At 39.6% G+C, this 43738-nt stretch carries 48 protein-coding genes, 1 tRNA gene and 1 pseudogene; 33 read left to right on the top strand and 17 right to left on the bottom strand.

What is annotated here, in order from left to right; translation table 11 throughout:
* Nucleotides 1–44: 44 nt before the first annotated feature.
* Nucleotides 45–120, bottom strand: a tRNA-Gly gene (locus R5R67_RS13995).
* Between the two features lie 230 nt (nucleotides 121–350).
* On the opposite strand from R5R67_RS13995, the gene R5R67_RS14000 reads away from it, so the two are divergent.
* The 5 genes from R5R67_RS14000 to R5R67_RS14020 all read left to right on the top strand — a co-directional run bounded on the left by R5R67_RS14000 (nucleotide 351) and on the right by R5R67_RS14020 (nucleotide 3185).
* Nucleotides 351–659 (top strand): BolA family protein, encoded by a 309-nt coding sequence (locus R5R67_RS14000; RefSeq protein ID WP_000051228.1) that lies wholly within the window; start codon nucleotides 351–353, stop codon nucleotides 657–659.
* A gap of 11 nt (nucleotides 660–670) precedes the next feature.
* Nucleotides 671–1063, top strand: coding sequence for a SirB2 family protein (locus R5R67_RS14005; RefSeq protein WP_002124772.1), 393 nt, complete (start codon nucleotides 671–673; stop codon nucleotides 1061–1063).
* 76 nt (nucleotides 1064–1139) lie between these two features.
* Nucleotides 1140–1982, top strand: a complete 843-nt coding sequence (locus R5R67_RS14010) for a ParA family protein (protein WP_000957990.1) — start codon at nucleotides 1140–1142, stop codon at nucleotides 1980–1982.
* A gap of 10 nt (nucleotides 1983–1992) precedes the next feature.
* On the top strand, nucleotides 1993–2379 hold the full coding sequence (locus R5R67_RS14015) for a hypothetical protein (RefSeq protein WP_000677531.1): 387 nt from the start codon (nucleotides 1993–1995) through the stop codon (nucleotides 2377–2379).
* Nucleotides 2380–2594: 215 nt separating this feature from the next.
* A complete protein-coding gene (locus R5R67_RS14020) occupies nucleotides 2595–3185 on the top strand; it encodes a LysE family translocator (protein WP_000573143.1) in 591 nt (196 codons plus the stop codon).
* 7 nt (nucleotides 3186–3192) lie between these two features.
* Here R5R67_RS14020 and R5R67_RS14025 read toward each other — a convergent pair whose 3' ends face one another.
* Nucleotides 3193–3834 carry a DedA family protein gene (locus R5R67_RS14025; RefSeq protein ID WP_000421344.1) on the bottom strand — a complete coding sequence of 214 codons (642 nt, stop codon included), beginning with the start codon at nucleotides 3832–3834 and terminating at the stop codon, nucleotides 3193–3195.
* Between the two features lie 193 nt (nucleotides 3835–4027).
* On the opposite strand from R5R67_RS14025, the gene R5R67_RS14030 reads away from it, so the two are divergent.
* A complete protein-coding gene (locus tag R5R67_RS14030; protein WP_005137604.1) occupies nucleotides 4028–4465 on the top strand; it encodes a DoxX family protein in 438 nt (145 codons plus the stop codon).
* Nucleotides 4466–4524: 59 nt separating this feature from the next.
* On the opposite strand, the gene R5R67_RS14035 is transcribed toward R5R67_RS14030, so the two are convergent.
* On the bottom strand, nucleotides 4525–5742 hold the full coding sequence (locus R5R67_RS14035) for a DUF445 domain-containing protein (protein ID WP_169538974.1): 1218 nt from the start codon (nucleotides 5740–5742) through the stop codon (nucleotides 4525–4527).
* Between the two features lie 386 nt (nucleotides 5743–6128).
* Here R5R67_RS14035 and guaA point away from each other — a divergent pair, with 386 nt between their 5' ends.
* The 7 genes from guaA (at nucleotide 6129) to R5R67_RS14070 (ending at nucleotide 11956) form a co-directional block, all read left to right on the top strand.
* Nucleotides 6129–7697, top strand: a complete 1569-nt coding sequence (gene guaA, locus R5R67_RS14040; protein WP_000210750.1) for a glutamine-hydrolyzing GMP synthase — start codon at nucleotides 6129–6131, stop codon at nucleotides 7695–7697.
* 65 nt (nucleotides 7698–7762) lie between these two features.
* Nucleotides 7763–8551 carry an ANT(3'')-II family aminoglycoside nucleotidyltransferase gene (locus R5R67_RS14045; RefSeq protein ID WP_005137601.1) on the top strand — a complete coding sequence of 263 codons (789 nt, stop codon included), beginning with the start codon at nucleotides 7763–7765 and terminating at the stop codon, nucleotides 8549–8551.
* 222 nt (nucleotides 8552–8773) lie between these two features.
* Complete coding sequence (locus tag R5R67_RS14050; RefSeq protein ID WP_017725338.1) at nucleotides 8774–9301, top strand: PadR family transcriptional regulator; 528 nt, start codon at nucleotides 8774–8776, stop codon at nucleotides 9299–9301.
* Nucleotides 9302–9361: 60 nt separating this feature from the next.
* Nucleotides 9362–9667, top strand: a complete 306-nt coding sequence (locus R5R67_RS14055) for a DUF3861 domain-containing protein (RefSeq protein WP_000809284.1) — start codon at nucleotides 9362–9364, stop codon at nucleotides 9665–9667.
* Nucleotides 9668–9823: 156 nt separating this feature from the next.
* Nucleotides 9824–10771 (top strand): pirin family protein, encoded by a 948-nt coding sequence (locus R5R67_RS14060; protein WP_017725339.1) that lies wholly within the window; start codon nucleotides 9824–9826, stop codon nucleotides 10769–10771.
* Complete coding sequence (locus R5R67_RS14065) at nucleotides 10768–11175, top strand: OsmC family protein (protein WP_000127662.1); 408 nt, start codon at nucleotides 10768–10770, stop codon at nucleotides 11173–11175. The genes R5R67_RS14060 and R5R67_RS14065 overlap by 4 nt, the downstream gene beginning before the upstream one ends.
* Before the next feature lie 112 nt (nucleotides 11176–11287).
* Nucleotides 11288–11956, top strand: coding sequence for a glutathione S-transferase family protein (locus R5R67_RS14070; protein ID WP_000626447.1), 669 nt, complete (start codon nucleotides 11288–11290; stop codon nucleotides 11954–11956).
* Between the two features lie 43 nt (nucleotides 11957–11999).
* Here R5R67_RS14070 and R5R67_RS14075 read toward each other — a convergent pair whose 3' ends face one another.
* Complete coding sequence (locus R5R67_RS14075; RefSeq protein WP_004740931.1) at nucleotides 12000–12626, bottom strand: SPOR domain-containing protein; 627 nt, start codon at nucleotides 12624–12626, stop codon at nucleotides 12000–12002.
* Nucleotides 12627–12779: 153 nt separating this feature from the next.
* Nucleotides 12780–14570: an arginine--tRNA ligase gene (gene argS, locus R5R67_RS14080; protein WP_017725340.1), complete on the bottom strand. Its 1791-nt coding sequence runs from the start codon at nucleotides 14568–14570 to the stop codon at nucleotides 12780–12782.
* A 495-nt stretch (nucleotides 14571–15065) separates the two neighbouring features.
* On the opposite strand from argS, the gene R5R67_RS14085 reads away from it, so the two are divergent.
* Nucleotides 15066–16763: an NAD-dependent malic enzyme gene (locus R5R67_RS14085; RefSeq protein WP_000623101.1), complete on the top strand. Its 1698-nt coding sequence runs from the start codon at nucleotides 15066–15068 to the stop codon at nucleotides 16761–16763.
* Nucleotides 16764–16808: 45 nt separating this feature from the next.
* Here the strand turns inward: R5R67_RS14085 and R5R67_RS14090 are convergent, their stop codons facing one another.
* Nucleotides 16809–17729, bottom strand: a complete 921-nt coding sequence (locus tag R5R67_RS14090) for a Dyp-type peroxidase (RefSeq protein ID WP_000126816.1) — start codon at nucleotides 17727–17729, stop codon at nucleotides 16809–16811.
* 158 nt (nucleotides 17730–17887) lie between these two features.
* Between R5R67_RS14090 and R5R67_RS14095 the strand changes: the two genes are divergently transcribed.
* Nucleotides 17888–18514, top strand: a complete 627-nt coding sequence (locus R5R67_RS14095; RefSeq protein WP_005135900.1) for a LysE family transporter — start codon at nucleotides 17888–17890, stop codon at nucleotides 18512–18514.
* A 1-nt stretch (nucleotide 18515) separates the two neighbouring features.
* Here the strand turns inward: R5R67_RS14095 and znuB are convergent, their stop codons facing one another.
* From znuB to R5R67_RS14110, 3 genes are read right to left on the bottom strand one after another with little or no spacing between them, the layout of a single operon-like run.
* On the bottom strand, nucleotides 18516–19325 hold the full coding sequence (gene znuB / locus R5R67_RS14100; RefSeq protein WP_000970833.1) for a zinc ABC transporter permease subunit ZnuB: 810 nt from the start codon (nucleotides 19323–19325) through the stop codon (nucleotides 18516–18518).
* 3 nt (nucleotides 19326–19328) lie between these two features.
* Nucleotides 19329–20117, bottom strand: a complete 789-nt coding sequence (gene znuC / locus R5R67_RS14105) for a zinc ABC transporter ATP-binding protein ZnuC (protein ID WP_001112008.1) — start codon at nucleotides 20115–20117, stop codon at nucleotides 19329–19331.
* A complete protein-coding gene (locus tag R5R67_RS14110; RefSeq protein ID WP_000093118.1) occupies nucleotides 20090–20587 on the bottom strand; it encodes a transcriptional repressor in 498 nt (165 codons plus the stop codon). The genes znuC and R5R67_RS14110 overlap by 28 nt, the downstream gene beginning before the upstream one ends.
* Nucleotides 20588–20714: 127 nt before the next feature.
* On the opposite strand from R5R67_RS14110, the gene R5R67_RS14115 reads away from it, so the two are divergent.
* The 11 genes from R5R67_RS14115 (at nucleotide 20715) to R5R67_RS14165 (ending at nucleotide 29521) form a co-directional block, all read left to right on the top strand.
* On the top strand, nucleotides 20715–21554 hold the full coding sequence (locus R5R67_RS14115; RefSeq protein ID WP_000490209.1) for a metal ABC transporter solute-binding protein, Zn/Mn family: 840 nt from the start codon (nucleotides 20715–20717) through the stop codon (nucleotides 21552–21554).
* 169 nt (nucleotides 21555–21723) lie between these two features.
* On the top strand, nucleotides 21724–22122 hold the full coding sequence (locus tag R5R67_RS14120; RefSeq protein WP_000084237.1) for an ATP synthase subunit I: 399 nt from the start codon (nucleotides 21724–21726) through the stop codon (nucleotides 22120–22122).
* A 104-nt stretch (nucleotides 22123–22226) separates the two neighbouring features.
* Nucleotides 22227–23102, top strand: coding sequence for a F0F1 ATP synthase subunit A (gene atpB, locus R5R67_RS14125; protein WP_000718586.1), 876 nt, complete (start codon nucleotides 22227–22229; stop codon nucleotides 23100–23102).
* A gap of 84 nt (nucleotides 23103–23186) precedes the next feature.
* Nucleotides 23187–23432: a F0F1 ATP synthase subunit C gene (gene atpE / locus R5R67_RS14130; RefSeq protein WP_000424060.1), complete on the top strand. Its 246-nt coding sequence runs from the start codon at nucleotides 23187–23189 to the stop codon at nucleotides 23430–23432.
* Between the two features lie 38 nt (nucleotides 23433–23470).
* Entirely contained in the window at nucleotides 23471–23941 is a 471-nt protein-coding gene (locus R5R67_RS14135) for a F0F1 ATP synthase subunit B (RefSeq protein WP_001024690.1), read from the top strand.
* Nucleotides 23942–23953: 12 nt separating this feature from the next.
* Nucleotides 23954–24490 carry a F0F1 ATP synthase subunit delta gene (locus R5R67_RS14140; protein WP_000818995.1) on the top strand — a complete coding sequence of 179 codons (537 nt, stop codon included), beginning with the start codon at nucleotides 23954–23956 and terminating at the stop codon, nucleotides 24488–24490.
* Nucleotides 24491–24536: 46 nt separating this feature from the next.
* Complete coding sequence (gene atpA, locus R5R67_RS14145; RefSeq protein WP_001186635.1) at nucleotides 24537–26081, top strand: F0F1 ATP synthase subunit alpha; 1545 nt, start codon at nucleotides 24537–24539, stop codon at nucleotides 26079–26081.
* 77 nt (nucleotides 26082–26158) lie between these two features.
* A complete protein-coding gene (atpG, locus tag R5R67_RS14150; protein ID WP_001284971.1) occupies nucleotides 26159–27028 on the top strand; it encodes a F0F1 ATP synthase subunit gamma in 870 nt (289 codons plus the stop codon).
* A gap of 30 nt (nucleotides 27029–27058) precedes the next feature.
* A complete protein-coding gene (gene atpD / locus R5R67_RS14155; RefSeq protein WP_000094481.1) occupies nucleotides 27059–28453 on the top strand; it encodes a F0F1 ATP synthase subunit beta in 1395 nt (464 codons plus the stop codon).
* A 17-nt stretch (nucleotides 28454–28470) separates the two neighbouring features.
* Nucleotides 28471–28890 carry a F0F1 ATP synthase subunit epsilon gene (locus R5R67_RS14160; RefSeq protein WP_000224542.1) on the top strand — a complete coding sequence of 140 codons (420 nt, stop codon included), beginning with the start codon at nucleotides 28471–28473 and terminating at the stop codon, nucleotides 28888–28890.
* 148 nt (nucleotides 28891–29038) lie between these two features.
* Nucleotides 29039–29521, top strand: a complete 483-nt coding sequence (locus tag R5R67_RS14165; RefSeq protein ID WP_030424137.1) for a DUF2846 domain-containing protein — start codon at nucleotides 29039–29041, stop codon at nucleotides 29519–29521.
* 48 nt (nucleotides 29522–29569) lie between these two features.
* Here R5R67_RS14165 and R5R67_RS14170 read toward each other — a convergent pair whose 3' ends face one another.
* The 4 genes from R5R67_RS14170 to R5R67_RS14185 all read right to left on the bottom strand — a co-directional run bounded on the left by R5R67_RS14170 (nucleotide 29570) and on the right by R5R67_RS14185 (nucleotide 32983).
* On the bottom strand, nucleotides 29570–30169 hold the full coding sequence (locus R5R67_RS14170) for a hypothetical protein (protein WP_000757144.1): 600 nt from the start codon (nucleotides 30167–30169) through the stop codon (nucleotides 29570–29572).
* Between the two features lie 145 nt (nucleotides 30170–30314).
* Entirely contained in the window at nucleotides 30315–30860 is a 546-nt protein-coding gene (locus tag R5R67_RS14175; RefSeq protein WP_000194676.1) for a glutathione peroxidase, read from the bottom strand.
* A gap of 122 nt (nucleotides 30861–30982) precedes the next feature.
* The gene (locus R5R67_RS14180) at nucleotides 30983–31747 is read right to left on the bottom strand and encodes an AraC family transcriptional regulator (RefSeq protein WP_000786954.1); all 765 of its coding nucleotides are present in this window, start codon (nucleotides 31745–31747) and stop codon (nucleotides 30983–30985) included.
* A gap of 21 nt (nucleotides 31748–31768) precedes the next feature.
* Nucleotides 31769–32983, bottom strand: a complete 1215-nt coding sequence (locus tag R5R67_RS14185) for an MFS transporter (RefSeq protein WP_000372838.1) — start codon at nucleotides 32981–32983, stop codon at nucleotides 31769–31771.
* 136 nt (nucleotides 32984–33119) lie between these two features.
* Here R5R67_RS14185 and R5R67_RS14190 point away from each other — a divergent pair, with 136 nt between their 5' ends.
* Both R5R67_RS14190 and R5R67_RS14195 read left to right on the top strand, forming a co-directional pair.
* Nucleotides 33120–33770: a TetR/AcrR family transcriptional regulator gene (locus R5R67_RS14190; protein ID WP_086222322.1), complete on the top strand. Its 651-nt coding sequence runs from the start codon at nucleotides 33120–33122 to the stop codon at nucleotides 33768–33770.
* 105 nt (nucleotides 33771–33875) lie between these two features.
* Entirely contained in the window at nucleotides 33876–34796 is a 921-nt protein-coding gene (locus R5R67_RS14195) for a DMT family transporter (protein ID WP_000084546.1), read from the top strand.
* Between the two features lie 391 nt (nucleotides 34797–35187).
* Here the strand turns inward: R5R67_RS14195 and R5R67_RS14200 are convergent, their stop codons facing one another.
* The 3 genes from R5R67_RS14200 to R5R67_RS14210 are packed head-to-tail and all read right to left on the bottom strand — an operon-like array spanning nucleotide 35188 to nucleotide 38113.
* Nucleotides 35188–35757 (bottom strand): L-threonylcarbamoyladenylate synthase, encoded by a 570-nt coding sequence (locus R5R67_RS14200; RefSeq protein ID WP_000633612.1) that lies wholly within the window; start codon nucleotides 35755–35757, stop codon nucleotides 35188–35190.
* Between the two features lie 50 nt (nucleotides 35758–35807).
* Nucleotides 35808–36938, bottom strand: a complete 1131-nt coding sequence (gene dprA, locus R5R67_RS14205; protein ID WP_096641032.1) for a DNA-processing protein DprA — start codon at nucleotides 36936–36938, stop codon at nucleotides 35808–35810.
* 20 nt (nucleotides 36939–36958) lie between these two features.
* Nucleotides 36959–38113, bottom strand: a complete 1155-nt coding sequence (locus tag R5R67_RS14210) for a LysM peptidoglycan-binding domain-containing protein (RefSeq protein WP_005129904.1) — start codon at nucleotides 38111–38113, stop codon at nucleotides 36959–36961.
* A gap of 122 nt (nucleotides 38114–38235) precedes the next feature.
* On the opposite strand from R5R67_RS14210, the gene def reads away from it, so the two are divergent.
* The 4 genes from def to R5R67_RS14230 all read left to right on the top strand — a co-directional run bounded on the left by def (nucleotide 38236) and on the right by R5R67_RS14230 (nucleotide 41677).
* The gene (def, locus tag R5R67_RS14215) at nucleotides 38236–38766 is read left to right on the top strand and encodes a peptide deformylase (RefSeq protein ID WP_001196539.1); all 531 of its coding nucleotides are present in this window, start codon (nucleotides 38236–38238) and stop codon (nucleotides 38764–38766) included.
* Nucleotides 38767–38802: 36 nt separating this feature from the next.
* Nucleotides 38803–39231, top strand: a complete 429-nt coding sequence (locus R5R67_RS14220) for a DUF2946 family protein (protein WP_000231981.1) — start codon at nucleotides 38803–38805, stop codon at nucleotides 39229–39231.
* A gap of 71 nt (nucleotides 39232–39302) precedes the next feature.
* On the top strand, nucleotides 39303–41417 hold the full coding sequence (locus R5R67_RS14225; RefSeq protein WP_001120665.1) for a TonB-dependent copper receptor: 2115 nt from the start codon (nucleotides 39303–39305) through the stop codon (nucleotides 41415–41417).
* A gap of 53 nt (nucleotides 41418–41470) precedes the next feature.
* Nucleotides 41471–41677 (top strand): hypothetical protein, encoded by a 207-nt coding sequence (locus tag R5R67_RS14230; RefSeq protein WP_000182542.1) that lies wholly within the window; start codon nucleotides 41471–41473, stop codon nucleotides 41675–41677.
* Between the two features lie 69 nt (nucleotides 41678–41746).
* Here R5R67_RS14230 and R5R67_RS14235 read toward each other — a convergent pair whose 3' ends face one another.
* Nucleotides 41747–42961: an oxygenase MpaB family protein gene (locus R5R67_RS14235; RefSeq protein WP_031988364.1), complete on the bottom strand. Its 1215-nt coding sequence runs from the start codon at nucleotides 42959–42961 to the stop codon at nucleotides 41747–41749.
* Between the two features lie 76 nt (nucleotides 42962–43037).
* Here R5R67_RS14235 and R5R67_RS14240 point away from each other — a divergent pair.
* Nucleotides 43038–43608: pseudogene (locus R5R67_RS14240) on the top strand (TetR/AcrR family transcriptional regulator).
* Nucleotides 43609–43738 lie beyond the last annotated feature (130 nt).

Below are 43738 nucleotides of genomic sequence, written 5' to 3' on the forward strand. Positions count from 1 at the left end.
TGTATGAGCAGTTTTTACTAAAACTTTCTCAAAAAAAACCAATCTGGAGCGGGAAACGAGACTCGAACTCGCGACCCCAACCTTGGCAAGGTTATGCTCTACCAACTGAGCTATTCCCGCGTGCCGCTTATAATACATTAAGCAAAACAAGGGTCAACAACTTTATGCAAATAATTATGCTGATTGCATAAAATAAAAACAGAAATGAGCATTTAGAGTTATTTTTATTGATAAGTTGCCGAATAAATAGACATTTTGTTTGAAGTTAAAGCGTACAAGAGCAACTTTTGTTTGTGTGTAGACAGGGTATACTAGGTCTAAATATACGAATAATCGTAAAAGGAAAAGCTATGAGCCTTGAACAACAGTTGATTGAACGGTTACAGACCCTTGCACCTAGCCATTTAGAAGTCATTAATGAGTCTGCCGGCCACGGTGGTTATTTTCCTGGTAAAGAATCCCACTTTAAAGTGATTGTGGTGAGTGAAGAATTTAACGGCTTGCGTTTGGTTCAGCGTCATCAAAAAGTTTATGCCTTGGCTTCTGATTTAATGAATCCAGGACAAATTCATGCTTTAGCAATCCACGCTTATTTACCAAGTGAGTGGCAAGGCCAAGCGCCAGCGAGTCCAGAATGTGCACATGCACCTAAAAGCTAAGGGCTTAGTTTATGGATGCACATTTACTCACTAAAATTATCCATATGACTGCGGTAGCAGCCGCACTTATGGTTTTTGTATTACGCGCTTCTACACTATTTATTGGTGTACAAGGTGAACAACCTAACCCAGCAGGGCGTAAAGCTTTAGTTGCTTTACAGCATTTGTCATTTACCGTGGTTTTCATTACCGGAGCAATTTTACTGGTGATGAAGAACTTTCAGGTGCAGCCATGGTTCTACGCTAAAATTATCTTATTTTTAGTGCTCTTATCATCTTTAATGAAAGCCTTTAAAAAGGATGACACTATTTTACTAGCTCAGCGCCGTGCGGGTTTGGTCATTAGTGCAATCGCATATGTCGCCATTATTATTTTGGTAATAGTGAAACCTGTTTTTGCTTAATTGTTCTACATTCTTTGCCTTTTTGCGTAAGCTCTAGGTTAAACTGCATACAGTAAAAAAATATGTAGAGGGAAACATGCTAACTCGTGTGGTGTTTAACCAAAAAGGCGGTGTAGGGAAATCAAGTATTACTGTAAATTTGGCTGCCATTAGTGCCAAACATGGCTTAAGGACCTTGGTTATCGATCTTGATCCTCAAGCCAACTCAAGCCAATACCTTTTAGGTGAAGAAGCAACATACGCTGCTGATAAAGCAGTTTTAGAACCAAATATTGAAAACTTCTTTGAAGATGTGTTGGGGAATAATCAACAAAAAGGTTTAATTGGGAACGCACTAGGCTCAATTCTAAAAGCTCCACGCAACAAAGATCTCGACAGTTTTGTACATTCTACATCCTTTGCAAAATTAGATGTGCTTCCGGCTAGCCCTACGCTCGGTGCTCTTGAACATGCACTTGAAAGCAAACATAAAATTTATAAATTGCGTGACTCTATTCAAAGCTTGGTTGGGCGCTATGACCGCATTTATATTGACACACCTCCAGCCTTTAACTTTTTCACATTGTCTGCATTAATTGCAGCAGATAAGGTCCTGATTCCTTTCGACTGTGACGTCTTTTCAAAGCGTGCTTTACAAACATTGATTGAAAATGTTCTCGAAACGCAAGATGATCATAATGATCGCTTGGAAATTGAAGGAATTGTGGTGAATCAGTTCCAGTCCCAAGCAAAACTACCTCGGGAAGTGGTTCAACAGTTAAAAGATGAAGGGTTACCCGTGCTCAATAGCATGTTACCGCCTTCGATTTTGATGAAAGAATCACATCAGAAAAATTTACCTTTGGCTCACTTAGCGCCAGAACACAAATTGACTCAGTCTTATGAGGCATTGTTCAGCGAAATTGAACCAAAACGATAAGAGAAAAATGATGAAAGGCTTATATATTGTGCCTTTGGCAGCGGCCACTTTACTATTGAGCGCTTGTGCTACAACGGTAAAACCGACTTATGTGTCTCCGACGCAGTATCAATCTTTGAGTTGCCAGCAGCTACAAAGTGAATATAACCGTATTCAACAATATATCGACAATGGTGTACAGACACCAAAAAGTACAGGTATGGGTGTTGGACTTGGGCTTGGCGGTGGCTGGGGACGAGGCGGTTGGGGATTCGGCCCATCCATCTCTGTCAATATGGGACAATCTTCTTCAACCAAAAACACCGAACTTTCACGTGTATTAGGTCAACAAGAAGCCATTGTTCAGGCTGCTCAGTTTAAGAATTGTCCAATTATTGTTCGGAAAAAGACGAATTAATCATCGGTTTTGTATCACAATATGCTAACTAATTGCATATTGTGATGAATAAAGTTTAGCAAAATGTTTCATAATAAAATTATTATAAATCAATAATTTTTTAAAGATAAGCCTTGGAATAACTTGTATTCTTTCTAATCAGAATACGCTCTAAACTTGCTATATTTTGCCCATTTCGTTTAATGTTGCCGCATCTTTACTAATGTGGAAATTATATGATTGAGAGCTGGTTTTTTGTATTAGCAATGTTGGCTGTTTTACTTATTCCGGGCCCGACAAACGCATTACTTGCAACCGCCGCTCACTCACAAGGTTTATCTAAAACATTCTGGCTTATCCCAATGGAATGGTTGGGCTACGCTTATGGCATTAGTTTTTGGGCAGTGTTCATTCATTTGGCAGATCCGGTTTGGCCTGCACTACTGCTTATTTTGCACATCACTAGCGTATTATATGTATTCTGGATGGCATTCCGCTTATGGAAAACCACTCATTTACAACAATTTAGCCAAAATCATCGTAATATTCGCCCACGTCAATTATTCTTCTCAACTTTAAAAAATCCTAAGTCTTTACTTTTTGCCGCAGGTATTTTCCCCGCTGAAACATGGAATTCGCCTGAAAATTTTCTCATGGTTCTGGCTGCTTTTACTTTGATTCTTATTCCAGCAGCAAGTTTCTGGATGTTTTTCGGACGTGCTTTATTGACGGGATCAATGAAAAAAATAAAGGCCGATCATCTATATAAAGGATCGGCCATGTTACTTATTTTATGTATGCTTCCGGTGGTATTCCGTTTTTTCTAATTGCTCTTTAAACGTTAGCTTTTCGATTTTTTAGCTTTTGACGTATGAAGCCGATCACACCCGGTAAAATACTAATAATAATGATGCCAAAAATAAGGTGGGTAAAGTTATCTTTTACAAGTGGATGTCCACCGAAGAGATAGCCTAAAGTGACAAAAGAAGCTACCCAACAGAATGCGCCAATTACGTTATAAGTTAAGAAAAACTTATAATTCATGCTGCCAGCGCCAGCAACGAAAGGTGCAAAGGTACGAGCAAATGGAATGAAACGTGCAAAAATAATAGTCTTGCCACCATGACGGGCGAAGAATTCTTGAGTCTTAATTAAATGTTGCTTATTAATAAAGCGTGAATTCATCTCAAATACACGTGGACCGATAAAACGTCCAATATGATAGTTCACTGTATCACCTAAAACCGCGGCAATGAAGAGTAGAATGCCCAGTAACCAAGGGTCCATTGTGCCTGTAGAAGCCGCTAAAGCACCTGCTGCGAACAGTAAGCTGTCACCCGGTAAGAACGGCATAACCACTAAACCGGTTTCGACAAAAATAATTAAAAATAAAATGCCATAAATCCACGTCCCGTAATTTGTGATAAATTCGGCGAGATGCTGATCAACGTGTAGAATAAAATCAAGAAGTTCCATGAGATGATTAAGTGGTAAACCGTGCTCAAATCCTAGCAGTGAGCCTATAGAAAGTCAGTATAAAACATCAAAAATATACAAATTGATCATCCTATTTGTGCAACGATATATATGGATTTTGAGTATTTAACTATCAATGTCCCAAACCTAGAATGAGTTCATCAACAAATAAGCATTAAATAAAGGTGGCAATATGTTTAATCCAAATGTGGTGGTCAAAAATATCTTGACGCAACCAGGCGCAGTCAGTTTTATTAGCCTTGTTGCTCGTCTTCTTATCGCTTATATCTTTCTTGCTGCTGGTTGGGGGAAAATTACCGGTTATGCGGCAACTGCAGGATATATGGAAGCAATGGGCGTTCCAGGTGGACTTCTACCATTAGTTATTCTGGTTGAGTTCGGTGGTGGTTTAGCGTTGTTATTTGGTTTCCAAGCACGTTTCGCAGCTTTTGGTCTTGGAATCTTTAGTATCTTAACTGCGTTCTTATTTCACCAAGGTGGGGCTGATGCAGCAGCACAATATAACAATGGCATCCACTTTATGAAAAATCTTGCAATGGCAGGTGGTTTATTTTTCTTGATGCTTCACGGTGCTGGACGTATTAGCCTCGACCATGCAATTGAAAAATAATATCTAAAGCAAAATAAAAACCGGATGATTCATTCATCCGGTTTTTTTATATTTAAAAATTAAAGCATAAACTGGATTTGTAGCTCACCAACAACAAAACCAAGTACTGCGCCTACTGCAATGAGTGCCCACTCATCTTCTTTAAAGGCTGGACGTAGCATACCTTCAAATTCCGAAGGCGTTAATTTCTGCATACGCTCAATCAGGGTATTGCGAATATTCATGGCATCTTCTGCATAAGACTCAACATATTTCATAGTCTCTGGAAGTTGCTGCATGATACGTTCCGCAACCTGAGTTTTCATATTCTGGTATTTTTCTCCACCAATTACATAAACAACGAGAGGGCGGATTACACCTGCTTGCATGTCAATTTCCTGTTTGACATGACGGTTAACCAGCTCAATAACACGTGCAGAGTGAGTACCTGAAAACAACTCTTCCATCATATGGCGTGAAGTCAAAAGTTGTTTGGAAATTAAAGCTGCATAGTCAGCTGCCACTTCATTTTGACGCTTAATAAATAGGCCTTGCCATGTATAGCCCAATATTTTTTTCGGATAGAGGGGTCTAAACATCATTTGTAGGGCAATCCAGTCACTAAAAAAACCTACAAATCCGCCAAACAGAGGTAGCATCCAAGGATATTTTCCTTGTGTGACAATCCAGCAGAGCATCTGGATCACACCAATACCAAAACCAAATACAAAACCAACGTTACTGAAAAACTTAAACTCTTGTTTGCCTACACGTTTAAAAATATTGTTCAGTAGGCGTTTATCTTTAAGTAAATTACTAATGACCAAATGTTTAATATCAAAATATCGATTTACGTCACGTTGCACTTCACTCATGATGTGCTCGACAATTTCCGGGGCTTTTGATTGCACTCTGCGGATCAGTCTTTGGCGGGCAAACTCAGGCATGCCTTCCCATAAGCCTGGTTGATATTCTTGAGCAACCTCACGGGTAATATCTTCTGCTGCTGCCATTAATGGTTTTTCAATTTCTTTAGCAATACGCTTTGGGTCAAGGCGAGCAAAAATTTCTTCGGGCTTAATGAGCTTAGCCGTCATAAGCTCTACAGCAGTCGTTGCCATTTTTTCGGCTTTACGAGGCACAATACCTTGCCAGCCAAAAAACGGTTTAATACCTTTAAATTCAAGTGGTGAAAACATCATTTGAATGGCAATCACTTTAGTGACATAGCCAATTAAACCACTCATGAAAGGAATAGAGACATACAACCAAAAATGTTGCTGGAAATCTGCAATCATAGTTTGAAGCATTGTTGTTCCTTAGATTTCTATTGATTTTGATATGGGGCAACAAGCCATAAAAAACGGATAACTGTTTAAGGTCAGACAAATATCGCTTAATGGTATTTACCTTTCCATGGTAATGCCTGTTTTATCGGGTCATCTTAACATCAAATTCATTATGATGTTGCATAGAATGTGATGAATTTATCAATGTGCAGAAGTTCTAAAGTAACTTTTAGGGTGTTGATAAATATAAATAAATAATATTTTATATCGATTATTCTAACTATTAAAATGATTCTAATATGAAAAAAATAAGATATATGATGATTTGCGGTGCGTCGAAGCGTGAAAAATGTTAAAATGGCGCGCTTAATTCTTTTGCCATTTAGTGGTTTGTCATGACTACCAATACTCAAATTACTGAAGATCGTATCCTGATCCTGGATTTCGGCTCTCAATATAGTCAGCTCATTGCACGTCGTGTACGTGAAGCTGGTGTTTACTCTGAAATGTATGCCTTTGATATGTCTGAAGAAGACATCCGTGCTTTTAAGCCAAACGGTATCATTTTATCAGGTGGACCTGAGAGTGTGCATGAAGAGGGCAGCCCTCGCGCACCGCAAGTGGTGTTTGAATTAGGCGTTCCAGTATTGGGTATTTGCTATGGTTTACAAACCATGTCTGAACAGTTAGGCGGTAAAGTTGAGCCGGGTACTGTACATGAGTTTGGTTATGCCGAAGTTGATATCGTTAAACGTGACCAACTTATTGGCAACTTACAAGACCGCGAAAACCAACTACACGTTTGGATGAGCCACGGCGACAAAGTGAGCCAGATTCCAGAAGGTTTTACGATTACTGCAAGCACACCAAGCTGTCCAGTTGCTGCTGTAAGTGATGAAACACGCCGTTTTTACGGTGTTCAGTTCCACCCAGAAGTAACACACACGGCAAAAGGTGAAGAGCTACTTTCTAATTTCGTTCACAAAATTTGTGGATGTGGTGGCCTTTGGACACCTGAACACATCATCGATTTGCGTGTAGAGCAGTTACGTGAGCAAATTGGTAATGAGAAAGTACTTTTAGGTCTTTCTGGTGGTGTTGACTCATCTGTTGTTGCTGCGCTTTTACACAAAGCGATTGGTGATCAATTAACATGTGTATTTGTTGATAATGGTTTGCTTCGTTTAAACGAAGGTGACCAAGTGATGCAAATGTTTGCTGAAAACATGGGTATTCGTGTTATTCGTGCAGATGCAGAAGCGCGCTTCTTAAATGCTCTAGCTGGCGTTACCGATCCTGAAGCAAAGCGTAAAATTATTGGTCGTGAGTTTATTGAAGTATTTGCTGAAGAAGCACGTAAACTTGATGGCGTGAAATTCTTGGCGCAAGGTACAATTTACCCAGACGTAATTGAATCTGCTGCAAGCAAACAAGGTAAAGCACACGTTATTAAATCTCACCACAATGTGGGTGGTTTACCAGATGATTTAGCATTTGAATTGGTTGAACCTTTACGTGACTTGTTTAAAGATGAAGTACGTAAATTAGGTACTACACTTGGTTTACCGCACAGCATGATCTACCGTCATCCGTTCCCGGGCCCAGGTTTAGGCGTTCGTATTTTGGGTGAAGTGAAAAAAGAATATGCAGATATTCTTCGTCTTGCTGATGATATCTTTATGCAAGAGCTTCGTGACAGCGGTTGGTATGATAAAACAGCTCAAGCATTTGCTGTCTTCCAACCTGTTAAATCAGTGGGTGTAGTCGGTGATGGCCGCCGTTATGCATGGGTGATTGCGCTTCGTGCAGTTGAAACAGTTGACTTTATGACAGCTCGTTTTGCACATTTACCATACGAATTGGTTGATAAAATCTCAACACGCATTATGAACGAAATTAAAGATGTATCACGTGTGGTATACGACGTGTCATCTAAACCACCAGCAACGATTGAGTGGGAATAATCAAATGAAAAGGCAGGATTAAATCCTGCCTTTTTTATATCTGTTTCTTCCGAAGGAGATGAGAGATGTCTGATTTCATTCAGTTAGAATATCTACAAGAAAAATTACAGCAACTTTTAGCGGAATCATTATTTGCAATCTATCTTTATGGTTCAGCTGTTGATGGTGGCTTAGGGCCAGAAAGTGACCTTGATGTTCTGGTCGTGGTTACTCAACCATTAACATCTGCTTTACGCGAGCAGCTTGCACAAGAATTACTAAAAATTTCACAGCCTGTTGGGGAATTACAAAGACCATTAGAAGTTACTATTTTATTAAAAGATGAGATTCAGTCTGGAAATTATCCTTTAAGTTATGAAATGCAGTTTGGTGAATGGCTACGTGAAGAACTTAAAGAAGGTGGAACATTAAGTTCGCAGAAAGACCCAGATATTAGTATATTGCTTAGAAAAGCGAGATCTCATCATACAGTTTTATTTGGTCCAGCTTTAGACCAATGGGCACCTGAAATTTCTGATCAAGAACTATGGCAAGCAATGTCTGATACTTATCCCGAAATTGTAGCTCATTGGGATGAGGATGCAGATGAAAGAAACCAGATTTTAGCTTTATGCCGGATCTATTTTAGTTTAGTCATGAAGGATATTGCTTCAAAAGGCAATGCAGCTCGATGGGTTATGCCTCAGCTTCCTCCTGAGCAGAAATTCGTATTGCAGCGGCTTATACAGGAATATAGAGGGGAAATCGGTAAACAAAATTGGCAAGAGGAACATTATGCTTTGCAGCCTATTGTTAATTTTCTGAGTTCAAAAATTGAAGAGCATTTTGAGCAGAAAAGAAATTTGATCACATAATAATTTTTTAGATTCTGGCTTTTCTTACCGACTTTACTAAACATACGGCTATATAAGAGTGCTTAAGCACTCTTTTTTTATTACTTAGTGTTTAAAGAAAATAATATTAATTTTAATAATTATCAAAGCAATAGGTTAGATTTTATTACTTTTTCTTGATAAAAGATATATTAAGATATATCTTAATAGTTATAAATTGTGCGTATTAGAGAACCTCCAAAGATGAGACAACAATCAGAACATCATCATGCTGAACATAATGACCATCATTACGGCCATCACCGTTCGGGGCGTCGTGGGAGACTTTTTGAAGCTGGACGTATGAAACTTTTAGTCCTTCATCTTATTCAGCAAAGTCCTAAGCATGGTTATGAAATTATTAAAGAAATAAGTGATTTGGTAGGCGATGGCTATACGCCAAGTGCAGGAACAATCTATCCGACTTTAACTAGCCTGGAAGAAATGAACCTCATTAACTTGCTAGATGTAGAGCGTAAACAATATCAAATTACGGAATTTGGGGAAGCTTATTTAAATGAACACCAAGACAAGCTAAGTGGGTTGTTAGAGAAATTGCGTTTGAGACGTGAAATTCACAGTAATGATCAATTAATCGAAATTCACCGTGCCATGGAAAACTTAAAGACGGCTTTACGTTTGAAATTGAATACCACTGACTTGAAGCAAGAGCAGATCTATCAAATTGCTGAAAAAATTGATCAGGCTGCTGTTGCGATTGGGCGTCTATAAATGGGCCTTAAACAGGTTGAAATTATCTAAAAACTATCAACTTTAATAGAGAGTTTATGTATGAAACAGCATCAATATCACGTTACGGTACAACATTTAAAAGATGCCAAAGGCGAAGTTTCTACCTATACGGAACGGCTCGAGTTCTATACAGGTAATCATGACGATATTTTCGAGATTGTTGAAAAGTTAAAGAACGCAGAATTTTTTGATGATCAAACCACAAAGTCTTTTGCAGTCGGTCTAAAGTTATTTAGTGAAGTCATGTTAGAGAATCGAGACCATCCATTGTTTCAAGAATTCTTGCCACAGTTTGGGCAATTTATGAAGAATTTAAAACAACAAGTTAAGACTCAATCACCTTAAGTTGGCCAGATACCTTTAAATTTTCGATTGTTAAAAATTGATTGTCTCATTCATGGCACCCTGTGTATTACTAAAAGACTATATTGAATAATGAGTGTATTGTTAGGATCAGTATAACGACTCATTGCACAAGCATAGGTAAAAGAGAGTAATATCATGAGCAATAATAACGATTACGATATTTCGGATTCAAAGGATTGCGAAAAATTTGCCAATCAATTTATTCAGGAGTTTCCAATTCGCTCTGCCGAAATTGGACAGGGGACGGTGATTAAGCGGGCTTTACCTAGTCGACAAAAACGAATGATTGGGGCATGGTGCTTTTTAGATCATGCAGGACCAGTAACATTTCCTGCCGGCAATGGTTTAGATGTAGGACCTCATCCACATATTGGTTTGCAAACCTTCACTTGGATGATTGAAGGGACCATGATGCATACCGATAGTTTAGGGTCAAAGCAATTAATTCGTCCTAAACAAGTTAATTTAATGACGGCGGGACATGGTATTTCTCATACCGAGGTTGCACCTGATACTGAAACTCAAATGCATGCGGCACAGCTCTGGATCGCATTACCGGACCATAAGCGCAACATGGATCCGAAATTTGAACATTATCCTGAGTTGCCTGTTGTTGAAAAAGATGGTCTAGAATTTACTGTACTAGTGGGTGAATATTTAGAGACGACTTCTCCAGTTGTGGTTCATACACTGTTAGTAGGGGTTGATCTCATTGCTACCCAAGATACTAAGACACGTATTCCACTAAATCCTGAATTTGAATATGGTTTTATAGCATTAGATGGCGTAGCTCATGTGAATGGCCATGAACTTACTGCTGACAATATGGTTGTATTAGATACAAGTTTGAACGAAATTGAGATTGAAGTAAAGAAAGGGAACCGTGTGCTATTAATCGGTGGTGAACCTTTTGAAACTCCGATCTTATTATGGTGGAATTTCGTTGCACGTACGATGGACGATTTAAAAGAAGCACGTGAGCAATGGGTTAATCATGACGTGCGTTTTGGTGAAATTCCAGATTATGTGGGTGCCCGCTTAGAAGCACCAGTTCTTCCAGATCAAATGAGAGCATCAAAATGACAGCAGTAATTGCGAGCAGTAAAGCAAAGCCTCTTGCAGAACAATGGAAAGGTGAAATTACCAGCGGCCGTCATCAATACTTTTGTGATGAGCCTGAAAAGCTAGAAGGGCATGACCAAGGGCCTGCACCTTATGATTTGCTTACCGGAAGTCTAGCAGCATGTACACTTATTACTTTAAGAATGTATGCAAAACATAAGGGTTATGATTTTGGTGAGTACTCGGTTGAAATTGATTTTCATACCAACCGAGAGCATGAAGAACATATCGAGCGTCGTATTGTTTTTAAAGAACTTCCAAACGAAGAACTTCAGCAAAAAATCTTAACGATATGCAGTAAAACTCCAGTCACTAAAACTTTGTTACGTAGTTTAGACATTCATACTGTGCTTGTTACAGCATAAAAATGCTATTTTGTTGCGGTGGATGATTTATATCCATCCCACAAATGGAATAAAACAGCATGTTCACATGCTGTTTTTTATGTAAAAAAGAAAAATAAAAGTAGGCAATACCATGATTAGTGTACACCACCTGGAATGTTCGCGATCGTTTCGGATTTTATGGGCTTTAGAAGAGTTAGGCTTGGATTATGATATTCATTTTTATCAACGTCTTCCGAACTATTCAGCACCAGAAACATTGAAATGTATTCATCCGCTTGGCAAGGCACCTATTTTGACAGATGATGAGCAAGTTATCGCGGAATCGGCTGTTATTTTAGAGTATTTGCAGCAGCGATATGATCAAAAGCAGCAGTTTAAACCTAAGCAAGCTCAGGATTTACAGCAGTATATTTACTGGATGCACTATGCCGAAGGCTCACTTATGCCGTTATTAGTGATGACTTTGGTCATGAACAACGTCAATAAATATGTACCTTGGCTAATTCAGCCTGTGGCAAAGAAAATTACAGAAGGTGTTAAAGCAAATTTTGTTCGTCCACGTATGAAAGACCATATTAGTTTTTTAGAAAATTATTTGGCTGAGCATGAATATTTTGCGGGGGATTTTTCATTTGCAGATATTCAAATGAGTTTTCCACTAGAGGCTCTACAGTCACGTCTTCAAGGTAAATATCCGCATATTCAAGCATTCTTACATCGGATTCAACAAAGACCAGCTTTTCAAAAAGCGAGACAGAAAGGTTTAGGGTCAAACGAAAGAAATTGTGCTGATATATAAAAGAAAAGGAACAAATATTTGTTCCTTTTTTATTACTTAATCTTTATTTGCGTTTAATCACAATAGAGTCAATACCGCTATGCTGCAATGTTTGTTGAGCAGCGAGAGCAGCTTCTTGAGTGTCATATGGACCAGAAATAACACGATACCAAGTTTTTCCATTCTCAGAGCTTTTAATTACATCAGCCGATAAGCCATTTAAAATGATTTCTGCACGTCGAGCATCTGCTTGATCGGGGTCAGTATAGCTTCGAACTTGTAAAATATAATTTGGTTGTTGAGGTATAGCAGCTGTTGAGTCAGTCGTGTTGTCAGTGCTTACACTTGCAGGTTCAGAAGCGGCAGGTTGAGCTGTACTAGGTGCTTCTACAATCATAGCAGTACCCTGATTTTTACTTTCTGGAATTGCCTGTTCCGGAATAGGAGTGACCTGCTGTTGAGGCAATAGATCATAAAAGCGGTAATCTTTATTGGTTTCTTCTTCTTTATAGTGCTCAGAAGTAATCTGGTTTTTTGAGGAAACAGGTTGCCACGGTTTCCAAAGCATGAGCATTACTGCGATACATAAGACCGCTAAAATAGCGACAAGTGTCCCTAACCATTTAGGAATTAAAGGCTTTTTAGGCTTGTTAGGTCTTTCAGATACACCGCGTTGCGTTTTGCCAAACACGTGGATTATTCCTCTGTATTTTGATTGTTTTATTTCGAGTTTAGTTCTCGTTTACTTTAAAACATCGCTTCGCATAGATAGATTTCCTTGCAAAGCGTTATTTCTTACAACATGAAGGGGTATATGGCTTTGACCAAACACCCCAACACTAACTTACATGGCTTCAGGTGCAGAAACACCGAGTAATTCTAAGCCATTGCGCAATACTTGCTGTACATTGATTGAAAGTAATAAGCGTGCTTGTGTAAGTTCAGCATCATCACTTAAAACTTTGTGTTCATTGTACCAACCGTGGAATAGCGCAGCTAATTCTTTTAAGTAGTTACCTACTTGGTGTGGTTCATATGCATTAGCAGCACGTAACACAACGTCTGGATATGCAGCCAGTTTAGCAAGAATTCCAGTTTCTGCATCAAGTGATAAACGTGCAGCATGTGAACGAGCAGCACTTACTTCAAATTGTAAGCCAGTGCTTGCTGCTTTTTCTAGCATACGGCAAATACGTGCATGAGCGTATTGAATATAATACACCGCATTGTCTTTACTTTGTGAAACAGCAAGGTCAAGGTCAAAGTCAATGTGTTGTTCACTTTTACGCATCACGTAGTAGAAACGAGCTGCATCATTGCCGACTTCTTTACGCAAGTCACGTAAAGTCACGAACTGACCTGAACGAGATGACATTTGAACCATCTCACCACCACGCCATAAGCTTACGAACTGAACTAAAAGAACAGTTAATTTTTTCGAGTCATAACCCATTGCATCAATCGCAGCTTTTACGCGAGAGATATAACCGTGGTGGTCAGAACCCCAAATATCAACAAGGTCAGTATAACCACGTTGTAGTTTGTTTAAGTGATATGCAATGTCAGATGCAAAGTAAGTTGTTTGACCATTACGGCGCTTCACAACACGGTCTTTTTCATCACCAAATTCAGTCGATTTAAACCAGATGTTGCCATCTTTTTCATATAAGAAGCCGCGTTGATTCAGTGTTTCTAACGCTTCGTCAATTTTTGCGCTAAGAGATGCTTCACTAAACCATTGGTTAAAGGTTACGCCGAAGTCAGCAAGGTCATCTTTAATATCATCTAAAATGGCATGGAGTGCGGCTTGATGGAATACGCGGTAGCCTTCACCTAATAATTGTTGTGAATTGGCAATTAGGCCATCAATATGCTTTTCTTTGTCGCCAGATAATACGACTTTGTTGCCTTCGCTATCTAGCTCTTCAGCATATTGCACGTCTTCTGGTACATCTTTATAAACATTCGCAACTTCACGAACGTAAGCATCGCCATCTTTATCAATGATGCCTTGTGCGATTTCTTTAACGTAATCGCCTTGATATGCATTTTTAGGGAATACAAGGTTTTGTCCAAGTAATTCCAAATAACGTAAATAAGTAGAAGTCGCCAAAATATCCATTTGACGGCCAGCATCATTTACATAATATTCACGATCAACTTTAGCACCTGTTGCTTCAAGCAAGTTTGCAACAGTCATACCATAAGCAGCCCCGCGGCCATGACCTACGTGTAGGCTAGACGTCGGGTTTGCAGAAACGAATTCAACTTGAATCTTTTTAGCTGCATTTGATTGGCTACGACCAAAGCTTTCTTTTTGAGCCTGAATCTGGTCAAGAATTGCAAAACGTTGATCTGCATTTAAAAAGAAATTGATAAAACCAGGGCCTGCAATTTCAGCTTTGCTGATGTCTGCAACTTCTGGTAGCGCTGCTAGAATTTTCTCAGCTAAATCGCGTGGTTTCATACCAGCAGCTTTAGAGCCGATCATGGCAATATTAGAAGCAAAATCGCCATGGCTTCGGTCTTTGGTGCGTGTTAAATTGCTTGAATTATTCCAATCCGAAGGAAGCACACCTTCTTGCTGAAGGGTTTGCACTGCATGGTCGAGAGCTGCTTGTATTGCCGTATTCATATCAATCGAAAATAGATGTCGCAGAAAAACGTCAAATATAGCAAATTTCCTATGAGTTAGGGGAGTGCATTTAACGCTTTCATTTAATTTCTTTCATGAAGTTTCCGAGAACTATTTTTTTCGTAAATATTAAAAAATAAAATTAGTAAAATTCTAAAAACAAGTAAATTCAAGCTTTCTATGCAATATTTTTGAAATTATAAGATAGTAAAACACTTGGTATTTTTTATGAAAATGTAATACAAGGCAAAAATATAAGATTCTAAGCCAGATATAGAGTTAAGAAAGAATAGATTTAAAAAGATGAAAAATGTAAGTAATTAATTTTTAATATTAATTTTGTTATATGTTTTTTCTAAATAGTATTCAATTTCAATATCACAGTTTAAAATACCTATTTTGTATTAAATAGTCTTAAGCTTACGCATACAACGAGCTTTAGAGAGTGCTGAAACTGTACTTTTCTGAGTTCTAAGCTGGAAAATGAGATAGGCAATGATATCAGGTCACCCAAGTAAACATCCCCTTTATATCCCTTATGCAGGCTATACACTTTTAGAGTTACCCCTTTTGAATAAAGGGTCCGCTTTCACTCAAGAAGAAAGAAGTAACTTTAATTTACACGGGTTACTTCCACATATTATTGAAACTATCGAAGAGCAAAGCCAACGCTCTTATCAGCAATATTGTGCTTTCAATGATGATATTAATAAGCACATCTATTTACGTAATATCCAAGATACCAACGAAACTCTGTTCTACCACTTAATTGAAAATCATCTTGAAGAGATGATGCCAATTATTTACACGCCAACTGTGGGTGAGGCATGTCAACGTTTCTCTGATATTTATCGCCGTCATCGTGGTGTTTTCATTTCATATCCAGATCGTGATGTGATTGATGATATTTTGCAAAACGTTAATAAAAATAATGTCAAAGTCATCGTGATTACGGATGGTGAACGTATTTTAGGTCTTGGTGACCAAGGCATTGGCGGCATGGGTATTCCAATTGGGAAACTTTCGCTGTATACCGCATGTGGTGGTATTAGCCCTGCTTACACATTGCCAATCACAATCGATGTAGGAACGAATAACCCTCAATTATTAAATGACCCGATCTACATGGGATGGCGTCAACCACGTATTAGTGGTGATGAGTATTATGACTTTGTAGATATGGTGATTGAAGCTGTAAAACGTCGCTGGCCAAAAGCACTCATCCAGTTTGAAGATTTCGCACAAAAAAATGCGATGCCACTTTTAGAAAAATATCGCGATAAAATTTGTTGTTTCAATGATGATATTCAAGGAACAGCAGCGGTTTCTGTTGGTAGTTTAATTGCTGCAAGCCGTGCAGCAGGTAAACAATTAAAAGACCAAACAATTGCTTTCTTAGGTGCAGGTTCAGCTGGTTGTGGTATTGCAGAGCAAATCGTTGCACAAATGGTTTCAGAAGGTCTAACCGATGCTGAAGCACGTGCTCGTGTTTACATGGTAGATCGTTTTGGTTTGATTACTGAAAATCAGCCAAACCTATTAGACTTCCAACGTAAGTTAGCTCAAAAAGCTGAAGTAGTAGACCAATGGGGCAATATTGAAGAAGTGATTTCACTGCTTGATGTTGTTAAAAATGCCAAGCCTACAGTATTAATCGGTGTTTCTGGTCAGCCGGGCCTATTTACTGAAGAAATCATTAAGACCATGGCTGCCAATTGTGAACGACCAATTGTGATGCCGTTATCTAACCCGACTTCGCGTGTAGAAGCAGTACCAGCGGATATTGTGGAATGGACTGAAGGTAAAGCATTAATTGCAACGGGTAGCCCATTTGCACCTGTAAATCATCACGGCAAGCTTTATAATATTTCGCAGTGCAACAACTCATATATCTTCCCTGGTATTGGTTTAGGTGTAGTAGCATCAGGCGCTAAACGCGTTACAGAAAACATGCTCATGGCATCAAGTAGTGCTTTAGCAGACTGTTCACCGTTGCTGAAAGATCCACAAGCTGATTTATTGCCACCTTTAGGTGAAATTCAACAAGTGTCTAAAGTGATTGCATTTGAAGTGGCAAAAGCTGCAATGGCAGATGGTGTGGCTGTAACTATTAGTGATGATTTGCTTAAGCAGAAGATTGATCAATCGTTCTGGAAACCAGAATACCGTAAATATAAACGTATTCCTTTCTAAGAATGAGAATGTGAAAAGAGGAGCTTAAGCTCCTCTTTTTTTCTTTTAAGCCACTAAAATTTCTTCTAATAGTTCTTCACTTGGTGCAAAGTAATATGCCCCGTCAAGTGGTGTCACGAAGTGCAATAAGCGGTCATGGATGCCATCCCCACTTGTACCAAACATGCGCTTTAACATCGCATCAATAATGCTCAGGTCTTTAGTGTAAGCAATGAAGAATAAACCTTGATCACCTCGACCGTCACCATAAGGTAAGCTGTGACGTAGGATTTCCATTTCTTCGCCTTCCTCATCTTCAACGACAGTACGAGCGACATGGGCATTTTCCGGTTTAACATCATCATCTAATTCAATAGATTCAAGCTTGGTACGGCCCATGACGTTTTCTTGTGCATCGACTTTAAGTTTTTTCCATTTTTCCAAGTCATGTGCATAGCGCTGTGCAAATATGAAACTACCATCTGCAAATACTCCAGCACTTTCTGGAAGCAGAGCGGTTTCCGCGCGGTCATCTGGGAATTGAGGGTTTTCAGTACCGTCTATAAAACCTGTAATATCTCGACCATCGAAATAACGGAAACAAACACGTTCATCTAGAACTTCAACTTTATCTTTAATACCTTCAAAAAATGCTTGGCTTAATGCAAAACAGATATCTGAACGCATACTGGCAATGTGAATAAGCACATCAGCTGGTACGACAGGCATATTGAATGCACCATTTTCTGGTTCAAGTTGTTTAAAGCCAGCAGGAGATTGACTGTAAAGTTGTTTCCAAAGTTCTGGACCAAAAGCGACTGCTGTTTTGATTTGCGCGTCTGAATGCTGAGTAATGAGACGGTCACGTGTTTCGAATAAAGCTTCGAGTTGTTCTTTTAATTCAGCAATTGTTAAATCTTTTAAACGAAGAACAATAAAACGGGCATGATTAGATGGTAATGGCAAAATGACAGATTGAGCAGTCATTAGAAGATCTCTCCTCAATTATAATTTAGTATGAGCTTCAATTATTGTGCCTGATGCGAAGAGCCGTTAGTAGTCTATTTATTGATTTTATTGTTTGAATTATCACCACGATAGCTTTATAAAACGGTATAATTCCACTTTTATTGCCTATTTTCGCTATGTCTTTGCAAGTTTGGTTTGCTTATATGTTGGCCTGTTGGGTCATTAGTATTTCTCCGGGAGCAGGGGCTATTGCTTCTATGTCGAGCGGCTTAAATTATGGCTTTAGACATGGCTACTGGAATGCAATCGGTTTGCAAATTGCATTGTTAATTCAAATCATGATTGTAGCGGCGGGTGTGGGTGTTCTATTCGCAACGACCCCATTGGCTTTTCAAGCCGTTAAGTGGTTTGGTGTGGCCTATTTATTGTATTTAGCTTATTTGCAGTGGACTGCACCAGTAAAAGACATCGAAATTCAACATGAAAAAAAGAATAAGACTATTTCTGCTCTGCTATTAAATGGATTTGTGGTCAATATCAGTAACCCTAAAGCGATTGTTTTTTTGTTGGCAGTTTTGCCTCAGTTCTTAGATTTAAGTAAACCTCAATGGATACAATATCTGATTATGGCAGCCACTATGGTTACGATTGATTTGATTGTAATGGCTGGATATACAGGGTTGGCTTCAAAAGTTTTAAGATTACTTCGTTCGCCTAAACAGCAAAAATATTTGAACCGTGGTTTTGCTGTCATGTTTAGTTGCGCAGCTTTATTGCTCAGCACAGTTCATCAAGCGACTTGATTTAGGCCGCTTGAGTTTGGTTTTTGATTTTTTGAAGCATGAAAATAAGAGCAAAACTCAACGCCATACATAAAACAATACTGAGGCCAGTTGAGATATTAAGTGCTGCGCTTGACCATAGGCCAACACTGACACCGAGTTGAGCTAAAACAAAAGCCCAAATAACCATTTGCTTTGGTGAATGAGCGAGTAGTCGAGCGCTCAACGCTGGAATAACCAGTAAAGCACCCATTAAAAGTGAACCTACTGCTCGTAAAGCTAAAACTGTAAATAAGGCTAGCAGTAACATAAAAATGAGACGCTGCCATTTCGCATTTACCCCTTCACTAATCGCAATGTCCGGATCAATGGCAATTTGAATTTGAGGCTGCCAAAAGCGATAAAGAATGGCGAGTGATACTGCAATAATTAATGTGAAAACAGGTAGGTCTGGCCAATCAATACTTAATAAGTCACCAAACAAATAACTCAAAAGTTCTGGTCTTAAACTCGGAACATGTTGAATAAACAGAAGGCCACTACATAGTAATGTTGCTGAGCATAAGGCAAGTAGAGCATCGTTCGGTAAACGATTGTCATGTAGCGCCCATAAAATAGCGACTAATAAAATAGCCGTACCGGCTACGCCAAGCCAGAGAGGAAGGCTTAAGGCACCGGCAATTGCTACCCCAAGTAAGGTTCCATGTGCCATGGTATCTGCAAAAAAAGACATACGTCTCCATAGCATGAGACAACCAAGTGGTGCGGTCAAAAAGACCAATAAGGTTCCCATAATCCATGCGGGCAACAATAATTGTAACCATTCCATCATGGCTTAAGCTTCCGGTTCTGGGTGAATGTGAGGTCTACTATTGTGAGGGCAGGGGTGTGCTGCATCACCATGTGCACAGTGGTCATGATGGTGCTGGTAAAAAACTCGCTGAGTGCCAAATATTGCCTGATACTCAGGATGCTGCTGAATATTTTCAGGTAAACCGCTGCAACATATATGTTTATTTAAACAAACAACTCTATGCGTCCCTTGCATAACCCATTGTAAGTCATGTGAAACAATTAAAATGGCGCAACCATAACGCTCCGGCAGACTACGTACATATTCATAAAGCTCAGCTTCAGATTGAATATCTAGACCCTGCATCGGTTCATCAAGAACGAGAATATCTGGCTTCCTAAGTAAAGCACGTGCAAGCAGGACACGTTGGCGCTCTCCACCAGAAAGCTGTTGTACTTTTGATCGTTGTAGCTTGGCAATACCAGTATCTTGAATAATTTCTTGGCGAAGGGCAGGGCTACATTTTTCAAGATCTAATAAATCTTGTACCCGTAAAGGAAGACTATGAGAGGGATTAAACTTTTGAGGGACATAAGCCATTTTTAGTTTTTTATCGCTTATGACACGCCCACTACTTGGTTTTAAAATTCCAAGTAGAACTTTAATTAAAGTCGACTTACCTGCACCATTGGGACCAATTAAGGTCACAATTTCATTTTGATGCAGATCAAAATCGACTTTTTTTAATATATCCCGATCATCACGATGAACAGAGACCTGTTCAAGTTGAATCAATACAGGATTTAGCGAGCTGTGCGGCACTGCTGGCATTTCCCCGAAATTTCTATAATGCTGTGTTGTGCTGCGAAATCATCTAAAGCTGCAAGTTGGTCAAGTTGTTGGGTTAGACCTTGTGAAGATGCTTCTTTAACCGTGTGACATTCGGTACAAATCAGGAATGCAGCCTGATGACCTTCACGTGGGTGGCAGCATGGTATGTAAGCATTAATAGATGTTAAGCGATGAATAAGACCCTTTTCTAATAAAAAGTCTAAAGTTCTATAAACAGTAGGAGGGGCGGCAGGGCGATCTGTTTGACTTTTAATACGTGCTAATAAGTCATAGGCACCCATAGGACCTGAAGCATTTAAAATGAGTTCAAGAACTTCTTTACGCAAAGGCGTAAGGCGTGCACCGACCGCAGTACATAAAGTTTCTGCTTCAGCTAAACGACTTGCGACATTATGGTGATCATGTACACCATGCAAAGAATCATGATGTTCATGCATGCAAGAACTCATAGACATAACCTCAAATTTTTAATGGAATATTAGCATGAAGCGATGCTTCATTCGATTAATCTTAGGTATTTTTGTAACTTTGTTATATTATAACATGCTTCGAGCTATTACTAATTGATGGTCTGTCATGTTCCGCGTTTTTGTTTTCAGTATGTTCTCTCTTATGAGTACGTTAGGTTGGAGTCAGGGTTTGGTTGTCTCTACGCACCCAATCTATTTGATTGCAAAAGAAATTACCAAAGGAGTTGAAGAACCCCAGTTATTGCTTCAAGGGCAAAGTGGGCATGATGTACAGTTAACACCGGCACACCGTAAAGCAATTAATGATGCTTCTTTAGTGATCTGGTTGGGGAAAGCTCATGAAGCTCCACTCAACAAATTACTAAGTAACAATAAGAAAGCAATTGCTTTGTTAGATAGCGGTATTCTTTCTATTTTGCCGCAGCGCAATACACGTGGGGCTGCGCTACCAAATACTGTGGATACGCATGTCTGGCTAGAACCAAACAATGCGGTACGTATTGGCTTTTTTATTGCAGCTTTACGTTCACAACAGCATCCTGAAAACAAAGCGAAGTATTGGAATAATGCGAATACATTTGCACGAAATATGTTGCAGGCGGCTCAAGCTTACGATAGCTCAAGCAACGGTAAACCGTATTGGTCTTATCATGATGCTTATCAATATTTGGAGCGTTCGCTAAACTTAAAGTTTGCGGGTGCTTTAACGGATGATCCGCATGTAGCTCCTACAGCGGCACAAATAAAGTACCTTAATGATAGTCGACCAAAAGCTCAGATGTGTTTACTTGCAGAAAGTTTTACAACAAAAGGGCAATATCAAAAACTGGGTAGTATTACCTTCCAACCCGTTGATGAAAGTATGAATAATGAAGATAATTTTGTAACAGCATGGAAGAAACTGGCGATAAAAACTGATAAATGTGTATTAAATACGCAAAAGTGAGATAAAAAGTAAACAAAGGCTGACTGTAGCGTCAGCACCACCTGTCACGAAAAACCCCGACTAAAGTCGGGAAAAGATTGCATGTTCAGGGGTGTAACTCTATAATGCCTGCGATTAAAAGCGATCATCAGCTAAACTTGTCAAGCATTTATGCTGTGAGTGGATAAAAATGAGCCAAACTAGTCGCTTGATTGACCGACGATTAGCAAAAGCTTTGGTCTTCTTACAAGCATGCATGATCCCTGTTTCCGCACTTGTGGCGTGGAGCATAAAAGACATGACAGCAGCATTAAGTGCGGCACTTGGTGCATTGGTCTGCTGGCTTGCTACGAGCTATTTTGCGTGGCAATCCTTCAGAACGGCAGGTGCGAGAGCATCTAAACAAGTGCTGTCTAACATGTATAGGGGCATGTTAGGCAAATTTGCAATCATGATCGTTGGATTTATTTTGATTTTGAGCAATGTTAAACCTTTATCACCGTTAGCATTGCTGTTTGGTTTTATTCTCGTTCAAGCGATGTCGTGGGTTGCTCCTTTTTGGGTGTCACGTCTACAAAAACGGGTATAGAAACAAGAAGAATTGAAGATTTTTTGGAGGGTGGCGAGATATCGACAGTACGCTGATGTTCGTTTCCCTTCTTTTTAGTAATTGACATTGACCAGGTGTGATTTATGGCTGCTGAAGAACATGCCCTCACTTCGACAGAGTATATCAAGCATCACTTGACCAATATGACCTATGGCAAAATGCCAGATGGTACATGGAAATTGGCTGAGACTGCTGAAGAAGCTCATTCGATGGGGTTCACTGCAATTCACTTGGATTCAATGGGTTGGTCAATTGGCCTTGGTGTGATTTTCTGTTTGTTATTTTGGATAGTTGCGAGAGCTGCAAATGCTGGCGTTCCAACAAAGTTCCAATCTGCAATTGAAATGATCATTGAGTTTGTTGACTCAAGTGTCCGTGATACTTTTCATGGCAAATCACGTTTAATCGCTCCACTTGCACTCACTATTTTCGTGTGGATTTTCCTCATGAACTTAATGGACTTGATCCCAGTTGACTGGATTCCTCAAGTTGCTGCATTTGTGGGTGCTAACGTATTTGGTATGGACCCTCACCACGTTTACTTCAAGATCGTTCCATCTACAGATCCAAACATTACCCTTGGTATGTCTTTATCTGTGTTTGTACTTATCTTGTTCTACAGCATCCGCGAAAAGGGTGTTGGCGGTTTCGTAGGCGAGTTGGCACTTAACCCATTTAACCCAAGTAATCCAGTTGCAAAAGCGTTGCTTATTCCAGTGAACTTGATTTTGGAATTGGTAACATTCCTTGCTCGTCCTATTTCATTGGCTCTCCGACTATTCGGTAACATGTATGCCGGTGAGTTGATCTTTATCCTGATCGCATTATTGCCGTTCTGGATTCAATGGGCGTTATCTGTGCCTTGGGCGATCTTCCACATTCTTGTAATCACGTTGCAGGCATTCATCTTTATGATGCTTACCATCGTTTACTTGAGCATGGCAAGCGAAAAACATTAATGGTATTGCCTAACTGTCAAACGATGGTTGGGCTGAATTTTTTTAATTTAATTTGGTAATAACCTAACCTCTGAGGAATTTTTCATGGAACTCACTTTAGGTCTAGTTGCAATTGCATCTGCTATCTTGATCGCTTTCGGTGCTTTGGGTACTGCGATTGGTTTTGGTCTTTTGGGTGGTCGCTTTTTAGAAGCTGTTGCTCGTCAACCAGAATTAGCTCCACAACTTCAAACTCGTATGTTCTTAATCGCGGGTCTTCTTGATGCTGTGCCTATGATCGGTGTTGGTATTGGCTTGTTCTTCATCTTCGCTAATCCATTTGTAGGTTAATCAGCTTAATTCCTAAATCCACTATTTGAGGAATTGCAATGAATATCAACCTCACATTGATTGGTCAAGCGATTGCGTTTGCGTTTTTTGTCGCATTCTGCATGAAGTTTGTTTGGCCACCACTAATCAATGCGATTAGTGAGCGTCAGCGCAAAATCGCTGATGGCTTAAATGCAGCAGAAAAAGCGAAAGCTGACCTTGCCGATGCACAAGCGCAAGTAAAGCAAGAGCTTGATGCGGCTAAAGCACAAGCGGCTCAATTGATCGAACAAGCGAACCGTCGTGCAGCGCAATTGATCGAAGAAGCTCGTACTCAAGCTGCGGCTGAAGGTGAGCGTATTCGTCAACAGGCTAAAGAAGCTGTTGATCAAGAAATCAATTCTGCTCGCGAAGAATTACGTCAACAAGTAGCTGCCTTGGCAGTAGCTGGTGCAGAAAAGATCCTGAACCAACAAGTTGATGCAGAAGCTCATAACGCCATGCTGTCTCAGCTGGCTGCTAAACTTTAAGCGAGGCGAATTATGGCTGAACTCTTGACGTTGGCACGTCCGTATGCCAAAGCAGCATTTGCTTATGCTTCTGAGCAAGGTGCAACAGACAATTGGTCGAATGCGTTACAAGTGCTCAGTGCTGCGGTGCAAGACGAAGCATTTTCCGCTTATTTAAATCGCCCTGAACTTACTCCTGCGGAGCAAGTGAAGCTTTTTGCTAAAGTTTTAGGTGAAGATCAGTCTCAAGCAGTGTCTAACTTTTTGACACTTCTTGCAGATAACGATCGATTAGTGTTGTTACCTGAAATTGCAGCAGAATATGAACAGCTTAAATCACAGAATAACAACAATGTGGATGTCGTGATTGAATCGGCTTTCCCGTTAACTGCTGAACAAGAGCAACTGTTGAAATCTGCTTTAGAAAAGCGTTTTAACAGCACAGTAACTGTTTCAGTTGAAGTTAAACCTGAGCTTATTGCAGGTGTTGTAATTCGTGCAGGCGATCAAGTGATAGATGATTCTGCGCTTAACAAGCTTGAAAAAATGCGTACTCGTCTTCTTGCATAATGCAAATGATGAAGACTGAACTAATAAAAGATTGAGGAATAGCGCAATGCAACAACTGAATCCATCCGAGATCAGTGCGCTCATTAAACAGCGTATCGGAGATCTGGACACCAGCGCGACCGCTAAAAACGAAGGTACCATTGTTATGGTATCCGACGGTATCGTGCGTATTCACGGTCTTGCTGATGCAATGTACGGTGAAATGATCGAATTCGACGGCGGCTTATTTGGTATGGCACTGAACCTAGAACAGGATTCAGTGGGTGCCGTTGTTTTAGGTAACTACCTAAGCCTTCAAGAAGGTCAAAAAGCTCGTTGTACAGGTCGTGTTTTAGAAGTTCCAGTTGGTCCTGAACTTCTTGGCCGTGTCGTAGATGCTTTGGGTAACCCAATTGATGGTAAAGGCCCAATTGATGCAAAATTAACTGATGCTGTTGAAAAAGTAGCACCAGGTGTAATTTGGCGTCAATCTGTAGACCAACCTGTTCAAACTGGTTATAAATCAGTTGATACCATGATTCCTGTGGGTCGTGGTCAGCGTGAGTTGATTATTGGTGACCGTCAAACTGGTAAAACAGCAATGGCGATCGATGCGATTATCGCTCAGAAAAACTCTGGCATTAAATGTGTATACGTTGCGATTGGTCAAAAACAATCAACAATTGCAAACGTTGTACGTAAGCTAGAAGAAACTGGCGCTATGGCGTATACAACTGTTGTCGCTGCTGCGGCTGCTGATCCTGCTGCAATGCAGTATTTAGCTCCGTACTCTGGCTGTACAATGGGTGAATACTTCCGTGACCGCGGTGAAGACGCTCTTATCATTTATGATGATTTGTCTAAGCAAGCTGTTGCTTACCGTCAAATTTCATTGCTTTTACGTCGTCCACCAGGTCGTGAAGCGTATCCAGGTGACGTATTCTATCTTCACTCACGTCTTCTTGAACGTGCTTCACGTGTATCTGCTGAATACGTTGAGAAATTCACTAATGGCGCAGTAACTGGTAAAACTGGTTCTTTAACTGCATTGCCAATCATTGAAACTCAAGCAGGTGACGTATCTGCATTCGTACCAACAAACGTAATTTCGATTACTGACGGTCAGATCTTCTTAGAAACATCATTATTCAACGCAGGTATCCGTCCTGCTGTGAACGCGGGTATCTCTGTATCTCGTGTTGGTGGTTCTGCTCAAACTAAGATCATCAAAAAATTGTCTGGTGGTATCCGTACCGCTTTAGCGCAATACCGTGAATTGGCTGCGTTTGCTCAGTTTGCTTCTGACCTTGATGAAGCAACTCGTAAACAACTTGAACATGGTCAACGTGTAACTGAGTTAATGAAGCAAAAACAATATGCTCCTTACTCAATTGCTGACCAAGCTGTTTCTGTTTATGCATCTAACGAAGGCTATATGGCTGACGTAGAAGTTAAGAAAATCGTAGACTTTGATGCTGCGTTAATTGCTTACTTCCGTTCAGAATATGCTCCGTTGATGAAACAAATCGATGAAACTGGTGACTACAACAAAGACATCGAAGCAGCAATCAAAGCTGGTATTGAAAGCTTTAAAGCGACTCAAACTTACTAAGTTCAGTTTTAGTTAAGTTTGGTTCACGGATCAACCTTCGGAAGCTCGAAAGGGCTTTCGAATACTAGGTTAAGCGTATGGCAAATTTAAAAGAAATTCGCGCCAAAGTAGCTAGTATCAAGAGCACGCAAAAGATTACTCGCGCGATGCAAATGGTAGCTGCTTCAAAAATGCGTCGTGCGCAAGAGCGCATGGCTCAGGGCCGTCCGTATGCCGATAATATGCGCCGTGTAATTGCTCACTTGGTACAAGCAAACCCTGAATACAAACACCGTTATATGGTGGACCGCCCAGTTAAGCGTGTTGGTTACATCATTGTATCTTCAGATCGCGGTTTGGCAGGTGGTTTGAACATTAACTTGTTCAAGAAAGTTGTGCAGCATGTCAAAGCACAACAAGAGCAGTCAATTGAAGTTCAATTTGCTTTGATTGGTCAAAAAGCGGTTTCGTTTTTTAAGAATTACGGCGGTAAAGTGCTGGGTGCAACCACTCAAATTGGTGATGCCCCTAGTTTGGAACAGTTAACTGGCTCAGTGCAAGTTATGCTTGATGCATTTGATAAAGGCGAATTAGATCGTATCTATCTCGTATCAAATGGTTTCGTCAATGCAATGACACAAAAGCCTAAAGTTGAGCAACTTGTTCCTTTAGCACCAGCAGAAGAAGGCGATGACCTCAACCGTACTTATGGTTGGGATTACATCTATGAACCAGAAGCAGAAGAATTGCTAAATGGTTTATTAGTTCGCTATATCGAGTCTATGGTTTATCAAGGTGTGATTGAAAACGTCGCATGTGAGCAATCTGCACGTATGGTCGCAATGAAAGCAGCGACAGATAACGCAGGTCAGCTTATCAAAGACTTACAACTCATCTATAACAAGCTGCGTCAAGCCGCGATTACTCAGGAAATCTCTGAGATCGTTGGTGGTGCCGCTGCCGTTTAACATTATTAAGTTTGAATTGAGGAGACAGCAATGAGTAGCGGTCGTATCATTCAGATCATCGGCGCGGTTATCGACGTCGAGTTTGAGCGCACAAGCGTTCCAAAGATCTATGACGCTCTCCAAGTTGACGGTACTGAAACTACTTTAGAAGTTCAGCAACAACTTGGTGATGGTGTTGTTCGTACCATCGCAATGGGTTCTACAGAAGGTCTTAAACGTGGTCTTACTGTAACTAGCACAAACGCACCGATCTCTGTTCCAGTTGGTACAGCCACTCTTGGCCGTATCATGGACGTTTTAGGTCGTCCTATCGATGAAGCAGGTCCTGTTGCGACTGAAGAACGTTTGCCGATTCACCGTCAAGCGCCTTCTTATGCTGAACAAGCAGCTTCTACTGACCTTTTAGAAACTGGTATTAAAGTAATTGACTTACTTTGCCCGTTTGCGAAAGGTGGTAAAGTTGGTTTATTCGGTGGTGCTGGTGTTGGTAAAACCGTTAACATGATGGAATTGATCAACAATATCGCGAAAGCACACTCAGGTTTATCTGTGTTTGCTGGTGTTGGTGAGCGTACTCGTGAAGGTAATGACTTCTATCACGAAATGAAAGATTCTAACGTTCTTGACAAAGTAGCAATGGTCTACGGTCAGATGAACGAGCCACCAGGTAACCGTTTACGCGTAGCGTTAACTGGTTTGACTATGGCTGAATACTTCCGTGATGAAAAAGACGAAAACGGTAAAGGTCGTGACGTATTATTATTCGTCGACAACATCTACCGTTATACACTTGCAGGTACTGAAGTATCAGCATTGTTAGGTCGTATGCCATCTGCGGTAGGTTACCAACCTACACTTGCAGAAGAAATGGGTGTTCTTCAAGAGCGTATTACATCTACTAAATCTGGTTCGATCACTTCGATCCAAGCAGTATATGTACCTGCCGATGACTTAACAGACCCATCGCCTGCAACTACATTTGCTCACTTAGACGCAACAGTAGTATTGAGCCGTGACATCGCATCTTCTGGTATCTATCCAGCGATCGATCCACTTGACTCAACTTCACGTCAGTTAGACCCATTAGTTGTTGGTCAAGAGCACTATGAAATTGCGCGCGCAGTACAAAACGTATTGCAACGCTATAAAGAGCTTAAAGACATCATCGCAATCTTGGGTATGGATGAGTTGGCAGAAGAAGATAAATTGGTTGTTTACCGTGCGCGTAAAATCCAACGTTTCTTCTCTCAACCATTCCACGTAGCTGAAGTATTTACTGGTGCTCCTGGTAAATTAGTACCACTTAAAGAAACGATTCGTGGCTTTAAAGGTCTATTAGCTGGTGAATACGATCACATCCCAGAACAAGCGTTCTATATGGTTGGTGGTATTGACGAAGTGATTGCTAAAGCTGAGAAACTCTAATTTAAGGAGATCATCTCATGGCGACTATGCAATGTGATGTCGTAAGTGTTAAAGAGTCAATTTACTCTGGCGCAGTGACGATGTTAATCGCGAAAGGTGCAGGTGGTGAACTTGGTATTTTGCCAGGGCATGCTCCACTTGTAACCTTGCTTCAACCGGGCCCGATTCGTGTTCTGTTGGAAAATGGTACAGAAGAAATCGTCTATGTATCTGGCGGTGTTTTAGAAGTTCAACCTCATGTTGTGACGGTTCTTGCAGATACTGCAATCCGCGCTGACAATTTGGATGAAGCTGCAATTTTAGAAGCACGTAAAAATGCTGAACAATTGCTTGCAAACCAAAAGAGTGATTTGGACTCAGCTGCTGCGTTGGCTGCCTTGGCAGAAACCGCTGCACAGCTTGAAACTATCCGTAAAATCAAAAACCGCGCTCAATAAGACGCGGTTCGAGATTGAAAAGCCACCGAAAGGTGGCTTTTTTATTATCATATTGGATATCAAAATGATATTTATATATCAAATAATATGTTTTTAATGTAAATTTGCGTCTCAAAACTTAAATCATCATAAATAAGAGATACTTAAAATGAAATTTAAATATTGGCTACCTATCCTTGTATCCACTGCTTTTGTTGGATGTGCATCCGTGCCACAGGCTAATCCACAGTTAGCTCAGCAAGCAAAACAATTAACAGCTCCAACAAATGGAAATGCAGTAATTTATGTGTACCGTTCTAATAATATAGTCGGTAGTGCTCTGAAAAAAGATGTATGGGTTGATGGAGAATGTCTGGGCGAAACAGCACGTGGTATATTCTTTTATAAAGAAGTTGCTGGTAATCAAGAACATACAGTTTCAACTGAATCAGAATTTTCGCCAAATCATTTGAAATTTAAAACTGAAGCTGGGAAAAAGTATTTTGTTCAGCAATATATTAAACCAGGCGTTTTTGTTGGTGGCGCTAATTTAAAATTAGTAGATGATGCACAAGGTCAGAAAGCAATTAATGAATATCGTTTAGCTGAGGCAGGTAAATGCAGTAAAGTAACTATAGCACTTGTGAATTAAATAAAAAAAGCCACCTTTCGGTGGCTTTTTTTATTGCTAAAAAGAAAATTAAGAATCAGTTTTTGAATCTGATTTTTCATCTCCTGCCATAATCATAGCAGCGAGCTTGACCATATCCATTTGGATGGTATTAAGTTGCTTTTCAATTTGGTCGAAATTAATTTGCTCTAATTTCCCATTTAATAAAGGCATGCTTAAAGCTTGCTGGTTTGCCTGTAGTAGGCTTTGACGGATATTTTCAACTTCCTGACTTCTGATATCTAAACCAAGCAAAGCTTGGTTTAAACCTTCTAACTGTGCTTTCAAAGTCGTCACAGTTGTTTTTAGCTCATGCTGATCTTTATCTTGAATAGCTTGTTCAACGTCAAGTTGAGTATCCTTGAGCTTTTCGATATAGTCGCCAGCCTTTAATTGTAAGTTAGCGGCATCACGAACGATATAAAAAACATTACCATTTTTTAATTCAGTTTTATTTTGTGTAGCTGTGATTTCTTGTTGAGAGTCATCAGCTTGTTCTGATATTTGATCGTTAGTCTGAACGGATTCTTGTTCCTTTGCGTGGTCTTGTGCCTGATCACATCCAAGTAACAACATACCTGAAGCAAAAATCACAAATGGGAAAAATGCACCTTGTAAAACTTTTTTCATAACTACAAACAATACCAACTGAAGCAAGTAGGTACTATATGCATAAAATATGTAGAAATAAGGTATTGTTGCAAATGAACAACATTTTGAGTAGACAATAAAAAAGGAGTGCTATAGCACTCCTTTTATTAGTTTGATGCAAAAATTATTTAGCTAATTCTGCTTCAACTGCTTTTACAATTTGTTCATCGTCTGCTGTTAAGTTAGGTGCAAAACGCGCAACAACTTCACCGTTTTTATTTACTAGGAATTTCTCGAAGTTCCATAACACTTCAGGGGCAGGGTTAGTAGGAATACCTAAACCTTCTAAGCGCTCACGGAAAGGGCCTTCTCCAATACGTTCTGGTTGAGCTGTTGTTAGCGCTTGATAAAGTGGATGTTTATCTTCGCCAGCTACAGAGATTTTAGAGAAAAGTGGGAAATGAACATCGTAGTTTAATGAGCAGAACTGTTGAATTTCTTCATCCGAACCAGGTTCTTGTTCTTTAAAGTTGTTTGCAGGGAAGCCTAAGATTTCAAGACCTTGATCTTTCTTTGCTTGATACAGCTTTTCTAAACCTTCGTATTGTGGCGTTAAACCACATTTGGACGCTGTGTTTACGATTAATAAAACTTTCCCTTTATATTGGTCAAGGTCAACCGTTTCGCCTGAAATAGCTTTTACTGGAATATGATATACAGATTGAGTCATGAGTCTTTCCTGAAGATTGTAATTGATATCAAGTAACGCATTTGTTTTAACTGCTATTCTTGAGTAGTGCAATAATATTCGTGTTCAAAAAATAAAAAGATATACAAAAGCAGTTTTACTATCTAATTATTTCTGATTTGAACAGGTGTTTGGCCTGTATATCTTTTAAAAAATTCGATAAAACTTGAGCTGTGTTGATATCCTAAATCGTATGCTAGGCGTTTAATCGGTGTTCCTTGACGGATCTGATGAATGGCGTAAACAATTTTGGCTCGATTACGCCATTCGGATAGTGAAAGTTGTAGTTCTTGTTGGCTTAAGCGTAATAAATGACGATCACTGACAGAAAAGTTCTGAAGTAACTGCTGTAAAGAGAGATTAAAAAGTAATGGGTCTGAAAGCTTTTCTAAAATTGGCAGTAAAACAGGATGCCGTGTTTGTGGTAAATAATGAGAATAGGCGGGTGCTTGTTGTAATTGATCGAATAAAACCTGTAAAAGATGTTCTAAATATTCAGGCTTTTCCGTTTGTTTTTGCTGTTCCAATATTTGTAAAACTAAGGTTCGAAAGAAGGGCTGAATACTAAAGCATCGGCAGATATCTCCTAAAATAGAGCAAAGCCGAGGGTGTAAACGAATGCAGATATAATGAATTTCATGATCGATATGGGTAGATTGATGAACCGTTTGAGGGGGAATCCAAAGCCCATAGCTTGGAGGAGACAAGTATATTTGCTCTTCTACCTGTATTTCTAAAATACCATTTAAACTAAAATTGAAATCGCCCCATAGTGAAGCATGAGGACGAACAATATCTTCTTTCTCGTATAGAAATTCATGAACTTCTATACTCTCTAATAAAGAAAATTGTTGGTCCTCATTTTTCATGGGTCTACTCTAAGTAATATTCTAATTTTCACATGTTGCTTTGGGATTGTTTAAACCTTTGGCTAAGGTAAATGTACTAATTAAAGCTAAGGCAACGAAGCTTAATACCCCATAAATTAAAGTATTTTCATTGAAATGATCAACTACATAACCACCTAATAATGACCCTGTAGCAATCATGACTTGGAACATACCAACAAAAAGCGGCATACCTTTTTCTACAGCATGAGGTGCGTGTACAAACATCCAAATATTGGCAGAGGTAGGGAATGCGCCAAATGCGAAGCCCCATAATGCTGTAAGGACAATGGCACCAAACTCATGGATAGCAAAGATTGGGAAGCCAAAGAATACGATGGCAAAACATGTTCCAACGAAAGCTAAGGTATATCGAACATTTAAATTACCACTGTACCCTGCAAATGCATTTCCAAAAATACCGGCTATTCCGTAAAGCAATAATAATGAGCTAATAGTTGTGCCATTAAACCCGGCTACATTTTTAAAGAAAGGGGCTAAATAACTGTATGCACAGAAGTGAGCAAGCCCAATTAATAAAACAATAAGCATGCCGCTACGTGCTTTAGGTGTGCGTAATAATGCAGGTAAATCACGAATATGTATTGCTGACTCTGGTAAAAGTTTTGGTAAGAAAATAAGCTGAAGCACTAATACAACAAGACCGATAGCAGCTGTAATTCCAAAGGCACTGCGCCACCCATAAAACTCACTTAACCATGTTCCAATCGGTACACCTAGTACAGTGGCGAAAGTTACACCAGCCATTACTACAGCAGTTGCTTTGGCAATAGGTAAATTTGCAGGTGCTAGCTTACCGCTTAAGGCAATTGCTGTTGCCCAGAAGCCACCAATTGAAATCCCTAAAATCAAACGGCTCAACAATAGAACATGAAAGTTTTCTGCAAAAGCCGTAATGGTATTGGCAATCACCATAATAGCAGTCAGTAAAATAAGCACATAACGGCGGTCGAGTTGCTTTACTGAAACGGGTAATAGTGGGGCTGCAATCGCTGCCATAATGCCGGGTACTGTAATAATAAGACCTGCTGTACCTACAGAAATGTGTAAATCGGCTGCAACGCTATTTAAGACACCAACAGGTAAAAATTCACTCGTTACCAAGGCAAAGGCTGCGATGGCAACAGCCAAAATAGCAAACCAGCTCCCTTGTGTGGAAGTCATGGGTCGTGCTTTAGAGGTAGTAGATTGGTCCATAAAGAAATCCTTACTTTGCTAAATTCGAAGTGAAGAAAGGCAAATTTATAATTAACTAACGATCATTATGAAAATAAAATAGTTGATAAAAAATTGAACGTCAATTAATTTAATAACGATTGTTATAAAAATAGATGTGATCTTTATGACAAATAGGCATGAAACAGATCTTGTTAATGAGGACACGTTAAAAAAGAAGCGTGGACGCCCTAAATGCTTTGATGAGCAGCAAGTGTTAGAGAAAGCTATGTTACTTTTTTGGGAACATGGCTATGAAGCAACCTCTATTAGTGACTTAACACATGCTTTAGAAATTACAGCGCCTAGCCTATATAGTGCTTTTGGCGATAAGGCAGGTTTGTTTTACAAAAGTATTGACTATTATCTCGCTCATGAAGCATGTCCTATTGAAACAATATTTTTAGAGGCAAAAACTGCAAAAATCGCTTTTGAGTTATATCTTTATGACAATGTAAAACGATTGGTTCAACCCAATAAGCCAGCTGGCTGTATGTTGGTAGTCGCTGCTATGAACTGTTCTGATGCCACACAAGAGGTACAGCAAAATCTTTTAGATAAGCGAATAAAGACCAAAGAAAAGTTATTAAAACGTCTTGAACAAGGTGTAGAGCAGGGCGATTTGCCTATTAGTGCCCCTCTACAAGAAATGACAGATTTTTATGCGACTGTTATTCAGGGGCTTACCATTCAGGCTAGAGATGGTGCAAGTACCGAACAATTACATAAAGTGGTAGAACATGCCATGAAAGCTTGGACATTATTTTAAAAAATAAATGATGTCTTAAGTTCAATATCAATGTCGGAAATACGATATTTCAATTTATTAAGACATTCTTCAAAATAAAGTCTCTTTTGTAGTTGGTGTATTACTATGAGTCAGGTCATGAAATATCACAAATGGGCATTTATTTTTCCCATTCTGGCAGTACTGATTTGGTCTTTAAATATTGTAGTCACCCGCTATGTCTCGGACTATATTTCTCCGGTAAGTATTAGCTTTTATCGGTGGTTAATCGCTTTTATTATTTTGACTCCATTTATGTTTTTGTCTGTTTGGAGACAAAGACGACTAGTAATACCATATTTACCTAAGCTTGCTGTGTTAAGTGCATTTGGGATGGTGCTTTATCAAGGCTTAGCTTATACGGCTGCCCATTATACTAGTGCAACCAATATGGGGATTGTGAATGCATTTATTCCCATCTTTACGATCTTTGTTTCGCTTGCCATTTTAAAAGATGTGCCTAATCGCTTTGCAGTTTTTGGCAGTATTTTGTCTTTTGCTGGTCTGCTATACGTTATGTCCCAAGGAAATATTAATAAGCTTTTAAGTGGTGGCGGGCACCTTGGCGATGCATTGATGATTATTGCCGTATTCTTCTATGCATTTTATGGAGTTTTCTTAAAGAAATGGCAGCTCCCACTTCCAATTATGACAAGCTTATACGTTCAGATTGGGTTTTCCGTGCTGTTCCATCTTCCTTTAATTTTCTGGTTTGGTCTGGATGCCTTAAATGCACAAAATGCGCCAAGTGCAATTTATGCCGGTGTATTTGCTTCACTCATTGCGCCGCTAGTTTGGATGTTAGCCGTACAACAACTTGGGCCAAATAGAACCAGTATCTTTATGAATCTTGTGCCAGTGTTCACCGCCATTATTGCAAGTATCTGGTTATCTGAACAATGGACCATATATCACACCTTCGGCGGAATTATGATTCTGGTGGGCATTATCATGGCACAAAAGAAGGTTAATTCTAAAAAATCAGATCTTTTGCCAGAGCAAAATTAAGAATCATAAAAAAACTATGGCATATTTTTAAAAAAAGTGATGAAAATATGCCAGTTTTTTATCAATCTAAGCTTTTCTATATGATTTATAAATATATTTATGAAAAGATTGTGTAACATAAATATTAAAAAAGGCCAATAAAAATATTAATATAATTTTAATTCAACTGCTAAAAACGCCAAATTCCCTACACTTTTCATGCTTTTTTTAGAGAAATAATATATTTCTCACATTAAGTCTCTTGCCACATAATAGCGACCACTACGAAAGATGCTCTTTTAAGCAATTTTTCTTTCGTTCCAGAGATATCCAAACCCTCTGGATGTGGTATATACCCATCCTTTTTTATGCTCAGTTATCCCTATATAACTGAGCTTTTTTTTGTCTGGAATTAAGGACGTATCACTTCACCAGTTAAGGCGTTAATGATGCGGCTTGGCTGTTGGCTTTGGCCTAAATCACCATTGAGATAGTTTAATTGTGAACCAAAGTATTGGCAGGCATCTTGTAAAGAATGTGCAGGTTCTTGTCCACTAGGGTTGGCACTCGTCGATACAATAAAACCATGAAAAGCATTGCATAAAGCGACACATAAAGGATGTGTCGTTACACGTACCGCAACAAGAGGATGCTCGCCTTTAATCCATGAGGGGATGTGTTGATCAGCAGGTAATAGCCAAGTTGTGGCTCTTTCTGAGGGTTGATGGTTTGTCCAGCAATCAATAATTTCTTGCTGAGTAGTTTGCGGTAAGGAAGTTAGTAGATGTTCTACTTGACTAATATGGCCAGCCAATAAAATGACGCCCTTTTCAATAGGGCGCTGTTTCAATTCAAGAATTTTTTGAAAAGCTTGTTCATTAAATGGATCACAGCCTAGTCCCCAGACTGCCTCAGTTGGATATGCCAAAACTTGACCTTGTTGTAAACATTCGGCTGCTTCGGTCACTGAGGTCGTAATCATGGTAATTCTTTCCTTTCAATCAAACAGAATCGCTATTGTGCGCTCTAATACTAAGAACGACAACGTAAATACAGCCCTGATTGTTGCATACATAAACCGAGTAGTTCTAGTTCCATTAGTGAAGAGGTCAGTTCAGAAACTGGAATATTATGGTGAACTACAAGCTGGTCAATATTTTGTCCTACCCAGTCTAAAGACTGATAAAGGTCAATCAGATGCTCAGGAATTTCTGGAGTATTCGTATTAGCTTCTTCAGTTTGATTTTGTTGCTGACTTTGCCATTGGGTTGGTAAAGCAAGATCCTCAATAATCTGTTCAGGATGGTCGATTAAAATTGCACCTTCACGAATAAGTTGATGGCATCCTTGATGAAACTCGCTATAAATATGGCCCGGAATCGCGAATACGGTTTTACCTTGTTCAGCAGCTTTATTGGCCGTGATGAGTGAGCCACTTTTTAATGTCGCTTCTACCACCAAAACGCCTAAACTCAAACCGCTGACAATTCGGTTTCTACGTGGAAAATGCTGTTGTAATGGCGGTGTACCCGGTAAAAACTCAGTAATAATGGCGCCGTTTTGAGCCAAAATATATTCTGCAAGTTTTTTATTTTGAGCTGGATAAGTAGTGTCTAAGCCCGTACCCGTCACTGCAATGGTACGTTGATGAGCAGATGCACCTTGATGAGCGGCTTCATCAATGCCATAAGCCAGACCGCTACTAATGAAAAAGCCCTTTTCACTTAAGTAATAGGCAAAATCATAAGCGACCTGTCGTCCATGTGGGCTTGGTTTTCGGCTACCGACAATCGCAATTTGAGGTTGCAATAAAGCTTGCGCTTGACCTTTCCCAAAAATAATAGGTGGGTGATCTGTATAAGGAAGTAATTGAGTAGGATAGCCAGAGTCATCTGGCGTTAAAATAAAATCCGTATGCTGACGAACTTGTTGTACAAGTTGTTCAAACTGCGCCTGACCTTGGGTCGTTTGAAATTCGTTTACACGCTTTAAGTGATTAGCATGTAGCCCCAGAGAGGACCACTTTGCTAAACCATCAGGTTGAGTGGCTTTTTCACAATTTCCAAAATAATCAATAATTTTTTTAAAGCTGACTAAAGAGTGCTGCACCAAATACCACACTTTAAGTGTGTGGTAGTGGTGTGGAGAAAGTTGAGTGAGCATTGTAAAAGGTACATCCAGCATTAATCATTAAATTGAGGTGGCTGAATGCTTGAACCAACCTTAATTGGTAAATCGCTCTCTAAAACATAAGCATAACTTAGCTGATCAAAAGTTCTAAAAACCATTAGACTGCCAATTTGTTGGCCAGGAAGTTGAATTACTTCTTTGGTTTTAGGGTCGCGAATTGATTCACCTTGTTGAGTAATATCAAAAACTTGACCTACTTGAATGCCCTGAGTTGTACCGCGGTCCAAAGTCACTACACTATTTTTTGCAGCTCTACCAATTGAACCCATGACACGAATAATCTTGCCACCATCCGTCACTTGCTTCGCATCTACTGGGTAAAATAATGTTGGCAAAGTAGCTTGTTCTTCAGGCATAACACGATCGCCACGACGTACTTCAGCGTTATAACTATCTGTTAGTTCTAATGTAGTAATATCTTTTTCAGAAGAGACCGCAACACCTGAAGCAACCTGTAGTAGCTCAATCCCTAAACTATGCTTTTTACCTTTATTGTCTGTGAAATAGTAAGGTTCACCTTCTCGGTAGACTGCATAACGCTGCCCATTAATTAAGCCTTGTCCTCGTGCATAAATAGTCTGGCCTTTTCCTGCAAGTACACGTTGATCGGCTGTACCAACAATATAAGGTGTGTTGGTAATTGAGTCGGCTGGTAAAATAGTACTGTTCTCTAACCACTGTTTAATATGTTCAAGTGGAATAACCGGAACACTATTATTTAATGCTTCGACGCGAACTTGAGGTTGTAAGTGAGTGGTTTGCCCAGTGTAGCGGCGAATAATACCTACACAACCATCGCCCTCATCTTTACCGACTAAAGGACGCCCATCTAGGCTACATAATAGTAATCGGTCACCCGGATAGATCCAGTGTGGATTTTTAACATGTTGGTTGCTCGCCCAGATTTCAGGCCAACGCCATGGTTTATTTAGAAAATGTCCTGAAATATCCCATAAAGTATCCCCACGTTTTACAACATATACATTGGGTGCATTACTTTTAAGTGAGGGTGGATTATGGTTCGGACTGGTTGCATGAACCTCTGCTATCGTACCGATTGCGACACCTGTACAGAGCGCCAAGGCAAGTAAATGCTTCTTTATCCCCAAGGCATGAAAATTAACCATGCCGTTAAAAACCTTTTTCATTATGATAATTCCTAAAAATTATGTGTGCAGTTGCGTTATAATGGGCGGCTTACACACAATTTTTCGATGAAGTATTTCCTTCATTTGGTTTTTCAATCAATGGCATAAGTGAGGACGACAGTATGGCCTTATTACCTATTTTAAGTTTTCCTGATCCCCGTCTTCGTACCATTGCTAAGCCCGTTGAAGAAGTTACTGATGAAATTCGTCAACTTGCAGCAGATATGTTTGAAACCATGTATGCGGCACCAGGTATCGGTTTAGCAGCTTCTCAGGTCGATCGTCATATTCAGCTTATCGTCATGGATTTGTCTGAATCTAAAGATGAACCTATGGTTTTCATTAACCCCAAAGTAACTCCGCTGACTGAAGAGACGCAGCCGTACGAAGAAGGCTGTCTATCAGTGCCACAAATATACGACAAAGTTGATCGCCCGTCACGCGTGAAAATTGAGGCAATTAACCTTGAAGGTCAAGCATTTGAGATAGAAGCTGACGGACTTCTCGCTGTTTGTATCCAACATGAAATGGATCACTTAAATGGCAAATTGTTTGTGGATTATTTGTCACCACTTAAGCGTCAGCGTGCGCGTGAAAAAGTCGAAAAAATTGTTCGCCAACGCGAACGTGAAAAAGTTGCGGTAAAACGTTAATATTTTTCAAACACCAATATAGTGTGGATGTGATTTTTGGTTTTTCGTAGTGGTTTGCTGCTTGCCTGTGCAGCAGTATTTTTACAGATTGCGGTATTTCTACAGCCGCTATTACCGAAGCAATATCAAATTGCTCCGGTCTGTGAAACTATTACCCGTGCTTTGCTTAAACCAAAAGCACAGACGGAAGCCATGTCACATGCCATGCACCATTCACATCACCAGCATCATATCGAACAGGCGCAAGTACCTGACCATCATGATCACCATGATGCGAACCATCAGTGTCAATATTGTACCGTTTATGCCAATTTGGTTTTACCACCTGAATTTGGCGTAAAAGAGGTGCTTGTTCGTATACAAGTTCGCTTAGTCGCGTATCAACAAGCTTTCCGGCATGTTTACTTTGCGCTACAGCGACTTTTCCTACTCCCGCAAGGACGTGCGCCGCCTCTATTTGCATAAATAAAAGCAATTTTTGTTGGGGTCTTAACTGACTTCGATATCACTTTATTTATGTTTTAGAGCGTATAAAAATGCCACATTCTAAATTTTTACTACAACCTTTATGGGTTGCGATGTTTGCTGTCTCTCATTCGGGTCTCGTTTTTGCTAATCCAGAAAAAAATGATGCCGATACCAACACACTTCATTCATTAGCACCTATTGTTGTTACCGCACAACAAGGCAACGATGCAAATGGTCTGATTGTACATGCAGATCCAAAGCAACCGATTCAGCCAGTCCCTGCCACAGATGGCGCAGACTATCTGCAAAGTATTATGGGTTTTAATTCAATTCAAAGCGGTGGAACAAATGGTGATGTGACATTCCGAGGTATGTTTGGTTCACGTATTAAAATTCTAACGGATGGCACAGAGAACCTGGGTGCCTGCCCAAACCGAATGGATGCTCCAACTTCTTATATTTCTCCAGAAAGTTATGACCGGATTTCTGTGATTAAAGGACCACAAACGGTTCAATATGCCAATACTGGTTCAGCTGCAACAGTTCTGTTTGAACGTCAGCCTGAAAAGCTTACCTCTGAAAAACCCTATCGCGGTCAAGCGAGTGTCTTGCTAGGTTCATATGGGCGTATTGACCATAATATTGAAGCGGCCGTTGGCGATGAGAAAAAATATATCCGTTTAAATGCTAACCGTTCAGAGTCGAATAGTTATCAAGATGGTAATGGCAATACAGTTCCATCAGCATGGAAAAAGTGGAATGCTGATGTAGCGCTTGGCTTTACTCCAGATGAAAACACGTGGGTCGAAATCACGGGTGGGAAATCTGATGGTGAATCGCTTTATGCTGGACGTTCAATGGATGGTTCTCAGTTTGCGCGTGAAAGTTTAGGGCTTCGTTTTGAAAAGAAAAATATCACTGATGTGATCAAGAAAATTGAAGGGCAGGTGAACTATAGCTATAACGACCATATTATGGATAACTTTAGCTTGCGTACACCACCATTAGTTGAAATGAATCATGGTGGTATGACCATGCTGATGCCAAATGCAATGGCCATGCAAGTGACACGCCGTACATTAAACTCACGTTTGGCAATGACTTCTGAATGGAACAAATGGAGTTTGATCACAGGCGTTGACTCTCAATTTAATAAACATGGTGGCAGCATGTCATCGCCAACAATGCCTTCTATGAATGTTCCATATCGTCAAGATATGCGTTTTCAATCATACGGCGCTTTTGGCGAACTCGGCTATCAATGGAACGATCAAAATAAGCTGGTTACAGGTGCACGTTTAGATCGAGTCACAGTTGAAGATGAACGTGCTGATTCTCAAGCAAAAGGCTTTAACACGAAGCTTGAAAAGACTTTGCCAAGCGCATTTGTTCGCTGGGAAAATCAACATCCTGAGCATGACCTAAAAAGTTATATTGGTTTAGGTTATGTAGAGCGTATGCCTGATTATTGGGAACTTTTCTCGCCTAAACATGGTAATGCGGGTTCAACCAATACTTTTAACGGTGTGAATCCTGAGAAAACACTACAGTTGGACCTGGGTTTTCAGCAACAACATGGTGCTTTAAACACATGGGCTTCTGCCTATGCAGGTTTAGTAGATGACTACATATTAATGAGTTACCACCATCACCCAAGTATGGGAATGGATGGACATGATATGAGCCATGATATTACTGCGGGAGCCAAAAATGTCGATGCAACCATCGCTGGTGCAGAAGCGGGTATTGGGTACCAATTCACTGACCGTATTCAGGCAGATTTGAGTGCGATGTATGCGTGGGGCAAAAACACCACAGATGACAAACCTCTACCTCAAATTTCACCTTTAGAAGGTCGTTTAAATATTCGCTATGTGGCTGACAAATATAACTTAGGTCTGTTATGGCGAGCTGTTGCTGAGCAAAACCGTGTGAGTCTACATCAAGGTAATATCGTGGGATATGACCTAAAACCAAGTAAAGGTTTTTCAACACTTTCTTTAAACGGAAGTTATAACCTTCGTAAAGATATTGATGTCTCTGTTGGCATTGATAACGTATTAGATAAGACCTATACCGAACACTTAAATAAAGCGGGTAGTGCAGGCTTTGGATTTGCGAGCGAAGAGCAGTTTAACAATATCGGAAGAAATTACTGGGTTCGTATGAGTATGAAGTTTTAATAAGCTTTAGCGAATTAAAGAACTGAAATTATTAATTTAATGAGAGAAATGAAATGACTAATAAATTATCGCCTGAACAGTCTTGGTGGGGATGGAAGTTACTTATTGTGGCTTCTATCTTGAGTGTATTGTTTATGATTATTTTTTACTTGGCCATCAACAATGAGCCTGACTACATGCCAAGTCAAAAAAAGAAGCAGATGATGGAGTCACATGAGCAAATGAATCACGCTGAAATGCATAGTTCATCAGCTCAATAAGGTTCTTAATAGTTGAAAATGGAAGCCTGGATAACGGGCTTCCATTTTTTGCTTTTTTAGATTCCAGAATTATTGATGCATACTTGCTAAGGTTTTTGCCTTACCTTGATTCTGATAAAGCGTTAAGCCAAGTTTTTGTATATTACGGCCTGATTTAGATAAAAACTTTTCAACTTTTGGTGAAAGCTTTGCGCCATTATAAAGTAGTAAATTACGCACAATTAAATAATAAGCAAACCATGAGGCAGATTGCTGAGGCAATCCGAGTAGTTTCATTCTTTTCTTACCAATAAAAAATTGGGTAAGTTCTAAATGTTGTCGATAAGCAAGTTTCTGCTGTAAAGAGCGTAAATGCAGATATTTTCTTTCAAAAGGTTCTTTCGACAAGCTCAATCCTAATTCAATACTGCTGTGATCGGAGCGAGGATGAGCAAACTGCATCCAGTAAAGTAACCTCCAACCCTCAGGTTCAGACTGAATAAGCCATTTTTCATCAATACCCATTAACCAACCAACATAACGCCAGAAATGTAAAAAACTCTTTGCCTCTTGTTTTGTTGGCCATATACCTAAAGCTCTAATACCGAGTAAAACGACACTGCTAAAAGCCAAATTAGTCATTGCTAAATCAAATTGATTAAGAGGAATTCCCCAAACCTCACTATCCCAACGGTCAGACTTTTTTAATTGCCGGCGAACGAGTGCATGAATAAAGCGAACATAAATCGTTGACGTAAAACCTGCACTCAAACGAGAAAGCCCTTGGGGTTCAGTAATATCTACCCACCATTTTGTGGTTTCTGCTAAACGTGTTCCCGCTTCTTTCTTTAATGCACCCGTTAAAATTAGGGGTTGATTAAATCCCGGATATAAATATCCCGCCATTAAGGATAAATCTCTAAGAATAAAACCATTATTTATTCCTAAACGATGGGTAAATTTAACAGCCTCATCGATTTGGCGCTGATCTAACCATTCAGGCTTTTGTTCGATGTAATTAAAGAAATTTTCTAACTCAGTAGGTATAAGCTCAGAGAGTTCATCACGGCCTTGAAATAATATCTTCTCAAAAATTATTCGGTGATCTTTGGGATTTTGCATAACCCAATCAATCACCTTATCCATTTCAATATCCCCTTCATAAAGGGCATGTTGTAAAGACACATATTCCGTATAGCTTGGTTGTACTGGTTTTTCACAACAGATATTTAAAAACTGAGTAAAGAAATTACTGTCTTGCATGTCATTAAAAGAAGCAAGTCGAGTCGGGCTAATCATTTGCATATCGTTACTTACTTATTGAACTGAATAATAAATAGGCTAATATGAATAATTATTCGCATTTAACGAATAAAAAACGATGAGAAAAGTCCCACAGCAACAGCGTTCAAAAATTATTGTTGACCATATTTTAGAGGCGACACAGCAGTGTATCGCCCAGTATGGATTACTACATACGACGACGCCTAAAATTGCAGAGAAATCTGGAGTAAGTGTTGGCTCGATTTATCAATACTTTGAGAATAAAGATCAAATCATAGAAGAACTATTGCGCCGTAAAAGCGAATTGTTGGGGCAACAACTTAAAGAATTAGTTATACAGCAAGGAAACATTCCTTTAGAGCTGCTCATTCCCTTAGCAATAGAGTTGGGATTTAATGCATTAAAAGCCGATCATGGATTTTTTATAGAAGTGTTGAAACATTGGCATGACTATAGTCATTCGCAAGCTGCTCAGATTTTAGAAAAGCATTTTTTTGAAGTAGGGTTATATACATTCAGTAGAAATCCTCATCAATGGGACTTCGAACAGGTGAAGCATAAGTCCTTTGTAATTATTAATAGTACGCTTTTTACGATGATGCGTTATGTAAGCCAAAATAATTTTCTTATCTCAGAACAACAACTTAAGCGAGAATTATCGAGCATGATACTGGCTTATTTAAGTCAAAAATAAAAAATTAAAATAATTATTTATATAAAACAAAGGCTTAATATTGGTGTTGATTTAAAAATAAACGCTCGAGTCATTAAATTTTAATTTTCACTTGCAAAGGGACT

Origin of the sequence: Acinetobacter sp. OYA S30, assembly GCF_033599315.1 — a bacterium.
Taxonomy (GTDB): Bacteria; Pseudomonadota; Gammaproteobacteria; order Pseudomonadales; family Moraxellaceae; genus Acinetobacter; species Acinetobacter baumannii.

Excerpts from the sequence above, each read along its gene's own strand:
- R5R67_RS14000 (WP_000051228.1), top strand. The coding sequence starts at position 351 with ATGAGCCTTGAACAACAGTTGATTGAACGGTTACAGACCCTTGCACCT.
- R5R67_RS14005 (WP_002124772.1), top strand. The coding sequence starts at position 671 with ATGGATGCACATTTACTCACTAAAATTATCCATATGACTGCGGTAGCA.
- R5R67_RS14010 (WP_000957990.1), top strand. The coding sequence starts at position 1,140 with ATGCTAACTCGTGTGGTGTTTAACCAAAAAGGCGGTGTAGGGAAATCA.
- R5R67_RS14015 (WP_000677531.1), top strand. The coding sequence starts at position 1,993 with ATGAAAGGCTTATATATTGTGCCTTTGGCAGCGGCCACTTTACTATTG.
- R5R67_RS14020 (WP_000573143.1), top strand. The coding sequence starts at position 2,595 with ATGATTGAGAGCTGGTTTTTTGTATTAGCAATGTTGGCTGTTTTACTT.
- R5R67_RS14025 (WP_000421344.1), bottom strand. The coding sequence starts at position 3,834 with ATGGAACTTCTTGATTTTATTCTACACGTTGATCAGCATCTCGCCGAA.
- R5R67_RS14030 (WP_005137604.1), top strand. The coding sequence starts at position 4,028 with ATGTTTAATCCAAATGTGGTGGTCAAAAATATCTTGACGCAACCAGGC.
- R5R67_RS14035 (WP_169538974.1), bottom strand. The coding sequence starts at position 5,742 with ATGATTGCAGATTTCCAGCAACATTTTTGGTTGTATGTCTCTATTCCT.
- guaA (WP_000210750.1), top strand. The coding sequence starts at position 6,129 with ATGACTACCAATACTCAAATTACTGAAGATCGTATCCTGATCCTGGAT.
- R5R67_RS14045 (WP_005137601.1), top strand. The coding sequence starts at position 7,763 with ATGTCTGATTTCATTCAGTTAGAATATCTACAAGAAAAATTACAGCAA.
- R5R67_RS14050 (WP_017725338.1), top strand. The coding sequence starts at position 8,774 with ATGAGACAACAATCAGAACATCATCATGCTGAACATAATGACCATCAT.
- R5R67_RS14055 (WP_000809284.1), top strand. The coding sequence starts at position 9,362 with ATGAAACAGCATCAATATCACGTTACGGTACAACATTTAAAAGATGCC.
- R5R67_RS14060 (WP_017725339.1), top strand. The coding sequence starts at position 9,824 with ATGAGCAATAATAACGATTACGATATTTCGGATTCAAAGGATTGCGAA.
- R5R67_RS14065 (WP_000127662.1), top strand. The coding sequence starts at position 10,768 with ATGACAGCAGTAATTGCGAGCAGTAAAGCAAAGCCTCTTGCAGAACAA.
- R5R67_RS14070 (WP_000626447.1), top strand. The coding sequence starts at position 11,288 with ATGATTAGTGTACACCACCTGGAATGTTCGCGATCGTTTCGGATTTTA.
- argS (WP_017725340.1), bottom strand. The coding sequence starts at position 14,570 with ATGAATACGGCAATACAAGCAGCTCTCGACCATGCAGTGCAAACCCTT.
- R5R67_RS14085 (WP_000623101.1), top strand. The coding sequence starts at position 15,066 with ATGATATCAGGTCACCCAAGTAAACATCCCCTTTATATCCCTTATGCA.
- R5R67_RS14090 (WP_000126816.1), bottom strand. The coding sequence starts at position 17,729 with ATGACTGCTCAATCTGTCATTTTGCCATTACCATCTAATCATGCCCGT.
- R5R67_RS14095 (WP_005135900.1), top strand. The coding sequence starts at position 17,888 with ATGTCTTTGCAAGTTTGGTTTGCTTATATGTTGGCCTGTTGGGTCATT.
- znuB (WP_000970833.1), bottom strand. The coding sequence starts at position 19,325 with ATGATGGAATGGTTACAATTATTGTTGCCCGCATGGATTATGGGAACC.
- znuC (WP_001112008.1), bottom strand. The coding sequence starts at position 20,117 with ATGCCAGCAGTGCCGCACAGCTCGCTAAATCCTGTATTGATTCAACTT.
- R5R67_RS14110 (WP_000093118.1), bottom strand. The coding sequence starts at position 20,587 with ATGAGTTCTTGCATGCATGAACATCATGATTCTTTGCATGGTGTACAT.
- R5R67_RS14115 (WP_000490209.1), top strand. The coding sequence starts at position 20,715 with ATGTTCCGCGTTTTTGTTTTCAGTATGTTCTCTCTTATGAGTACGTTA.
- R5R67_RS14120 (WP_000084237.1), top strand. The coding sequence starts at position 21,724 with ATGAGCCAAACTAGTCGCTTGATTGACCGACGATTAGCAAAAGCTTTG.
- atpB (WP_000718586.1), top strand. The coding sequence starts at position 22,227 with ATGGCTGCTGAAGAACATGCCCTCACTTCGACAGAGTATATCAAGCAT.
- atpE (WP_000424060.1), top strand. The coding sequence starts at position 23,187 with ATGGAACTCACTTTAGGTCTAGTTGCAATTGCATCTGCTATCTTGATC.
- R5R67_RS14135 (WP_001024690.1), top strand. The coding sequence starts at position 23,471 with ATGAATATCAACCTCACATTGATTGGTCAAGCGATTGCGTTTGCGTTT.
- R5R67_RS14140 (WP_000818995.1), top strand. The coding sequence starts at position 23,954 with ATGGCTGAACTCTTGACGTTGGCACGTCCGTATGCCAAAGCAGCATTT.
- atpA (WP_001186635.1), top strand. The coding sequence starts at position 24,537 with ATGCAACAACTGAATCCATCCGAGATCAGTGCGCTCATTAAACAGCGT.
- atpG (WP_001284971.1), top strand. The coding sequence starts at position 26,159 with ATGGCAAATTTAAAAGAAATTCGCGCCAAAGTAGCTAGTATCAAGAGC.
- atpD (WP_000094481.1), top strand. The coding sequence starts at position 27,059 with ATGAGTAGCGGTCGTATCATTCAGATCATCGGCGCGGTTATCGACGTC.
- R5R67_RS14160 (WP_000224542.1), top strand. The coding sequence starts at position 28,471 with ATGGCGACTATGCAATGTGATGTCGTAAGTGTTAAAGAGTCAATTTAC.
- R5R67_RS14165 (WP_030424137.1), top strand. The coding sequence starts at position 29,039 with ATGAAATTTAAATATTGGCTACCTATCCTTGTATCCACTGCTTTTGTT.
- R5R67_RS14170 (WP_000757144.1), bottom strand. The coding sequence starts at position 30,169 with ATGAAAAAAGTTTTACAAGGTGCATTTTTCCCATTTGTGATTTTTGCT.
- R5R67_RS14175 (WP_000194676.1), bottom strand. The coding sequence starts at position 30,860 with ATGACTCAATCTGTATATCATATTCCAGTAAAAGCTATTTCAGGCGAA.
- R5R67_RS14180 (WP_000786954.1), bottom strand. The coding sequence starts at position 31,747 with ATGAAAAATGAGGACCAACAATTTTCTTTATTAGAGAGTATAGAAGTT.
- R5R67_RS14185 (WP_000372838.1), bottom strand. The coding sequence starts at position 32,983 with ATGGACCAATCTACTACCTCTAAAGCACGACCCATGACTTCCACACAA.
- R5R67_RS14195 (WP_000084546.1), top strand. The coding sequence starts at position 33,876 with ATGAGTCAGGTCATGAAATATCACAAATGGGCATTTATTTTTCCCATT.
- R5R67_RS14200 (WP_000633612.1), bottom strand. The coding sequence starts at position 35,757 with ATGATTACGACCTCAGTGACCGAAGCAGCCGAATGTTTACAACAAGGT.
- dprA (WP_096641032.1), bottom strand. The coding sequence starts at position 36,938 with ATGCTCACTCAACTTTCTCCACACCACTACCACACACTTAAAGTGTGG.
- R5R67_RS14210 (WP_005129904.1), bottom strand. The coding sequence starts at position 38,113 with ATGAAAAAGGTTTTTAACGGCATGGTTAATTTTCATGCCTTGGGGATA.
- def (WP_001196539.1), top strand. The coding sequence starts at position 38,236 with ATGGCCTTATTACCTATTTTAAGTTTTCCTGATCCCCGTCTTCGTACC.
- R5R67_RS14225 (WP_001120665.1), top strand. The coding sequence starts at position 39,303 with ATGCCACATTCTAAATTTTTACTACAACCTTTATGGGTTGCGATGTTT.
- R5R67_RS14230 (WP_000182542.1), top strand. The coding sequence starts at position 41,471 with ATGACTAATAAATTATCGCCTGAACAGTCTTGGTGGGGATGGAAGTTA.
- R5R67_RS14235 (WP_031988364.1), bottom strand. The coding sequence starts at position 42,961 with ATGCAAATGATTAGCCCGACTCGACTTGCTTCTTTTAATGACATGCAA.